This is a genomic window from Trichocoleus sp. DQ-A2 (genome assembly GCF_039961915.1).
In the GTDB taxonomy this organism is placed as follows: Bacteria; Cyanobacteriota; Cyanobacteriia; order Cyanobacteriales; family FACHB-T130; genus FACHB-T130.
Genome location: NZ_JAMPKD010000002.1, coordinates 288,357 through 338,707, shown reverse-complemented (window position 1 = coordinate 338,707; position 50,351 = coordinate 288,357). Strand labels below are relative to the sequence as shown.

The following is a 50,351-nucleotide window of genomic DNA, read 5'->3' as shown; positions in this document are numbered from 1 at the left end:
ATCACCTTCTGACGCAGGTCATAACTATAGGGGTTTGCCATGAGCAGCTTGAATAACTTCAGGACAACAGGTGATCTCTACTCTACGTCCTAACTATCTTGGCGGTTGCTATACTGGGCGCTCATTGTGATACAACAGGAAAATAATCATGTTGAATAAATTCAAGCTGGGTACCAAATTCACCTTACTTCTATCGCTAGTTTTTATCTTTGGGATTGTTGTTAGTGGGATTGCTTTGTCTAAGGCACTTCAGCACAGAGCCGAAAATGAAATTATCTCTAAAGGTGTAGTTCTCATGGAGACAATGAACTCACTGAGAGACTATATAAATACTCAGATTAGTCCTCTCTTAGCGCAGAGTGCAGAAGCTCAACCAGAATTTATTCCTGAAACAATTCCTAGCTTTTCTGTAAGAGAAGTTTTTGAAGGTTTACGTCAGAAAGGAGAATATAAAGATTTATTCTACAAAGATGCTACTCTGAATCCTACAAATTTGCTAGATAAAACAGATAACTTTGAAGACAAAATTGTAACCCGCTTTCGCAACGAACCAGAAACGAAAGAAATCTCAGGTTTTCGCTCTTTATTTGGCAAGCAAGTATTTTATAAAGCTTTACCGATTGCGATTGAACAAGAGAGTTGTCTCCGCTGCCATTCGACTCCAGCCGCAGCGCCGAAGAATTTGATAAAAACCTATGGCAGTAAAAACGGTTTTGGTTGGCAATTAAATGAAATTATTGGTGCTCAAGTCATCTATGTCCCCGCCGAGCAAGTTTTTGAGAGAGCCAACCGTTCTTTTTTCCTAATTATCGGAATTTTTCTCGGCATTTTTACTTTTGCCGTGCTTATAATTAATTACTTATTAAAACAAACTGTTGTTCAGCCAGTTAAACTCATGGCTAAGCTGGCTCAAAAAATTACTGCTGGTACAACTTCCGATAAAGTTGAGGAATTCGATTTAGAAAGTTTAAAAGATGTTGCCCGTCGTGCCGATGAATTGGGACAGATGGGGCGGGTTTTCGAGAGCATGGCGCGTGAAATTTACGCCCGCGAACAACGCCTGAAACAACAGTTACAGGAACTCCGGATCGAGATTGATGAAGCCAAAGCAGCGCGTCAGGTAGCTGAAATTACAGAGTCGGACTATTTTCAGGAATTGCAGAAAAAGGCTAAACATCTAAGGAAAAGATCCAAAGAATCCGATACATAAATTTAAATTTCCTATCTTGTGTAGCAGCTTAGCATTTAGTCTTTACTCAGCTAAAATTTACACTTTTTCCGATGACTATTTACTTTTACAGTACCCGCGAAAAATATAGTTGTTTCTCTAATTTTTCGCCTCACGGCTTTGAATTAGATGGGTTTTATTGGCCTACCAGCGAACATTATTTTCAAGCGCAAAAGTTTGTTGGAACGCCTCACGCTGACCAAATTCGCCAGGTAAAGACACCGAAGGATGCGGCGAGAATGGGACGAGAGCGATCGCGGCCCCTGCGTCCCGATTGGGAACAGGTAAAAGATGACATTATGCGAAAAGCCGTGCTACGCAAATTTGAGACTCATGCCGACATTCGCGAAGAATTACTTTCTACAGGCGATGAGTTAATTGTTGAAAATGCACCTGGTGATTATTATTGGGGTTGCGGTGCTGATGGTAGTGGCAAGAATATGTTGGGGCAAATTTTAGTAGAAGTGCGAGAGATACTACGCCTTAGCAACCAGCAATAACAGAAAGAATCGGCTCAAGCTAGAGCAGAGCAATTAGCAGAGAGATTGCGCTCAATGGGGATTAATCCAACGTGAGTTCGGGATAAGGAAGGGTGGAACAGATACAGTTGAAAGTACCTAATTCTCAACCCATCTGACCACCCTATGCTTAGTCTAGAAGCCTTGTTTTGCCATGTCGATGATTTTTGCCGATGGTTTGAACCGCAGTGGCAACAACGCCTGTTGGGTGAAGGGTTACAGCGTCGTTCCCGCTCCCGCAGTTTGAGTTTAAGCGAGATCATGACGATCTTGGTTGCCTTCCATCAATCGGCGTATCGCAATTTCAAGTGGTTCTATACCCAGTTTGTCTGTCGTTACTGGCGCAATGCCTTTCCTCAATTAGTCAGCTACCAACGCTTCGTGGAATGGATGCCCTCCACCCTGATTCCACTGTGCGCCTACCTGCGCCACTGAAGAAGGCAACTGTACGAGCATCAGCTTTATCGATTCGACCAGCATCAAGGTCTGCCACAACCGTCGCATCGCCTCCCACAAAGTGTTCAAGTCCCTAGCCGCGAGGGGCAAAACATCGGTGGACTGGTTCTTTGGGTTTAAGCTGCACCTAGTGGTCAACGAGCATGGGGAGTTGCTTAACGCGCTCCTCACTCCGGGCAATGTGGATGACCGTCAGCCTGTCCCCCAATTGCTGCAACAGCTCTTTGGTAAGGTGTTTGGTGACCGGGGTGATGTCTCCCAAAAACTCGCCCTTCAGCTATGGCAAGACTGGAGCATTCACCTGGTGACCAAGCTCAAACGGAACATGAAAAACCGCTTGATGAGCTTGGCAGATAAGCTGCTCCTGCGGCGACGAGCCATCATTGAATCGGTAATTGACCAGTTGAAGAACATTTCTCAGATTGAGCATTCTCGTCACCGTTCGCCGGTCAACTGAAGAGTCAACTTGGTCTGCGGGTTGATTGCCTACTGCCACCAGCCCAAGAAACCGTCCCTCCTACCCGATGCCTTTTTGCCTGAGTCTATTTAACCCGAACTCACGTTAATCCAGATGAGGTGTGAGTAGGCGATCGCCTATGCCGTATGCACCCAAAAAGTTTGTGGCTCTGATGACCGCTCACTCTAACGACTAGATGTCTTTATAGGACATTATCTAGCTGTATTGAGAGCAGGAATCAGAGCCACAGTTTAGTTTTATCAGAAGTGCAAGCAGTCTAGGAAACTAGCACTTTATCCCTTAGCGGTTGCCACGCACGGGCACTCGGCTGAGGTAGTCAATGTCAAACGCAGAGACCCGTTGTGGGTAGTTGCGCTTGGTACTGAGCGACGCCGCAACCTCGCGGAACCGGCGGGGATCGCCTTCGGGAAGTTGCCGTTCTTGGTTCTTGCGGCTGTAGAACTTCTCCACAGTGAAGCGCCAATCGGTCTTGACTGTGCCAGCACTTTCGCGGAAGTCTTCGCCATAGCGAGGCGTCACCAGGTTAAAAGGACGCTGTTCCATCCGCTTGCGCTGGTAGGGTACGGTGAAGTCCCCAAAGTTGTCGGTATATTCTTCGCTGTTCACCAAGGCATCAACAAAACCGCTGAAGCCCAAAGTGGCAATTTTAATCGACCAAGCGATTTCTTCGGCTTTGTTGTAAGGCTCCCGACCTAAAAAACGCTTGAGACAAATGTTTACAAGGCGATAGTTGTTATTGACCGAGACAACCACACGGTAAAATGCCTCTGACTTCGCCAGACCAGCAATAAATTCCCTTACTGTAATCGTCGCATTTTTCAGCTGAGATTCTAGGGTAATCTGACGGTTGAATCTGAGGATTTCATGCTCGCTGAAGACTTGGCGATAAGCCGCCCAAATCAGCTGCTCCATTTCTATCGGTGAATTGGCATCTTCCACGCGATAGATGTATGGGGTATCTTCGTTAAGATCCGCTTTTCCAAAGCTCTTAACTCGTTGGTTTTGGGTGGTTGGTTTGTATTCAAGTAATGGCAGTGCCATTTAAAAATCTCCCTTATAAAGTGGTTGAGACTTCCTATTTTCCAGCATCGGGGTATCCTCTGGTCGATGGAATCCCCGTGCTACCGGAGAGGAAAACTTACTTGCGAGTTAATCGAGACTCGTGTCTCTTGCGCTGTATTATCCCGTGTCATGTCGGGAATTTTGATGTTAGCCGTGTTAACGGTAACAGTATTGGTGACAGCTTTCGGGTTGATTGCCCGTGCCATATCCAAGAAGTTTTGCACATTGCCCCATTTGTAGCGTGCACTTTCTTCCTTATCGCGCCAGTAATCGGCGTAGCTAGGCGTCACCAAGTTAAAGGGTCGATCTTTGTAGCGACGACGCTGATAAGGCACCGTACTGTCGCCAAAGTTAGACTGATACTCCTCACTATCGACTAGGGCATCAATGAAGCCGCTCAGTCCCTTAGTGGCAATCTTAATTGACCAGGCGATTTCTTCGTCTTTGTTGTAGGGTGCCCTGCCCAAGATCCGTTTGAGGCAAACTTCGACGACTCGATAGTTGGAGTTTTTCTCAACAACCAAGCGGTAAAATCCCTCAGTCTTCGCCAAACCTCGGATGAAGTCGCGCACAGTAATGGCGCGGTTCTTCACTTGAGATTCTAGGTCAACTTGACGAAAAGAATTGAGGATTTCGTGTTCGCTGAAAACCTGACGGTAGGCTGCCCAGATTAATTCTTCAAGGTCGCTATTGTCAATGCAGTTTTCAAGGCGATAACTCCGGGGAGTATCTTCGTTCGGCACTTCGTAACCCGATACTCGCTGGTTCTGCGAACTGGGTTTGTATGAAAGCAAAGGGATTGACATAGGTAAATTGTTAGTTCCTATCTTGTTGGATTGCTAATTGCCATGAACCATGAACAATTAGCTATTAGCCTTTAGGCTTTGGGCGTTGGATAAAGGTAGCGGTAAGGAAGGGCTACGTCGGTGCGACCTACAGCAGGTTGCAAGTTGGCAGCTTTGCTCCTCGTGTCGGGAATCTCCATGTTTTTAATTTGAGAGAGTACCCGATCTCTGGTGCGCTGGTAGTTGACTTCGCTAGGGGCAATACTCCGAGCCATTTCCAAGAAGTTGTTTGGAATTGCTTGACGAACCGAGGTTTTACCCGTTGCGTTTTGACCCCCCACTTGGAAGTAACTCCGAGTATCTAGACCCATCATGCGACCGCGCCAGTAATCACTGTACCGGGGGTTGACCAAGTTAAAGGGTCGCTCGTTAAACCGGCGGCGCTGATAAGGTACAATCTCATCGCCGAAGTTCTGGCGGTATTCTTCGCTATCAACAACGGCATCGATAAAGCCATGCAATCCCTTGGAAGCAATTACAATTGACCAAGCAATTTGCTCGTCTTTGCCATAGGTAGCGCGTCCCAGAAACCGCTTGAAAGTGATGTCAACTAAGCGGTAGTTGGAGTTCGTGTCTGCCACCAACTGCCGATAAACATCGGACTTGCCCAATCCTCGAATAAACTCGCGCACGGATATGGCTCGATTCCGCAGTTGAGATTCTAGAAAAGGTTGGCGGTAGCTTTCTAAAATTAAATGTTCGCTGATGATTTGCCGGTAGGCAGCCCAGATCAAGTCATTAATTGCCGTGTCTGAGGTTGCATCTGTCAATCGATAAATCTGTGCGTCGTCCTCATCAGGTACTTCGTACCCTTCTACACGCTGATTCTGCGTGGTTGGTGTAATTTCAAGAAGTGGAATTGGCATATTTTTTGTTGTTAGTTGTTAGTTGTTAGCTGTTAGTGATGAGTCCATGAATAAAAGACGAATGGGCCTTTGCTAAGGACTCATCACTAATGACTGGTGAGCCAGCTGAACTCTGGCACGAACTGCTGGGTCATTATCTAAAGCCATTTCCGCTAATCGCTTTTGGATGGACGGGCGGACTTCCAACTGAGTGGAGAGTGCTTGCAAGCCGACGACAGCGGCGTAGCGAATCGCCCAGTCCTGGTCTTGAGAAATGAGCAGCAGGGTTTCTAATGCCCTAGCGATCGCGCTTTGAATCTGTTGGGCATTCAACGTGTTCCACCGGAGGTTTCCCAGCCCTTTCGCAGCAGCGCGGCGAACGCTGGGCGCGAAGTCGGTGACTGCTGCCTCTACTAAGATGTCTAAAGCGCGGGGGTCGGCGATTCCGGCTAGGGCACGAATCGCATAAGCCCTGGCACCGTAGTCATAGGCGTCCAGTTTTTCCAGCAAGGGTTGTACGGCGATTTCCCCTAACTGAATCAGCCCGTCTACTGCTGCTACTGCCGCTCCTGGGTTGTTATAACCTAAGACGGCGATCAGGGTAGGAATCCCAACTTCTAGACGGGCGGCAGCTAAGGCTCGGACTGACGCCACCAAACGTCCGGGGGAATCTGCCTGTTCAATGGCACGAATCAGTTCTTGGGGCGAATCAGTCATTAGTCCATCATCGGCGCTCGGTGGTCAATGGCGAATTGCGAATTGTCAATTGCCATTTGTTAAGTAGCTGAGCATAAATAAACGAAGCAGTAGGGTGGGCACTGCCACCCGTGCCGTGCAATGGGTGGGCAGTGCCCACCCTACCTATAGGCTACGTGCTGTTTAAGTTATGTCTAGCTACTTACTGATTGCTAGTTGTTAATTGCCATTTGCTACTTGCGATTAGCCATTAGAAAACGACAATTGACTATAACAAAGCATCCATCAGGGTCATCACCCTGATGGCGTCAGCAGATAGCGAATTCGGTTCATCTGGGTGTAAAGACGCGATCGCTCGTGCCTGTACGTGTTCCAGCAGCCCTTTGAGGGCAATGAGTTTGAAGCTATTTTCGGTGGCAGCACTGGCGATCGCTTCCGCTGCTGGCAGATAACCAATCGCACCCAAGTCTGATAATACGATGCGGCGCAGTTGCAGATCGCTGCCTTCCAATGCTTGAACCAAGCGTTCCCCATAAACGGAATCTTCCGTTAACTGGTACATTGCCCGCGCTGCTGCATATTGCACCCGCGCGACAGGATGCTCCAGAAACGGTTGAATCTGAGCAGTTGCTTCCGCCGCTTGAAGTGCTCCTAAGGCTTCCAGCACTGCTTCATAGGGTTGTGTCAGATGGGGTCGCCCTGGTACTGGCAGAGCGGCTGCCACACCCCCTTCTAGCAGTTGCATCAGTTCCGGAATGCAGGTGCGATCGCCCAGCATTCCCAAAGACTGAGCTGCGGCTTCTCGAACATAGAAGTCGGAGCAGCGCAAACAACGAATCAGCCCTGGAACGGCTCGGCGATCGCTTAGTTTCCCTAGCGCTCGTGCGGCATTGCGACGGAGGGGGTATCCACCTAGCTCTGTCCGATCCGATTCATCCTCCAAAGCTGTAATCAGAGCTTCTACAGCAGCAGACTCGCGCACGCGGAATTTACCCAGCCACCAGGCAGCATAGTAGCGGAGACTTAAATCTTCATGGCGGAGATTGGCAATTGCCCGCTCCACCGTTAGCGGTTCGCTACCCGGTGAATTTCCGGACGGTGAGTCTGATTCAGAATATCGATCGGGATTAGGCGATCGCATCGTAGGAGTGCAATGACTTGGCTTTTACGAACATGGCTGAATGGGCTTTCTGGGTAAGCTGAATCGGCTTAGCGCTTGCCTTCAGCGTCATGATTTTGATGGGCTGTTGTCGCTTGGCTTTTAGCTTCGCTGTCTCCATCCAGAGTTAAGGGCTGAATGTTGACGATTCTGCCACCCATGCGGTTAATCCGCTGCATTTCTTCATTCATGCGGCTGTAGGGCACTGTGATATAGAAACTGCCACTACGGCGAATGGGATAGCTGAGTTTGTCAGATTCGTAAGTCTGACGTAAACCTTCGACTTCGTAGCGAAATACCCGATTGGCAGCGTCACCCAAAGTACCGCTCCCAAGTGCAGTTTGTCCAAACATCGTTGAAATAGCTCCTGTAATTGGGTTGAAAACAGTTGAGGGGGTGATGACATGAAACTTGATAGTTGGTGTCATCACCATTGTCAAAAAAGACTCATTCAAAAAAGACTAAGTGCGATGACACTTAGAATCTGCTCACCTTAAGCGGGTGTAACGCTGACAATTTTGCCGCCCTGTTTCGTAATTTGCTGTAGTTTTTGGGACAGCTGCTCGTAGGGCACTAGGAAGGCGTTGCTACTGCGACGGACTTTCGGGTAGCCTGGGCTGAGAATTCCAGACACTTCAATGCGATAAACCCGTCCGCTTTGTTCCTTAGTACCGCCGAGGGCTTTTCTGGGGGCTGCGTCTTGAGGAATCGCTGCCGATCTCCAGGATGAAGAACTTCCAGAGGGTTGGAAAATTGTAGAAGCCTCATTTCGGCTCAATTCGCCCATCAGTCGGGGAGTTTTTCCTCCAACTTGGGAGCGATCGCTATTCGCATAACCCCGATACAGGCGGAACATACGAGTAAAGCCGGTCGTTCTCACTCCCGGCTCTACCATAAATCCACGATAATAAGGGACAACGTTGTTTCCGAAGTTGGCTTCATACTCAACGCTGTCGATGTAGGAATCGATTTCTGCGTCGTACCCCTGTTCCTCATAGATATTGAGGTGGGAGTTTATCTCATCCTCTGCGTAAGGTGCCCGCCCTAGCAAATGCTTGTAGTTGAGTTCGATCAAGCGGGTATTGGAATTGCGAAAGAAAAACTTGTTTTTGTATAGATCTGACTTAGCGATCGCGCGGACAAAATCTCTTACCGTTATATTTCCTTGCCGAAGCTGCGATTCAGCATAGGTTAGGCGTTCCGACTTCATGATGTAATCGTTGCCTAGTACCTGACGGTAAACCGCGCGGATTACCGCTTGCAGATCGTCCTCTGTCCAGTCAGGCCGCAGTTCCACCCGTGTTTCATCAAATGCAGAAAGACCTAGGCGGCCTGCTGCTGCTAAATTCGACGCCACTAAACCGGCCATTCTTGCTCTCCCAACGCAACAACTTTTTAAGATTTTTATACTCAAATTGAGAAAAACAATGCCCGGAAAAATTAGCAACTGCTAGCAAGCACGCCAACACTCGCTGATTCTTCCGGGCACCGCACCTGAATACTAGCTCAGGGCGTTAATGGCGTAGTCGATGTAGGTGTTGGCTTCGTTAGCAGCTTGACCAGTCAGACCATGATTGGCCTTGATGTTCTTGAGGGCTTCTACGTACCAGCTGTTGGACAGCTCGAATGTGCGGTTGATTTCATCCAAACCGGCAATCAGGTACTCGTCCATTGGACCTGTACCACCAGCAACTAGACAGTAGGTAACCATCCGCAGATAGTGACCGATGTCACGGGCACACTTGGATTTACCACGAGAGTCAGAAGCATACTGAGGCCCCTGCATCTGGGTGGTGTATGGGAACTTTTGGTACACGGCTTGAGCAGCACCATCAATCAGTTGCTGAGCCTTTTGGGTCAATGCACGGGCAGCTTCCATGCTGGCAGCGGCACGCTCAAAGCGACCGTTAACAGCAGTCAGTTCGGTGTTGCCTAAGAAACGACCTTGGGTATCGGCTGCGCCGATGGCTTCAGTAATCGGGGTCTTCATTGTTGAGGTATCTCCCTAAAAGTGTTTGCAAAGTTTTCGACTAAACAACGCGAATGTTCGCGTCTATCCAACAGCAAGCTTGCTAGTTGTTCTTAAGCAACAGCAGATGAGGCACGATCGAAGTAGCTAGCTACTTCAGACATCAGTTGGCTACAGTCGCCCTTGGTGATGCCATTGGGGTCATTAGCGATTTTGACCGCAGCTTCTTTCATCTTTTGGACGCCAGCAGCAACAGAACCACCAGGAACGCCTAGCGCTTGGTAGGTTTCGCGTAGACCGTTCAAGCAGCGATCGTCCAACACGCTAGAATCACCAGCAATTGTGGCATAGGTAACGTAGCGCAGGATGATTTCCATGTCGCGGAGGCAAGCTGCCATACGACGGTTGGTGTATGCGTTTCCACCTGGTTGAATCAGTTGAGGCTGCTCTTCAAACAAAGCACGAGCGGCGTTGGCAACAATGCTGGAAGCATTGCTGGTGATGCGGTTAACGGTATCCAAACGCTTGCTGCCATCCTTGACAACATTGGTCAGGGCATCGAGCTGCTCGGTGCTCAAGAATTCACCGCGGGCATCAGCCTGAGAAACAACCTTGGCGAATGCATCTAACATGAACTCAATCTCCTACTACTGATTTGGATGAGTGTGGTTTTTTAAAACGTCGATATTTGTCAAGCAGAGCTACTTCAATCTATTGAATCAGCTCTTGGATTGGTCAAGCCCAGACATAAGTCCAACACGCTTTTTAAGTCGCTCTCCCATCCCTTCTGTTACTTTACCTGCAACAAATTGGTTTTCACAGAAATATGAGAAAAGTCCGTGCTTTTATGAGAGATTTGCAACCTTGATAAATCCGTGTCTTGTTTAACTTTTGTCTGTTATTGATCCCTCCGGTTATTTTTATACAACGCCTTCGCAGCTTTGTTTTTTAAGATTTATTAAGCAATCTCAAGAGCCATGAATAAAAGCTCAAATCCTTACCCTTCCAAGGGTCTTGGATTTTATTTCCCACATACTTCGTTACAATTCTCCAAGTATTTATACTCAAAAAAGCCAAGGTTTTTGTTTTTATGGTTTTTTAATATTTGTTTAAAAAGTTTCTCGGCAAGGGTTAGGGGTTTTTTGGAACTAAATGTAATTATGTAGTTTTATGTAAATATATAAAGCCTTATCGGTCTATCGATTGTGGATTAGTGGCAGCAATTCGTCTTCGCAGCACATCGAGAAGCTTTACAAGTGCTGAGGGTAGGGGTGCGATCGCTTCTATCAACTCCCCGGTTACTGGATGCTGCAACCGGAGCCGCCAAGCATGGAGCGCTTGACCGGGAAGATTGACGCCGACAGAGTGACCAGAACTGTAAACGGGATCTCCCACAATTGGATAACCGATGTAGGCACTGTGAACGCGAATTTGGTGGGTGCGACCTGTTTCGAGTTGGAAAAGCATCAACGTGTGGTTTCCCAGGCGTTCCTGCACCCGCCAGTGGGTCATCGCCGCTCGTCCCCCCTTCTCTACAGGTACGACAGCCATTTTTTTGCGATCGCCCGAATGACGACCGATAGGCTGGTCAATTGTGCCGCCCTCAGCGCGGGGAGAACCGTAGACGACGCCCAAATATTCCCGACGTGCGGTTTTAGCTTTTAGTTGAGCTTGCAGGTGTTGGTGGGCTTGGTCGGTTTTGGCAACAACCATTGCCCCCGTCGTATCCTTGTCAAGACGATGGACAATTCCCGGACGTTGCACCCCGCCAATTTCCGCAAGAGGACAGTGGGCTAAAAGAGCGTTGACGAGAGTGCCTGCTTCGTGTCCTGCGGCTGGATGAACAACTAAACCCGCCGGTTTGTTGATGATAATCAGGGAATCATCTTCATAAAGAACATCTAAAGGGATTTCTTCTGGTTGCAGGTCTAGCGATCGCACTTCTGGAATCGTTAAAGATAGGCGATCGCCCATTTGCATGGTTGCTTTCTTCGACGTGCAGACGGTGCCGTTCAGCAGCACGTTGCCGTCTTCAATTAGTTTCTGGATGCGCGAACGGGATAAATCTGGTAGTTGTTGGGAAAGATAGCGGTCAATGCGACTGCCTGTTTCTTGAACTTCGAGAGAGATTGAATGGGGGGAATTCACGAATTCACTGTTTAAGTTGGAAACGAACCGCAGAGGACGCAGAGGACGCGGAGGAAGAGAAACAGGAACAAAGGTTAGTGAGGGCGGCGCGATCGCATTTTGGTACGAGTGGGAAGACTTGTTTCTTAAGAGTAGCAGTGTAATTACTGCATCCTAGCCGAAACAAATTTACTTTATTTTCCTAATTTCCACTCTTCCGCGCCTGGTAATTTACTCAATTCCTCACTCATAATGTCGCGCAATGCCTTGGCTGAATTGGAATAGATCAAGCTTAGAAGTTTATTTGCTGCGACAATTATCTCCGTTCTGCTTACCATATCTTGTAGTTGAAATGGGGTATAAATCCCATTTAAAACTCCCACATTTGCCGCGAATATAGCATCTTCAAAAGAATTTTCTAGATAAGATTCCCATTCATTCTGGTTGATATAGAAGGAAGTTCTATTTTCTTTAATATTTAAAGCTTGAATCTTTAGAAGCGAATCTCGAATAGAAACTGCCCAAGAATTAGTTAAACGCTGCTCAATTTTATTCTTTATCAAGTGAACCAGCATTCTACTGAGAAAGCTCTCAATATTCTGCAAAATAGCTTTTTTACTCATCCCTTCCAAATCATCCACCAGGGACAAAGCATCTTCGTATCTTCCTTCCAGAATGGAAGCTTTTAAGTCGGTGAGTTCTTGAGTCATTGTCAACTGACCTCACTTTTACATCGCAAAATTATGTGGTACGCGGGTATAGACTAGGCTATTGACTATCAGAAGGATGCGATCGCTCTCAGAAAAGTGCCGAGAGCGATCGCATCCTTACTTATACACAAAATCCTCCTAAGTTCGGGGAACTTCCACTTTGGTTTCAGGCAGATTACTGCTTTGTTGAGGAATCTGTTGTTGCAAAAATGGTTTAACCCTCTCAGGTGAACTTGACCCTCGATAAGCGCCACAATAATACATACTTAGAACCGCTTTGAATGCCCAGTGATTCGACGGCACATCTGAGAAAGGATTGGGTAAAGTATCGGCTTGGTCTTGGGCGCAGGCTTCCAAAACTGGATCTGAAGTTGGTTGCGCTGGAGATGAGGGCGTTGTTGGGGCGATCGGTTCGGGATCTTGCGCTTTAGCCGGAGCCACAAAGCCAATAGTGGCAAGGAGTATAGCTGTTGCGATTTTGAGTTTCATGGTTTGCGAGGAACAACTGTACGGGCAACTTTCTCTTAAAGTTGCCCCTCCTCAAAACTAACAATTACTGGCGTTACATTGGCTGTTCCAATTTGTGGATAAACCCTAATTTCTCATCCAAAGGCTTTGTGACTGAAAGCCTTTTGGCTACAGCGTTCGGCGCACCAGATCGGCTAAACGTTCGGCACTGTCAGGAACTGCTAGCGTAGCAGCTTTTTGAGCCATTTGTTGTAGTTGTTCGGGCGACTGCAATAAATTCAATACCTTACTTTCTAGTAACTGAGGCGTCAGTTCTGACTGCCGGAATACCAAACCAGCGCCTGCTGAGTTAAAAATTGCCCCATTGTAGACTTGATGATCTTCGGCGGCGAAAGGGTAGGGAATGAGAATCGCTGGGGTTTGCGTAACCGCAAGTTCAGTTAATGTCCCAGCGCCAGCGCGGCTAATTGCCAGGTTCGTCCGTTGCAAAAGTGCCGCCATATTGTCATAAAACGGCATGGAAAAATACTGAGGATGCTGGAAACTTTGGGCATCAGGGTCATTATCGCCCGTCAGATGGACAATCCAGGCACCGGCCTTCAACCAGGCTGGGGCGCACTCGCGGACGATTTGATTGACGGCAACAGCGCCCTGAGAGCCACCAACGACCGCAATCAAGGGGACATCTTCAGGAATCGGCAACTCCAGCTTTTGGGGGGTGCGAAACTGAGCGCGAACCGGAGTGCCTGTGTAGGCGGTTCCGGCGCGGGGTAGGTAATGCGCTCCATATTCAAACCCCAGCGCCACGCTATTACACCACGGACTCAACCAGCGAGTCACTTTGCCGGGGAGGGCATTGGATTCGTGCATAATCACGGGAATTCCAATTGACCGTGCGGCAATAATCGCCGGTGCGGCAATGTAACCCCCTGTGCTGAATACACCCTGAAAATTCTTGTCTTTAAGTAGCTGGCGTACCTGCCGGATGGAACCCGTCAGTCGCAGGAGAATGCCCAATGTCCCCAGTCCAAACCCTTGTTGAAACCCTTCCACCTCAATGGTGTTGAGGGGATATTGAGCCGGAACTAACTGGGTTTCCAGGCGGTTCGGGACACCTAGCCACTCAATCTCATAGTCTGGCAGTTTTTCGGCTAGCGCGATCGCGGGAAATAAATGTCCCCCAGTACCACTCGCCGCAATTAACAATCGTTTCGGTTCATTTGCCAAAGTTTCTATCTCCTACTGGCTGTCCTGGCTCGGATAAGATTAAAAATCAGTTATAAATTAGCCAATAGAGCATCCAGGATTTCTACTCTTTAGCACGTCTGTTGCTCGACACGGTTTTCTTTATCCAATTATTCAAACACGTCTGTGATGCGTAACCAGATAACTCCGTCTGTCAGCTTGTTCCAGTCTCTCATCAAGCAAAAGTCAAAAATTTTTGCCTTTATAATTCTTACGTCCCTGCTTCATCCAAACACTGTTCGGGCAGCGAGTCCAGAAACAGCACCCGTCGAGCTAAAAAATTCTCTCACGCAAATTGATGCGGCGGCCAATCGTCAGGATGTCAATACGGTGATGCAGTTCTATAGCCAGAATTTTACCCATTCTGATGGCTTAAATCGTCAGAGTCTGCAACAGGCTTTAACTCAACTCTGGAAGCGCTACCCAAATCTGAGTTATCGTACAGAACTCAAATCTTGGGAAAAGGAAGGGGATGCCCTGGTTGCGGAGACGGTGACTCAGATTACTGGCACCCAGCGAATCGATGGCAAAGATATGAAGTTTGAGTCCGCTTTGCGATCGCGTCAGCGCTTTCAAGGTCAAAAAATTGTTGAGCAGGAGATTCTGGGAGAACGCACTCAGACGACCGCAGGCGTAAAGCCTCCCACAGTGGACATGAAGTTACCGGAAGAGGTTCGTATTGGTCAATCCTATAGCCTTGATGCGGTCGTCCAAGAACCCCTAGGCGACGATTTAATGTTGGGTGCAGCAGTGGAAGAACCTGTGCGGGGCGATCGCTTTGCCAAACCCGCGCCGGTGGATCTGGAGTTACTGTCATCAGGTGGAATTTTTAAGGTAGGTCGCGCCCCCCTGAAAAAAGGGAATTATTGGGTATCAACGGTTGTAATCCGCGAACAAGGCATGACAACCGTTACTCAGCGCCTGCGGGTTGTAGAAGGTGGTCGCCCTTCCAAATAGTTTTGAGTTTTGAGTTTTGAGTTTTTTACTAAATTGAAAATTCAAAACTCAATCTTCGGAATTTTTAGAAATTTTGTTTGATTTGCAAGGAATATTTTTACAGGGCATAAAGAACCGAATAAAAAAAGAATAGAGCTTTACGAATTACTTATAATTGCTATAAAATTAGTTAAAACGAATGATTTCTATCAAAGACAAAATTGTTGTAATTACTGGTGCGAGTAGTGGAATTGGCGCTGCTTGTGCCAAAGTATTTGCCCAAGCGGGTGCCAAACTGATCTTAGTGGCTCGACGCCAAGAGCGGTTGCAGGAACTCGCAGAGGAACTCAGAAAGGAATTTTCTTGCCAGTTGCATCTGTTAGCACTAGATGTACGCGATCGCGCTTCTGTTGAATCCGCCTTTTCTTCTCTCCCAGAAGCTTGGTCTGATGTCGATATCTTAATTAACAATGCTGGTCTTAGCCGGGGGTTAAATAAACTCCATGAAGGCAGCATTCAAGACTGGGAAGAAATGATCGATACCAATATCAAAGGCTTACTTTATTGCACCCGCTATCTAGTGCCAGGAATGGTAAAGAGGGATAAAGGTCATGTAGTAAATCTTGGCTCCATTGCCGGTCATCAAACCTATCCCGGTGGCAACGTCTACTGTGCTTCTAAAGCCGCTGTGAAATCTATTTCCGAAGGTTTAAAGCAAGACCTCCTAGGAACACCTGTGCGAGTGACTTCAGTCGATCCAGGGTTAGTTGAAACGGAATTTAGTCAAGTACGATTTCATGGGGATAGCGATCGCGCTCAAAAAGTTTACCAAGGTTTAACACCTCTAACCCCAGAAGATATTGCCGATGTAATATTTTTCTGTGTCACCAGACCTGCTCACGTTAATATCAGCGAACTACTTTTAGTCCCCACCGATCAAGCCACTGCTACCCAAGTTCATCGACGAAATTAATTTCGTCTTTTTAAACACAAAGGTTCCCAAAGAGCTATCTTTCCTCGGCGAACCTTTGCGTAAACCTTCGCGTACCTTTGCGTTTAAACTTCCACCGTTTCTTTACTCTTCAAGGGCACGTAATAATCGCCGTTAGCGTCTACTCCTACCTTTCCAATTACCTCGTCGCCGGTAATCAATCTTGCCCCACGTTTGCGAGTCCAATAATTCCAACCCCACTGGAGCATGACGATGAGTTTATTATCAAACTCAATTAAGAAGTAAATGTGAACAAATACCCAGGTGAGCCAAGCGAGCAAACCGGAAAACTTCACATAACCCAAATCGACTACCGCAGCATTCCGCCCGATAACAGCCATACTGCCTCGGTCAACATATTGGAAAGGTGCCATACTGTAACCGGCAATCCGCTGTTTGATCAGGTTAGCAACATATTCCCCTTCTTGCATCGCCACGGGTGCAACACCTGGTAGTGGTTTCTCATTTTGATGAGAAAAACTTGCCAAGTCTCCAACCACAAAGATATTAGGATGTCCTGCTATACTCAGGTCGGATTCAACGATAACCCGCCCCACCCGGTCAATTGCAGCGCCTGTGCGTTCTGCCAAAACTTTCCCCATTGGTGAAGCTTTGATTCCCGCTGCCCATAAGGTTGTTCTCGCTGGAATTTGTTCGATTTTATCGCCTTGTTTTGTGGTGATAATATTCTCTGCAATATTTGTCACCAGCGTCTTTGTCTGCACAGTGACACCTAAGCGCTGAAGAGAGGCTTCTGCTTTTGCAGATAACTCTGGTGTGTAGGGAGGTAGGATGCGATCCATCCCTTCCAGTAACAAAATTTTGGCTTCAGCGGTGTCAATGTTGCGGAAATCTCGCTTGAGGGTGCTGTAAGCGAGTTCTGCGATCGCTCCCGCTAATTCTACCCCCGTCGGCCCTCCGCCGATGATCGCAAACGTCAACCAGGCACGCCGTTTTTCGGGATCGGTTTCCTTTTCTGCCGCTTCAAACGCCATAAAAATGCGACGCCGCATTTCCAGCGCATCTTCAACGGTTTTCAATCCTGGCGCTACAGTTGCCCATTGGTCATTGCCAAAGTAAAAATGGCTCACACCTGTAGCAACGATTAACGTGTCGTAGATCAGTTCTTCGCCAGCGAGGATGACTTTTCGCTGTTGTGGATCGATATCCTTTACCTCTCCCATCAGCACTTTAGTATTTTTGCTCTCGCTGAGTACCGCACGCAGAGGAGATGAAATATCTGCTGGGGATAGCGTTCCGGTAGCGACTTGATAAAGGAGTGGCTGAAACAAATGAAAGTTACGTTTATCGACCAGTGTCACATGGACAGGTGCGCCGCTCAATGCCTTGGCAGCATAAAGTCCGCCAAAGCCGCCACCGACAATCACAACATGGTGAGGAGACTGATTTTCCACTGCTACTACCATAAAATTGACATCCTTTGTTTTATGTTGCCCGTGGCTACGGTTGAACTAACATTTCTTTACCAACTGGCAAGGCTTCCGTTACAGATGTTCATATTAGCCTAGTGTGCCAGGGTTAAAACAGGCGTAGCGACGGCTACAGGTAGATTGTTGTGCCTGGAAAGTCTGCCTTAGGAAGTATTCAGCAAATGTTTAAGCGGATGCTTGGGAATGGCGCGACCGCGAAGCGCTGACTTGTCAGTTCGCAATGAGAATGAAAAAAGACGCGATCGCCCTTTTGACTTGCGTTGTTACTCTAAACTCGAATATTCACATTGCCTAAATTACCGATTCATTGCTTCCAAAGGGTTTTCCAAAAATTTCTCCTCATCAATTTTTATGAGTCTAGGAAAGGATTAATCAGCCTTCTGATCGGGCACTCTATGCTTTTTTAGGGCAGAACTTTTTTGTTGCGCTGCGACACGATGGTTAGGTGCGATACAAGGATTACAGTGGAGATGGAGGTATAAGTCCAATGTTTGCAGTTATCACACCAGAGAAAATCCAGTTACCCGCAGGCGCCGTGGTGCGGCTACCCGGTAGTTGGCAGGACTATCAAGCACTAACTGAACAACTAGGCGATCGCTTGATTCCTCGTATCAAGTATCGACCCGGAGAAATTTTGTTAATGTCACCGCTACCCCGGCACGGACGAGAAGCCCACATTATTGCAATGGTGGTAACAGCTCTCCTAGACCATTTAGGGCAGGACTACGAGGCATTTACCCCGATTACGATGGAACTCCCAGAGATTAGCGGCATTGAACCGGACTACTGCTTTTATATCGATAACTGGGCAGCAGTTGCAGGAAAAGACCGCATCAATTGGGAAATAGAGCCATCCCCCGATTTGGTAATTGAGATAGATGTAACCAGCTATACGGATGTAAACGACTACCTGCCTTATCAAGTGCCGGAAGTTTGGCTATATAAAAAGAATCAGCTTAAGATTTACAGCTTGCAGAGCGATCGCTACACGGTTGTAACCAGCAGCCGCTATTTCCCCAATATGAATGTTTTAGAAGTCATCGCGGAATGTTTCCGAATTGCCTCCGAGCGCAATACTAGCGTTGCGATTCGGGAGTTACGACAGAAATTAGCAAGCGAGAATTAAATCCGAAAAATACAGAAGATTATAATGCGATCGCAATCGGGAATCGCTGGTGAACAGAGTTGTTAAAGTTAGTGGCTCTTGTGATAAATCTATGGTTGGCGTCGTAAAGATACCAAGCAAGTCGAGCAACTTCTAGAAAAGCTTAACCGATGCAGAACACCTGCCTCAATGCGATTTTAGGCAGTATTACCTTTGAGACAAAGCTCCAAAGCACGACGGATATATGCTTGAAATGTCTCATCAGTTGGCTGAAAGACCATCGCATATAACATTGCTCCGCTCATCAGGTCGAAGACTAAATCGGGTTCTATATCTGTGTGAATTTCATTTCTAGCCTTAGCACGTTCCAGCACGACTCCAAAGGCTTGCCGTCGCGGTTGTAGGTATTTTTTCCAGTAGACCTGGGCAAAAGTCGGACTGCTAGACGCTGTACTAATAATTAGGGCAACAGTTTGACGACCTAAGGGGCTGAGTACCATTTTCCCTGCATTCTCAATGAGGATATCAATATCTCCCCAGAGGCTACCCGTGTCTAGTATCAATATTTCCTCTCTGAGGCTTTCAATCGCGTCTGCAACCAGTTCTTCTTTGGAACTGTACCGCCGATAAATGGTAGTTTTGCCCACTTTAGCGCGTGCAGCGATCGCTTCGATGCTCATAGCTTGATATCCCATTTCTGCTAGCAGCTCAAGAGTTGCTTGTAGAATCGCTTGATGAGATTTTTCGCTACGTGGGCGTCCAGGCGGGCTTTTGATAGGTTTATTCATAAACTCATCTTCGCCCAAGCAATGTTCTCAAGTGTTCTCAAGGGCAGTTTGCTGCAAGCGTTCTCAAAGAATTGTTATATGGGGAGTTGCCTTAGATGCAATCAGTCTTGTTTCTTAATGTGCTCCCACTCCTCGCGCAATATTCCCATGCACAGCGTATCAATATAGCTGCCGTTATACCACTCGTGACCCCGGAGGCGACCTTCTTCCACAAATCCACAGGATTGATAACAGCGAATCGCGCGTTCATTTCTTGAGTTTGTCCTTAACCAAACTCGATGTAGATTCCAGTATCGAAACGCATAATCCAGCAGCAATGCGATCGCTTCACGACCGTAGCCACGTCCCCAATATTCCTTATCCCCAATTGCAATGCCTAATTCGCAGACACGCGCCACCCCCTGAAATATATCAAAACCAACCAAGCCGCACTGCCCAATGAACTTGCCATCTGCCTCGATCGCAAACCAGGTGCCATCTCGTCCACCTTTGGCGGCATTTTGATCAAACTCTGCTTGCAGTCGTTCCAGGGATTGGGGTATCGGTGGATCGCCTCCACCTGCCAATTCAACGGCTAAATCATTGTTAAACTCGCACAGTTTCGGTAGATCGTCTCGCCGTATACCCCGTAGCGTTACTCGTTCTCCCTTCAACATCGCTGATTGTCCTTGATTTTATGTCTGTACTCATCCATATCAAGTTTGTCAGGAGGCGGTAATGATTCATACAAAAGAAGAAAACAAGTTGGGAGTTGGAATAGCCTGGTGAATTTTAAAAGCTGTGGCTCTGTCTAAAATGTCCTGCTACCCTAAGGCAGCTCCTCTTGACACTCCCTATTGCAATTACGATACTTAATCGTATCGATATTAATCCGAGCCTTTTGCTGTGGAGCCAAGAGGAAACAATGACAACGACCAAACAAGCGCGATCGCTACCTTTACCTCCTGGGAGCTTTGGTCTACCAATTATTGGCGAAACCATCAGCTTTTTACGCGATCCAAACTTTGTACAGAGGCGATACCAGCAATATGGACAAATCTTCAAAACTCATGTGTTGGGTCGTCCTACCATCTTCTTGATTGGAGCCGAGGCAACCCGCTTTCTCTTTGCCAACGAGAAACACTACTTTTCTGACGGAATTGCCAATGGTGTCCCCCCGCAGACCAAAGCGTTGATGGGAAATGGATCGGTCGTGATGCAGATGGGAGATGAACATCTAAAACAGCGCAAACTGCTATCGCAAGCCTTCCAACCTCGCGCATTAGCAGGGTATGCCTCCACAATGGAGGAGATTAGCCGCAGTTATCTCCACAAGTGGGAGCTTTTGGGTCACTTTTCCTGGTACTCGGAACTAAGAAAATACACGCTGGATGTGGCTTGCAAGTTGCTGATAGGAACCGAAGCTGCCAGCGATCGCGATTTTGGCAAGTGGTATGAAATTTGGGGAAAAGGGCTACTTTCCATCCCCGTACCCTTACCTTGGACAAAGTTTGGTCGGGCGTTACGATGTCGCAAGCTGATACTGGCGAGAATTGAGGAGATAGTCAAAGAGCGTCAACAACAAGCTACATCGACTCAAGATGTCTTAGGTTTATTGTTGCAAGCGCGAGATGAAGCAGGAAACACTCTGAGTTTACAGGAACTCAAAGAGCAACTTCTAACCCTATTATTTGCAGGTCACGATACGTTGTCATCTGCCCTTTCTTCGTTATGTCTTCTATTAGCGCAGCATCCAGAAGTTAAGGAGGCTATCCGTGCAGAGCAAAAGCAATTGGGGTTTCCCCAACCGCTGACCCTGGAGCATCTGAAGCAGATGACCTATCTAGAGCAAGTCTTGAAGGAAGTTCTGCGAGTCTTTCCTCCATCAACTGGCCCTAGAGAAGTCATTGAATCTTGCGAGTTTAATGGCCACTTAATCCCCAAAGGTTGGAAGGTACTTTATCACAGCGGCACGACTCATCAAGATAGCCGCATCTATACTCAGCCAGAATGCTTTGACCCAGAGCGTTTTGCCCCCGAACGGGCGGAGGATAAACAAAAACCGATGAGCTATATCCCCTTTGGTGGGGGACTGAGAGAATGTCTGGGCAGGGAGTTTGCCAAGCTGGAGATCAAGTTGTTTGCTGCGTTGTTAGTCTGCGAGTATGAGTGGGAACTGCTTCCCGGACAAAACTTGGATATGGTGATGCTACCGACAGTCTATCCCCGCGAGGGTTTAAAGGTGAAGTTTTGGCGGAGAGTGCAGCATGGCTAGGAAAGCGCCTCGCAATGCTTATCAAATCGCACTAGAGCTGTCAGGTGGGCGATGCCCACTCAACTAACACAGCTATCTTTGAATTTGTGCATCTGGAATTTTTAGCGATCGCATTATCCTTGAAAATCCTTAAGCCCTTCGCTCTATCTCCACACTACCTGCGATAGATGTTTGAGGATAATCAATCAACACAATCTAAAGTCAGCCTGTTTTGTCCCGGCAAGTCTGATAATTTAATTAGGTTAAAAGAAGATAAAATGCCTTGCCGTGTCAGCCTGTCGCACCTTTAGTGCGCTTACGAGCTTAGGCGGGCTTGGTTTGTGTAGCCACAGGCTAAAGCCTGTGGGTATATCCCTAGGCAGGATTGGTGAGAGAATTATGGCGTTAATTGTCCAGAAATACGGTGGCACTTCAGTTGGTTCGGTGGAACGCATTCAGGCAGTCGCTCAGCGGGTTTTAAAAACAGCCCAGATGGGCAACTCGCTGGTTGTCGTAGTTTCGGCAATGGGGAAGACGACTGATGGATTGGTGAAATTAGCCAACCAAATTTCTACAAATCCCTCTCGTCGGGAAATGGATATGCTGCTCTCTACTGGCGAGCAAGTCTCAATCGCCTTGCTGAGTATGGCATTGCAGGAATTGGGACAGCCAGCGGTTTCTCTCACTGGCGCACAGGTTGGAATTGTTACCGAAGCCGAACATACCCGCGCCCGGATTCTGCATATCCAGACACATCGGATGGAACGTCACTTAGACGCGGGTAAGGTGGTTGTGGTGGCGGGTTTCCAAGGCATTTCCAGTACCGAAGAGTTGGAAATTACTACCTTGGGACGCGGCGGTTCCGATACTTCGGCGGTGGCACTGGCGGCAGCTTTACGAGCCAGCTGTTGCGAAATCTATACGGATGTGCCAGGAATTTTTACCACCGATCCCCGGTTAGTGCCGGAAGCCCAGCTGATGGCGGAGATTACCTCCGATGAGATGCTTGAGTTAGCTAGTTTAGGGGCAAAGGTACTGCATCCTCGCGCGGTGGAAATTGCCCGAAATTATGGCGTAGAGTTGGTAGTGCGCTCCAGCTGGACGGACGATCCTGGGACAAGGGTAATTTCTCCAATGCCCAAGCCGCGATCGCTCCAAGATTTAGAAATTGCCCGTCCTGTCGATGGGGTAGAATTTGATACCGACCAAGCGAAAATAGCGCTGTTGCGGGTGCCAGATCGTCCTGGCGTGGCGGCGCGGTTATTTGGTGAAATTGCCCATCAAGCCTTGGACATCGACTTGATTATCCAGTCGATTCACGAAGGCAACACCAACGATATTGCATTTACAGTTAGCAAAAACGTCATTAATCGGGCAGAAGCTGTAGCCGCAGCGATCGCGCCCGCCCTCCGCAGCTCAAACAACCCAGAAGACGGAGAAGCCGAGGTGATGGTAGACAGGCAAATTGCCAAAGTCTCGATCGCGGGTGCGGGAATGATTGGGCGTCCGGGTGTAGCAGCGCAGATGTTCGCTACGCTTTCTAGTGCTGGGATCAATATTCAGATGATTTCCACCTCGGAAGTGAAAGTTAGTTGCGTCATTGATGCGGATGATTGCGATCGCGCGATCGCTCTTTTGTGCCAAACCTTCGAGGTCAACAATTCCCCACTCCACCAAAACAGAATTGTAGAAAGTAGTGTGGAACAACAGGGCAAAATTTCTCAGTCCTCAGCCCTGAGTCCTCAGCACTCCGCTCCCCCCGTGCGCGGTGTTGCCCTTGATTTCAATCAAGCGCGTCTCGCCATTCGTCATATCCCCGATCGTCCAGGGATGGCAGCTCAAGTTTTTGGACTCTTGGCTGAGAAAAATATCAGCGTGGATATGATTATCCAATCCCAACGCTGTCGCGTGGTGAATGGGATCGGGACCCGCGATATTGCCTTCACCGTCGCCCAAGCAGATGCAGCAGAAGCGAAAGCAGCACTCGAAAAACTCGCACCATCCTTAGGCTGCGGTGAAGTTTTAGTGGATACAGCGATCGCTAAAGTAAGTATCGTCGGTTCCGGTATGGTCGGGCAACCCGGTGTCGCCGCCCAAATGTTTGAAGCGCTTTCCCAACACCAAATCAATATTCAGATGATTACAACTTCTGAAATAAAAATCAGCTGCGTCGTAGCAGAAAATCAGGGCGTCACCGCCTTACAGGCCATCCACGCCGCTTTTGGACTTGCCGGTAGCCAAAAAATTCAAGTTCCTGCTTAAAGTTCTTGCAACTTTTTCATCGCCCCCTGGAACCAGGGAGCGATGAGGGATCTCCAGCCGAAAAACTGACCAGCAAAAAGCCCGGTTTCTATCAGAAACCGGGCTTTTAAAGTTATTGGTTAGTTTACGCTAATTGATGCCTACCCTTCGATCGACTCTTTACGCAATTGCTGTTGGCTGACCAATCACGACACTGGTAATAAAGCTGCTGACAGCGGCGAGAGCGATCGCACCGATGACCGCACTCCAAATCCCTTTTTCCAAACGAAAGCCTGTAATCAATCTCGCGGCTATTGTCAGTGCAATGACATTAAGGACAAAAGAGAATAAACCCAAAGTCAGAAGCTTTGCAAAAAATCCGTAGATGCCAAATGTTAGCGTATTCGGCAAGGTAAAAAATACAAAGCTAATCGCTGCATTTAAAATTCCAAAAACGGCTGCCGAAATATAACCAATTCCTGGGTTATCAATTTCAACTCCGAGTGGCAGCTTGCTAATAATTAACAAACTGGCGGCTGTTACCAACCAGGTAATCAGCACATCAATTAAATCCATATTTATAAACCTCCTATCCAGAAGTTGAGGCGTGAAAAAATCTTTTGATTATCCCTACCTTAAACAAACAATCGCGCCTCGACCTCTGTAAATTGACAGAATTGTCCCTACCTCTTGGGAGCAGAATCAGTCCCTTGGGGAGCCGGAACCGTCGGTGTCACGGGTACAGTACCGGGAATCGTAGTACCGGGAATCGTGGGATTAATCTCTGGTTGTCCCGGAGCCACAGGCAATTGCGGCTGACCCAGATTGTATGGATTGGCTGATGGACTGGGTGGCGCATAAGGATTATAAGGTTGGATAGGAGCGTTGCCGGAATAGGGCGCTAAACCGGGACTAGGAGCCGTAGGAACCTGCGTATTAGAGCCAGCCGCCGCATCACCGGACCCGGGTAGAGTCGCTAAAGACACGCGATCGCCTCCCACATCTCTCAGCAAATCCAGTACCTGAATGACATCGTTGTAACTTGCAGTCCGAGAAGCGTACAGCACCATCAACCCATTTGGATTTGTCGAGCGGTAATTCTGCAACGACTGAGTTAGCTGATCTTTTGAATTGATCTGCTGTTGCTCCACGTAAATTTGACCAAAATCATCCAAGCTCACCATCAACATCTCTCGCATTTGCGGAGTGCCGCTACTAGCCTTGGGCAAATCCACGCTAATTGCTTGCTGACGAGTCAGTTGCAACGCTGCCAACAAAAAGAACGTCAGGATACAAAAGATGACATCGATCAGGGGAATAATCTCAATTCGGGCGTCATCACCCGGAGTATCCAAGTTAATCTTCATAAGTTCAAACAACAGGGGAAGTTAAAAAGTCATGAGTCTTTAGTCTCTAATTCTTTGCTACTCACTAATAACCCATGACTAATGACCAATGACAATGGATTTCTAGGGTTCAGCCGTATCTGAAGTTTCTACTTTCGCCTTCATCGGATGACGATCGATACCAAGTTTAGGCCATTCCTGGCGGTACATTAACTCCAGCTCATTTCCCGCTCTCCGGAAAATTTTGGCTTGGTTAAACAAAAAACCTTGAAACAGCCGATAGAAAACAAGGCTGGTAATGGCGACTATCAGCCCAGCCGCCGTACTAATCAGAGATTCGCTAATCCCTAGAGTCACTCCAGCGGTTGAAGATGTTCCGAGATCGCCGAGGCGAATACCACTCAAGGATCTGATCAATCCCAACACGGTTCCCAACAATCCTAGTAGGGGACCAAGGGCAATCACTGCTTCTAGAATTTTGTCGCCTTGGCGCATCGAAGCCAATTCCTCGTCTGCGGCTGCTTCCAGTGCCAGCCTAAACAATTCTGGATCGGGGTGAGAAAGTCGTAAGGGAGCATACAGAAAGCGCCCAATCGGCTGTTTTCTGGCTTGGTGAGCAATCTCAGTGGCAACTCCCCAGTTGCGAGTTGCTGCTTCTAGCACCCGATCCACAGTTTCTCTTTCTTTAGTCAAGATTCTTGCCCAAAACCACAGGCGCTCAAAAATAGTGCCTAGAGACAGCAGCGATAAAGCCAGCAGAGGCCACATCACTGGCCCACCTTTCTCGATTAGTTCTTGAAAAGTCACGGTCGATTCTTTCCTCCTACACTCCCCAAGCTTTTAATTTTCTTTAACAACTTGAAGCCATTCCAATTTTAGACAAGCATTGTCATTCAGACTGAACTAAAGGACGAGGTTCTCCCGTGAGTGTCGAATCTTCTAGTCAAACTTCGGGTGGATATCCACACCTACATAATGCTGGTAGATTTGTCAATATTAAAAATAACTAGAGGATTCAATAATGAATAATTTTTCAATCCAATCAATTTACAACTGGTATCGCAACGCGATCCGCAATCCCAAATATCGCTGGTGGGTGATTCTAGGGTCATTACTTTATCTTTTCAGCCCGATTGATATTGCCCCGGATTTCATACCCATCATCGGATGGATTGACGATGGTGTGATTCTGACGCTCCTGGTTGCTGAAGTTTCCCAAATGCTATCTCAGCGCCTCAAGTCTCGTGACGAGCAAGCGGTCTCTGAAGCGGATGTTGCAGGTGTGGGATCAACTTCCAATTCAGACACGGTTGATGTAAAGGCTGTTCCCCTCAAGTAGTGTGCGTCACAACAATAATATTAATAACCCCTCCCAGTGTTGCAGCCATATTCCGCAGGCTTCTGGAGAGGGGTCTTTGTTTGTAGTAGTCGCACCCAAAAGTAATGACTTTTGAGAGACGGATGATCTACGTCTATACAAGAGCCAGGGCGAACGAGGGGACTTGAACCCCCGAGTGGTGGAACCACAATCCACTGCCTTAACCACTTGGCTACGCTCGCCATTTCAGATTTTTAATATAGCATTGTGCTTGCCAGTTGATCCAGTCTTTCGTCAGTTAACCTGGAACTCAAACGGCGATCGCCGTAGTCAAAGGCTACAAAAGAATGGTTTTAATATCCCATGAAGGGTTTACAGGTTATTACAACGATTGCGGGAGTCGCTTTGGCTGGACTGGGTGTAGCGATGGCGCTGACGAATCCCACTCAGGAGGAGTACGAAGAATTTGCCTTACAGCAACTAACGGTGTACATAAAAGACAATGTTTGTGAAAAGGCTCCAGAAAACTTTGAGAATTTTTTGAAGCGTCAATGTATGTTATTAGTTGAGACGGGCAGCCCGCAGGTGAAGCGGCTGATTGCTGAAACGACAGAGCGGCAAAATTTTATCTTTTTTAGCATTTATCGCACCGATTTGTCGGTTAGTTCGTTCCTGCCTTCTTATCATTTTGAGTCGGTAGGAGCTTTCGACAATGTCTATATTTATCAAGCAGAGAAGCAATAATCTTGTTAGCAAAGAATTATTGTTTCAAGCTGCGCGATCGCTTCTAAAGTGCTGAGAAACGGGTAAAGCCGCCAGTTAACCACACTCAGCTTTATAACAGATACACCCTATGGTCATCTCTCCAATTGAGGATATCTTGGAGATGAATATCAACAGAGAGTGCGATCGCGGCTGCCATGATCTATTGTGTTAGCGCTGGATGTCAAAGACCCCAAAATCCTTCTGACCAAAGATTTTGCCTGTGTTGTGGGCAAGCATTATTGCTGAAAGACCGCTATCGCCCAGTTAAACCAATCGGTAAAGGTGGCATGGGAAGAACTTTTTTGGCGGTGGATGAGCATATTCCCTCTAAACCCAAGTGTGTCATTAAGCAACTGTGCTTCCCACAGCAAGATTCAACCAGTTTTAGAAAGGTCGTTTCCTTATTTCGTCAGGAAGCGATACACCTGAATGAACTAGGGAAACATCCGCAAATTCCCTCTCTCTTTGCCCACTTTGAACAGCAGCAGCAGCTGTATTTAGTGCAGGAGTTGATTTCCGGGCAAACTCTAGCGGAGGAATTGCAGCAACGGGACATTTATAACGAAACGCAGATTTGGGAATTTTTGGAGGATTTGTTGCCAGTTTTGCAATATATCCACGAACATCGGGTGATTCACCGAGATATTAAGCCAGCGAATATTATCCGACGCACCCCCTCAACCTCCCCTTCCCCAGGAGAAAAAGAAGGTCAATTGATCTTGATTGATTTTGGAATTGCCAAGCTATTCACAGACACTGCTGTGTTTAACACCGGCACGATCGTTGGTAGCCCGGATTATATGGCACCCGAACAAACGCGAGGCAAAGCCCTGCCCTCCAGCGACCTCTACAGTTTGGGCGTCACTTGTATCTACTTGCTCACAAGCGTTTCGCCCCTGAATATGTATGACATTATGAATAACGGGTGGGCGTGGCGCGATTTTTTGCCCAAGGAGAGAAAAGTTAGCGATCGCCTGGGTCAAATTTTGGATCGGCTGCTACAAAATAACATTAAAGATCGTTACCCAGACGCTGCCTCTGCCTTGAAAGCGGTACAGCAAAATTTAAACCCCAGACCTACATCTCCGGTTCCAACTCAATCTCAACGACCGGGTGGTAGTGCCTTGAATTCCGAGGTTGGAGTTGACTATACAAAATTGCGGGATTTACTCGCTAAAAAGAAATGGAAAGAAGCCGATCGGGAAACCTGGGCAGTGATGTGTCTGGTAGTCGGCAAGTCAAGCAATAACTATCTATTCAACAGCGATATTCAAAAGTTTCCTTGCGAGGATTTATGGACGATTGACCAGTTATGGGTAAAGTACAGCCAGGGGCGCTTTGGTTTCAGCGTGCAAAAGCAAATTTTTCTGGAGGTTGGGGGAGAATATAGCAATTTTTGCGATCGCGTTGGCTGGCCTACCCACAACCCGTATATTCCTGACTCTGGTTTGAAATTTAGCGACAAGGCACCTATTGGACATCTACCATCGCGGCGGTGGGCGGGTGGTTATGAATGGTGGCGTCACGCCAGTGCAATGGCTGGAAAACTAGAACAGTGCAGTATTGCTTAGCTTTTGCTGCCTTATCAGCGATTTTCATCCTCAGTTGAGCGATTGGAACGGTTTTAGCTAAAAAATTGCCTCAACTGAGATTTCAATCTTGTTTTTTGTGTCCTCCTCTGGTTATAGAAAAATCCATGAGCTAAGTCTACCCGATGAGGCAGGAATACCTTTGACAGCCGATCTAAAGTATGGGTATATACCTTGATTTGTGAAGGAAAAAGAATCGTTTTTTTTGAATTCCTTTACAAAAAATATTGGCAAGCGCTCAACGATCCGGCAAATAGAGGAAAGGAATCCATTCATGTTTTTCCATAAAAAAGAACCCATTCATACTGTTAATATCACAGAGCCGAATCCACGTTATGCCCAGCTACTGCTAGAGCAGTTTGGGGGAGCAACGGGTGAATTAACAGCCGCTTTACAGTATTGGGTGCAGTCATTTCATTGCGAAAATCCTGGTATTCGGGATATGCTCCAAGATATTGCAATCGAAGAGTTTAGCCACTTAGAAATGGTTGGCAAACTGATTGAATCACATACCAAGAATGTCGATCAAACAGAAGCGTACCGGAGTACGCTCTTTGCTGTACGCGGCATGGGACCACACTTTTTAGATAGTCAGGGAAGCGCTTGGACAGCGAACTATATCAATGAAGGTGGGGATGTTGTGCGCGATCTGCGGGCAGACATCGCCGCTGAGGCTGGGGCACGTCAAACCTATGAGGAGCTGATCAAAATGGCTCCGGATCAAGGTACAAAAGACACCTTGGTACATTTGCTGACTCGCGAAATTTCTCATACGAAGATGTTCATGAATGCACTTTCTTCGTTGGGCAAATTAACAGATCCTTTCTTTGGCAATATCCAGCCGGATGAAACGGTCAATCTTTACTTCAACTTGTCTACGAATGGTAAAGATGAGCGCGGGCCTTGGAACTCGGAACCGGATTTTCAGTATGTCGCCGATCCATCTGCTGAAGTTAAACAGTAAATCGTCAGCAGTAGAACTCAATTAAAAAAGATAGAGTCACGGGGAGGTGTAGCCCAGTGGCTCTATTTTTATGAATAAGTTATTAATAATATTAGAAATCCTCTAAGCCTTAGCGGTGCCCAAATGGGTAAACCACCGGGAGAAATTGTCAATTGGAAACGATTGATACAGAAATTGTTGCTGGAAACGATATCAAATTGAATAAAGAAACTGCTCAAAAGCCTGTAGTTACACACTTGCCCAAGTCATCTGCCTATCTACTGGTCTCTCACGGAAGCCGCGACCCTCGCCCTCAAGCCGCTGTAGAACAGCTGGCAGCCCTGATCTACGAGAAGGCACAAAGGTCAGAGATAGCCTGGGTGCAGGCATCTCAACCCGTTCGCCGCTTAGGTGCATCGCCCATGCTAGAGACGCGAAATTTTACGTCTTTACAAGAACCACTGGTGGGTACAGCAGTGCTAGAATTGGCAACCCAGCCGTTGCACGAGCAAATTCGGCAATTTGGCGTTCGCGTAGCGTCTGCGAAGCAGAATCGCGCTGTTGCATCTGAGTACCAATCTGAGAGCCCCTGCATTCAGGTGATGCCGCTTTTTCTCCTGCCGGGAGTTCACGTCATGGAGGATATCCCAGAGGAAGTTGCGATCGCTCAAGTAGCGTTTGGCTCTAAATTCAAACTTGACATTCGTCCTCACTTAGGCACTCACCTTGGCTTGAGTCGTCTGTTAGCCAGTCAATTCGCTTCGATAACAGCAGACGCTCGGATTCTCCTAGCTCACGGAAGCCGCCGTGCTGGGGGAAATCAGTCAGTAGAGACAATTGCACGGACTTTGGACGCGGTGCCTGCTTACTGGTCGGTGCCACCCAGCCTAGAGGACAGGGTGAAAGCGTTGGTTGAGGCGGGGAAGGAAAAAATCGCCATCCTGCCTTATTTTCTATTTGCTGGGGGAATTACGGATGCGATCGCTCGAACAGTTGAGCGATTATCCCAGCAGTTTCCATCGGCAAAACTCCAGATGGCTGAACCAATCGGCGCTAGCGCAGAATTAGCGGATTTAATTTGGGATTTGAGAAGTCAATGAACCTCACACTGCCAGAGAACACACAGGTAAACAGGAGAACGTGTTTGGGTAAAGTATATCTAGTGGGTGCAGGGCCAGGAGATCCTGGTTTATTAACCCTCAAAGGAAAAGGGCTGTTGGAGTGTGCCGATGTCGTAGTTTACGACGCTCTGGTGAGTCCCCAAATTTTGGCAATGATTAATCCCCAAGCCGAAAAAATTGACGCTGGAAAGCGGATGGGGCGTCATTCCCTGTTGCAGGAAGAGACGACTCAACTGTTAATTGAAAAAGCCCAAACTGCGGCAATCGTGGTGCGCCTCAAAGGTGGCGATCCCTTTGTGTTTGGTCGGGGCGGCGAAGAGATGGAAGACTTGGTAAATGCGGGAGTGCCGGTGGAAGTAGTACCGGGAGTGACATCTGGGATTGCCGCACCCGCTTATGCGGGAATTCCTTTAACTCACCGCGCTTATAGCTCCTCGGTGACATTTGTTACTGGACACGAATCTGTCGGGAAGTATCGACCCACGGTGAACTGGCAAGCGATCGCCCACGGTTCTGAAACCATTGTCATCTACATGGGCGTTCACAACTTACCTTACATTACGGAACAACTTCAGACAGCAGGCTTAAGCCCAGAGACGCCAGTAGCGTTGGTGCGCTGGGGAACTCGACCGGAACAAGAAGAACTGATCGGCACCTTGGATACGATTGTGGCGCAAGTCGAGGCGACTGGATTTACAGCACCCGCGATCGCCATTATTGGTGCTGTCGTGAATATGCACCAAATTCTGTCAGGATGTCGTCCACTCAGCTTGAAGATTGAGGGCTGAGGATTGAGGACTGAAGATTGAGAACTGAGGACTGAGGACTGAGAACTGAGGGCTAAAATCTCAGTAAAAAGCTATAAAAAGCGATCGGTAGTTAATTGGTACGTCTGATTTAAGACCTTTCATACCTTACTCAGCCCGTGCTTCGCACTGCTTTGCTAACAGTCCTCAAACCTCAGTCCTCAGTCCTCAGCACTCAGTCCTCTCTCCTCCCTCAGTCCTCAGTCCTCAGCACTCAGTCCTAATTTATGAGCGTCGAATATTAAAGCAGCACCACTCTTGACGCCGCCAGAGGGTGGCAACAATCCAATCGTGTTGCTCTAAAGTATCGGCAATGGGTTTCGCTTGTTCTAGCAAAACGCCGCTAATAATCCCCCAAGTGCTGGGTTTAGCCATCTCTGTCATCTGCGGGATCAAGTCGATAATCACCTCCGCCAGAATATTGCAAAGAATGCCATCGACCGGCTCATGTAACAATTGCATTAAGCGGTCGATACTGCCTTGCTCCACAATCAACCGCTCGGGGCTAATTTTGTTGAGTTCTCGGTTGCTGTGAGTGGCTCGCACCGCCATCGGATCAAGATCTGCGGCATAAACTCTTTCCGCACCTAACAGCATCGCGGCAATTGAGAGAATGCCAGAACCACAACCAATATCTGCCACAACGATATCGGGAGTGCCCAAACCCAATCGCATCTCCAACGCTTCCAGACACAGCTGAGTCGTTTGATGGGTGCCGGTGCCAAAAGCGGCTCCGGGATCGAGGCGCAGGGTAATCCGTTCCGTCTGCTCTGGAGGGGGCAACCAGGCAGGGTAGATTAATAAGCGATCGCCAACTTCTTGCGGTTGCCAGTATTGCTTCCAGCTACTCGCCCAATCCTCCTCATCAATTAAATGCCAATCCATCACCGGCATCGGCATTCCCACATTCAGCGCATCTTGACGCAGCCACAGAGACAGCGCCGCCAAATCTAATAACTGCGCTTGGAGTGCGGATAAATAACCACACACTAGGCGTGAGTGTCCTTTAACCTCAATGGATGTACCGCGACAGCCAAATTTTTCCAGCCGCCAGAAAATTAAATCTTCTAAGGCTGGGTCGCAGAGAACTTGAATTTCCCACCAGGTGTTTGCCATACATCAGGGCTGAGGGCTGAGGACTAAGGACTGAGGTATGAGGGCTGAGGACTGAGGGCTGAGGACTGTTAGCCCAGTGGTGCGAAGCACTGGCTGAGGACTAAGGAAGGTTAGAACCTAGAACTTAGCAATATAGAGTAAAGAGAAACTAAAAAGAATTTACTCTTTGTGTACCTCTTTTCTTCATCCTCAGTCCTCAGTCCTACATCCTCAGTCCTACATCCACAGCCATCAGCACTTATAAAGTTACCGTATAGGCATCTCGAATGCCGGGAATCTTGAGAATTTCCGCCAAAATTCCCTCTGGTAGGGGATCGTCCAGGCTTAACACCATTACTGCATCGCCGCGCACGATTTTACGACCTACCTGCATACTGGCAATATTGACATTAAAGCTGCCCAATAGGGAACCAATATTCCCGATAATTCCTGGCATATCGCGGTGCAGCGTAAACAGCATATTAGAAGTGGGGGGGACGTTGATGGGAAAATCATCAATGCTAGTGATCCGAATTTCGTTATCGCCCAATAAAGCACCAGTGACCGAGTGTTCTCCTAGGGAACCCTTTGCCGACAGTTGCAGCGAACCCGAATAATCTCGAATCGAGGCATCCCGCGTTTCAATCACGCGAATTCCCCGCTCCTTTGCCTCAATACTGGCATTCACGTAGTTCACTCGCTCTCTCAACGCTTGAGAGAGCAGCCCTTTCAGCGCTGCCACGATGAGAGGCTGACTTTGATTAGTTGCCAATTCTCCTTGCAAGCTGATATTCAACAACTCAATCCGTCCTCCAGCCAGTTGCCCAACTAGATGACCCAAAGTTTCCGCCAATAGGAGATAAGGTCTGAGTTTTTCCAATACGTCAGGCCGCAACCCAGGAATATTCACGGCTGAACGCGCTGGTAGGCCCAGCAGAACGTCCCGAATCTGCTCGGCAACATCGATGGCAACATTTACCTGCGCTTCTGCTGTAGAGGCTCCCAGGTGGGGAGTGAGGATAAGATTTTTCCCCAGCGATCGCAACTCCGACTCGCCAAGCGGTTCTGTCTCAAAAACATCCAAGGCGGCCCCGGCAATTTTGCCAGTTTTTAACGCCTCTGCCAAGGCCGCCTCATCAATAATGCCACCACGGGCGCAATTGATAATCCGAGTCGTGGGTTTCATTTTAGCGATCGCCTCGGCGTTAATCAGATGAGTCGTTTCTGGAGTTTTAGGGATGTGCAGGGTAATGTAATCGGATTCCTGAAACAGCATATCCAGATCGACTAGACGACAACCCAGTTCATCTGCCCGTTCTACCGAGATGAAGGGATCGTAAGCTAGCAGTTTCATCCCCATCGCTTTCGCAACGCTGGCGACATGGGAACCAATTTTCCCTAAACCGACAACTCCCAGGGTTTTCTTGTAAACTTCTGCCCCGATAAAACTCTTGCGATCCCACTGACTGCCTTTCACCGACTGATTGGCTTCGGGGATATAACGGGAGAGCGATAGCATCATTGCCAAAGCGTGTTCTGCCGCTGCAATGGTGTTACCTTCGGGGGAATTGACGACGACAATTCCTTGTCGGGTGGCGGCTGGAACATCGACATTATCGACCCCAACTCCAGCACGACCAATAATTTTTAGCTGGGTGCCCGCTTCGATAATTTCTTTGGTGACATGGGTTCCAGAACGAATCATCAGAGCGTCATACTCTGGCATAATTCGCACCAGTTCTTCTGGAGAAAGACCTGTTTTAATGTCAACTTGGGCAACTTGGGAGAGGATATCTATTCCAACTTGGTCTATGGGATCGGAAACAAGAACCTTGGACATGATGGGCAGGTGAGTCTAAATAAAAATTCCATTACGACACGCACGCACGACCCCTAAAAGGTCAAAACCGCAAGTCGCGCGTTGCGTTGCATCCACTTCGCCAGGATAGCTCCCTTGCGTTACGCGATCGCGTGCCGGTAAAACCTTGGGAGCAAGCTTGCCTGATGGGAGCTGGCTTAGACATCGCGTCTAATCACTCTCCACCACGAACAATACAGGCAGAAGGTCATTTTAACTGTATCAGGTGTCTTTGTACGGCTGGTTGGCTGAAAGTTTTTAACTTTCATTCGCGTGGGCGAAGTGCTTCTTGCCGATGGCGGAAGGAAACAAAACACAGCCAAAGATATCAGCTACCCATCGCACAAATGCGATCGCTTTCGCATATACCCCTCCTAGCGACTTCTCGCGCAAGTGCATCCTAATTACGGTAGAAGATTTGCTGTCCCTTGCACTGCTAGGCTTTAACTAAGGCTATCTCAGCATTTTACGAATCACCATGAATTATCTCGTTGCCGTACTGGCAGACCGCATCCAGGCAGAAGCCGCCTATTCCGCTTTAGAGAAAGAAGGCTTACCGATGAATAAAGTCAGTATCCTAGGCAGAGGATACAAAAGCGCGGATGAATTTGGCTTAATTGACCCCAACGAGCAAGCTAAAAAGCAATCAAAGCTGATGGCTTATTGGCTCATCCCCTTTGGATTTTTCGCTGGAATAGCTTTCAATATCACCACGGGTTTAGACACCTTTGCCTGGGCGGGTCCAATCGGCAATTACCTGATTGCTGGACTTTTAGGTGCCGCCTCCGGTGCGATGGGTAGCGTGTTTGTGGGGGGAGGAGTAGGCTTGGCGCTGGGAAGTGGTGATGCCTTGCCTTACCGCAACCGCCTCAATGCCGGTAAGTATCTGATTGTCGTCAAAGCTTCCGAAACGATCATCCGCCAAGCGACTCGGATTCTCCGTCAGTTTGAACCCGAAAATATCCAAGGCTACGTTGACTCAGAGGGAGTCTAGAAAATAAGCACCTTCCAACCTTTCGAGCTGGCTGGGTCTTCCATCCACGGGCAGAGGAAGTAACAAACACAACATTGTTACTTTAACTACCAGCCTGAGCGCAAGTCACTGGAAGGGGGTTTAGATGCAAATATTGCCAACTTGTTTGGGAGTTGCGCTCGTCGGCTCGATCGTAGTTGATGTGCTTTGGACAACGATCGCCGTCGGCGGCGGTGGGGGGCCGATTACATCTAGATTGTCCAATTGCTTGTGGAGATTGCTTCTCCATCGACATCGCTCCTCTCCCTCTCATCAGATGCTTTCCGTTGCAGGCTACAGCACCATTGGCATTTCTACGCTGCTGTGGATTTTGGCTACTTGGGCAGGATGGGTCTTAATTTTTAGCGCCAGCGATCGCTCTTTGGTTTCTGCGGATACAAAGCAGCCTGCTGACATCTGGGAGAAAATTTACTTTACAGGTTATACGTTAGTTACCCTCGGTCTCGGAGACTACCAACCCCAAGGAAAAATTTGGCAACTGGCGACAGCCGCAGCAGCAGCGAATGGGTTTTTCCTGATTACTCTATCGATTACCTATCTGCTTTCTGTGGTGTCAGCCGGGACTCAGAAGCGACAGTTGGCAACCTACATTTCCTGTCTTGGCTATACTCCTACTGAAATCGTAACTAAAGCTTGGAATGGCAAAGATTTTGGGATGCTGTCTCAGCACTTAGTAGCGATCGCGCCCATGCTAGCCTTATACGGGCAAAGTCATTTCGCTTATCCGGTACTTCATTACTTTCATAGCACCAAGCGGGAGACAGCGGCGGAAGTTAACATAGCTGTCTTGGACGAGGCGCTGACCTTGCTCGAATCTGGAATTAAGCCGGAACATCGACCCGATGCGGTGGCGCTATACCCAGTGCGGCAAACCCTGTCAGTCTTTCTAGAAACCCTGACTTCTGCTTACATTAAGCCAGCCTCAGACGTGCCACCCCTGGCAGTTCTCGATGAGTTACGTGCTAACGGGATTCCCACGGTTAGCGATGAAGCCTTTGCATTAGAAGTCAGCAACTTGACGAGACGACGGCGTTTGCTCCTCGCCTTAGTGAGAAACGATGGGTGGTCGTGGAAGGAGGTCGGGAATCGGTTTGGGTAAAGGGGAATGATTCAGTTTAACCAAGCGCGAGGAGCCGCTAAAAGCAGCATCCGCGAAAGCGATCGCACTCATCGCATTGTCCGTCAGGTTCCGCTCCCAACGATAGAATCAAGAAAGTTTCACCTCCAAAAGCGTCTGCTGTATGTTGCCAAGGGAAGAACTCCTCAAAGGAGTCGAAAATCGAGAGACTGTAGCTCGTGTTATCGATCTAGCGGATCAAGCGATTAAAACGTGGGAAGTAGTCTTTACGGATTTTCTGTCTCCTCCAGAACTAGCTGAAATCCAGCAAGCGTTTAATCGGTTAACAGAAGTCCAACTGCTTGCTTGGGGAGGTTATCCGCAAGCTGAACGACAGCGAATTGCGATCGCGCGTGCAGAATTGCCCCTCGATTCGTCCCAAGTCTCTATTGCTGCTATCGATATTTCCGGGAATTTTTTGTTTGACCAAGCCACCCACCGAGACTTCCTCGGCGCGATGTTGGGGTGTGGGATCGTGCGAGAAAAGACTGGCGATGTAATTGTGCTGGGAGAGCAAGGAGCGCAGGCGATTGTTGTTCCAGAAATGGTGGAGTTTTTGGGAATGCATCTCAATCAGGTGCGTTCTGTCCCGGTAAAAACTCGGCAAATTGAGTTAAGCGAGTTAAAAATTCGGGAACCGAAAAAGAAAGAATTGACGACGGTTGAGGCTTCTTTGAGGTTGGATGCGATCGCTTCCGCTGGTTTTGGGATGTCTCGCAGCAAAATGGTTGATTTTATTGACGGCGGTGATGTGCGATTGAACTGGAAAGAAGTCACCCAGCCAAGTCATCTTCTGAAGTCTGGAGACTTAATTGCGATTCGCGGCAAAGGACGGTTAGAGGTTGGGGAAATTGCTGTCACTAAAAAGGAACGCTACCGCGTGCAACTCACAAGATTTATGTAAAAATTTCAATCTTGAATCTTCAACCCTAAGAATTAGATTTGCGATAGGCAAGAGATTAGTTGAACGAAGAGTGTTTTACTGTCTATAGCAATCCTATTTGAGTGGTGAGATGCTAGCGGTTCAGATCCCCGACTTCTTGGAGAAGTCGGGGATCTCGTCTTCACGAATCATTTAAGGTCGCTGATATGATTGCCATCTGAGTGATTTTCCAGTCAGTTGCGGGAACACTAACATGAGTTGCTGGGTGTAGCTTATGTCCCGTCTCAACAATCGCGCCTTTCAAATCCTCCGTGCAGAAGTGAAAAACTGTGCTGGTAATGACGCTTTGAGCCAAATGGAGCAGCGGATTGTACTGGAGGAATTAGAAAAACTGCGATCGCAACCAGGCTCACCTGCCTCCTTAGAAGAACTGCGGAAAATCGTCATTGCCACCTATGCAAACTTCAGCCAGAAAGCATTACTAGCGGCAGCAAAAGCCAACCGTCCCCTGGGAATATTCGGCAAAATCAAATTAGCTGGCTGTGCGGTAGCTGGGGGGACTTTGTTGCTAGTTGGGGGAACGGGGACGCTTGTTTTGGCAATTTTGCTATCTCCCACCGCTCATCAGTCAGCGGGACAAAATGCTTCTATGAGTACAGAAGATCGCTATCAGGAAGCGATCGCCTCTTTAGACCAAGCAGAAGAATTAATTAACCAAGCCAAGACCGCAGCAGATTTGGCATTGGGTGAAAATAAATTAAGTGAAGCCAAAACACACATCGATTATCTGCCCGTTTCAGATACAGTTTCTTCGCGGCGATACTCTTACAACCGTAAGGGTCGGCGCTATGTTAGCGGGTACGATACGCAGACAATCCCTAATGAGCAAACCGCCAGTATTCGCTATAGATTTGAGCAAATCAAGTCCCAACTTTCTCAACAACAGCAGATTTTGGGGCGCACTAATACTTTAATTCAAGCCGCCAAACAATATGCTTTTGCTGCTGCCAAAACTGGGCAAAATCCACCTCATACTGCACAGCGATGGCAACAAATTGAAAATTTGTGGTCCAAGGCAATTGCCCAACTGCAAAACGTTCGGCTGGAAGACGTTGACTATGTGGAAGCGCAAAAGCTATTGGTAACGTACCAAATGAATTTAGACACTGTGCAAATTCGATTAAAAACAGAACGTGAGTCTCACGAAGCCTTCAATGATGCTCAACAACAAATCAACGCTTTGCTTGCGTCGATACCTAAAGATAGTTCCCAAGTAGATCGCAACCAGATACTCAGCCAGATGCAAGAAATAATCTATCGGTTGAAAATAGTCAAACCAGGAACAAGCGACTATCGAGAAGCCCAACAACTGCTGCAATCGGCACAGAAGAAACTAAAAGCTGCTCAGGCAAAGAATTGATTCTCCTAAGGTTGGTGTGTCATGGCGCGAGGAGCCGCTAGGAAAGGCATACGCGAAAGCGATCGCAACTTGATAAAATGCGATTAAGTTTACCAGCTAAAAGCCGAACGGCTGATAGCTAAGGGCTGGTGTGCCATGCGCGATTCTGATTTTACAGATGTTTTACAGTGGACGCCGGAAGCAAAGGCAAAGCTGAAAAATATTCCTTTTTTTGTTCGTTCCCAAGCGCGTCAGCGAATTGAGCAAATCGCTCGTGCAGGGGGTTTGGAAGTTGTTACGGGTGAGTTAGTTGAACAGGCGCGGCTAGAATTTGGGCAGTGAGCGATCTCCCTACAATACTTCTCGGAGCATACAAACCTCATCCTCATGTGCCATTTCCGGACTAGAGAATGGGAAATTTATAGCTCATCCTGGGGTAAGGGAGAAGTTAACTAAGAAGTATGCGATCGTAGTCTTCAACTCTCTTCTAAATTCATCGCCGCTAGAAAAGCTTGCTGACTGACTGTTTGATAAACAGTGTCTAAATATTGCATCACCGGCTGACTAGAACCGGATGCGAGGGTAATCGATCCGAGTACATTTAATACAGTGTCACCAGTCGGTGCAATTACGACCAGTGAAGAATCTAGCGGTTCGTCGTATTGCCAGAATTCCTCAACTTTAAGAGGAGTTGCTGGTAAGGATGAAGTATCCTCGCCCGATGGCTGGGATGTCTCAGCCGTGGTAATTTCATTCTCAGAATTTTGCTCGCTACCGCGTCTTAGCTTGCGTAAGGTATCGAGGATTTGTTCTTTGGGGCGTCCCCGCAACTGGAAGATGACGAAAGGATCTTCACTGAAGCGATCGCCTAACTGATAATAAACTGCACCAATGTGTTTGCAGGGAATTTCTTTATCCGGGCAACTGCACCGTGCATGGATATCAGACAAAGTAAAGGGAAATATACTCAAACCATTGGCGGTAAACACTTCTTGAATGTTGGGCGGCATTTCTCCCGCCAATAGTTGGGCAGAAAAAATCGCCCGTTGAGACATGGTTTCAATCACATAATCCCACTGTTCATCTGTAAAAGGGTCTAGGGATAGGGAAACTTGATAGGGTTCCGGTGCCGTACCTTGCACTTTTGCTAACACCTTTGGACCTTTAAATTCAATGCCGAGAACATTTCCCTGCATTGCATAATTTCGTGCCCTTTCCAATCGCTTTTTGAAGCGGGACTTCTCTAATAGATCAATCCATTCTTGTACCCACCATTCACGGCTTTGAATTTCGTAATTGTTCATATTATTGCTTATTTGTTATTCGTCATTACTTTAGAAATCCAACTAACGAGTGATGACTCTGAACTGGCTCATTCATCATCAATTACAGCCGTCCGATCCAGCAGTAATAAATTGCGGAGTTGGTCAGTATTCAGTTCCGTAATCCACTGTTCACCGGCACCCACCACTTGCTCTGCCAATGCTTTTTTACTTTCAATCATTTCATTAATTCTTTCTTCGAGGGTGCCGGTACAGGTGAATTTATGTACCTGTACATTCCGGGTTTGACCAATCCGAAATACCCGATCCGTTGCCTGATTTTCAACTGCTGGGTTCCACCAACGGTCGAAATGAAAGACATGATTCGCACGTGTTAAATTGAGACCCGTTCCACCAGCTTTTAAAGAAAGAATAAAAATTCGGGGGCCTTCTGGATCATTTTGGAATCGGTCAATCATTTCCTCCCGTTGTTGTTTGCGGGTGCCTCCATATAAAAATAGGGTTTCCCCACCTAGATGTTTCTCTAAATAAGGTTGGAGAAGTTTTCCCCACTCGGCAAATTGAGTAAAAATTAAAGCGCGATCGCCTTCTAATAAAGCTTCCTCCAACATCTCTTGTAAACGCTGAAGTTTGCCAGATCGACGCTGTGCTACCAGTTCTTTTTCCTTTAAAAACTGGGCGGGATGGTTGCAGATTTGCTTTAATTTTATCAACAAAGCTAAAATGATTCCCTTTCGTTGCACCCCTTCGCTGGCTTCAATTTCAACTAGCGATTCTTCCACCAATTTTTGATAGAGTGCAGCTTGTTCGGCGGAGAGTCCGCAGAATACGGTCATTTCTTGCTTTGCTGGCAAATCTTGGATGATATTGCGATCGCTTTTCAGGCGTCGCAGGATAAAAGGACTCACCAGCGATCGCAATGTCTGCAACGAAGCCACATCTCCATATTTCTCAATCGGCAAGGCAAATCGCCGTTGAAAGAAATCCCGCGTTCCCAAATACCCCGGATTCAGGAAATCTAAAATTGACCAAAGTTCTGCCAAGCGATTTTCCACCGGCGTTCCTGTCAGAGCAATCCGAAAACCTGCTTTTAACTGACGCACTGCTTGCGATTGCTTCGCCTGGGGATTCTTAATATTTTGAGCTTCATCTAGCACCACACCCCGCCAAGAAACACTCTGAAGGTCTTTGGCATCTCGAAACGCCAGTGAATAACTGGTAATTACCAAATCTTTGCCCTTAACGGCTTTTGCCAACGCTTTGCCTTTCGGTCGTTTATCCCCATGATGGACAACAACTTTCAGCGTGGGGCCAAATTTCTTAACTTCTCGTTCCCAGTTCCCCAAAACTGAAGTCGGACAAACTAATAGCGTCGGTGCCTCTAATTTTTCTTCGTGTTGCAAATTTAGCAGAAAGGCAATTGTCTGAATGGTATTATGACAAAGGATATTATTCGCAACAAAATTGTGATGTTCGCTCACCTCAAAGTCATAAACCCAGCCATCGTAATCGACTTCCTCAATTGCCTGGATTTGACAGAAAAAGACTTCTCGATCGAGCAGGCATTGTAACTGTTGCCTGGTTACGTTCAGATGTTGTGTGTTCAACTGAGCATAAGCTTCGAGAGTTTGAGTTGTCCATTTAGATGGCTTTTGTTGACGATATTCCTGTTCTGCAACGCCTGTGAGGATCTGTTCTATTCCAGCCACTACCCGTTCCAGACTGCTCCTTGAAAATTGTTGCGAACCATTGATGTAAACAGTGTTATGCATTCCCAGATGCCGCACTGGCAGCCTTGTTGCCTTGACTGTCTGAGCAACGATATCGGAAGCTGGAATTCCCTCAATGTTTGTGTTACAGACTGGTTCGCAAATTTTTTCTAGCTTCTGTTGCTTGTCTGGATTCGTAAATCCTATTTCCTGCAAAAATCTACGGGCGCTGTTTCCCCCGATTGTGCCGATGTAGTAGGTACGGAAGATACCACTGCCATTGGTAGCACGTTTTTGTTTGGGTGCTACTCGCAACCAAATGCCGAAACGTCGCAGCAGTGAGGAGAGTTGCTGGATTAGTAGAGGTGAAGCCGTAGCAATCTCGATACTCCGCATACTAAAAACAACAGCAGACTCAGCATCGAAATAGTTCCGCAGAAAAATACCCACGCTTTCCAAGTCTGACTGCATGATAAAGGGGGGAATCGACTTGTCGCGCGATCGCTTCCCCCAGAGGTATCCCTTCGCTTCCAAAAATTGGCGATACGCTTGGCTACTCCCTCGGAGAAAAGGAACTTTGCCAGGATTGGGGCAGATGCCAGGATGGTTGATTTTGAGGTTATATCGTTGACCGATGCGCTTGAAGGTTTCCAGCAGTTCCTCCAAACGTTCTGTGTCTTTCTGCGATATTGTAAATACTCCCCAATCTCCTTGCTCATAACCCTCAGCAATCTGCCAAGCCAGAAACTTGACTAAATCGGCGTCTTCTGGTTGCCCATCCCAAAGCATCTTTGCAGGGACACAGACGTAATTGCCAACCTGTAGATCGTTCGTCCAGCCTTGATTCGTTAGCAGTTGGTGACGATAGGTAATCGTGATGCTGCTACCGTCTTGCAGCCTGAGGGTTCGTAACGTCTCCCGAACGCGCTGCCGGTACAGACGCCGGATGGGAGCTAGCCCAATCCGACCCGTCTCCTCATTTATGGCATTTACAAGCAGCGACTCTGTAGGAACAGCCCAAAATCCCTCGCCATCAAACTCGGTCTCGACCGCATTCGTTTTCCAAATTTCCTCTGCTGTGCGTAGCATTCCATTTACGCAAACAAGTGTATCTTTTGATACGCACTTGCCCAATCCCATATCGTCTGCGAGGCAAGCTCCCAAACCCCAGCGTTCGAGGAAGGAGAGCCAGCCAACGCCCCGCGCTTGATAAGGTCGCAACTGCCCCTGGAAATTGGCAGGAGGCGCGATCGCTTCCACCGCCTGATTATTGGTTAAAGTTGTTAGCAACTGCTGAAGCGGCCCTGCTGCCTCAAAGCTAACCACCGGAAGTTTTTCGATTACTTTGGTATCGCCGGTACTCAGCCGCAGAGCATCTTCTAAGGAAAGCGCCATCTGGTCTTTGGGCGTTGCTAGCAGCAACTGAGCGGCTTTCACATCGGAGGGTTGCAGGGCAATCCACTCCCCATTCACTTGCACCAGCGGACTTTGCAGAGCGATTAGACGGTCAAATTCTTGTTTAGAAATCGTGCGATCGCCAATTGCTAATTCCCACTCAAAAGACAGCCAGCTTTGCAATCCCGACTGACCTTTGCCCGGTGTGGTGCTAGAGCGAATTTTCAGCCCCAAATGCCTATTTTCTCCCTCCGCAGGCATCAGACTGGACGGCATCACGACTCCCAATCCACTGTCTTTCAGTCGCCATGCACCCGCCTTGATAAATTCGTACACCTGTACGGGTGTCAAGCGACAAAACTGCGGGCGACGGTCATGCAAGCTGGCTTCAATGGGCGGATAAAGTCGGGCAGCCAGACCTAAGCCGCTTAGAAAAGTCTCCTGATGATGCTCAATCGTGCGACCTTTGAAGACCAAACGCTCTAAGGGATGGTTCCAGATAGTTTCTGCATTCACCAAAAATTCTGGGTCGCCGGTTGCCTGGAGAAAGTATTCTAAACTCCAATTCTCATCACCTGTATCAGGTGGTTGGAGAAGGAAACAGGTGCGAAATCGGTTTTGTTGGTATTGGCGGGTTCTCAATTCCCCGCTAGCGAACACCGGGGCGAGTAAATGATCTCGTACTGGCGATGTCCAAGTCTGAAAGGCTGCTTCCAAGCGTCCAATTGCCGCCGGTTCTGTTTTGAGGGTATTGGATGCGGTAGAAAGGGCTTGCAACCACTCCTGCACTATCGGTTCTACTGCGGGTAAGGCAGAATTCCCAGCACTCGAACGCACTTGTGCGTCGATCGCACTGCCTAAGAATCCTAAGAGTAATTCCTTGGGTTCTTCTGGTTCTAGTTGTTCTTTAGGTTTTTCTTTACCACTAACCTCCGAGTGTTGATAAGTGCGGCAGGCAGAGGGCATGAGCTGGGTAAACTTTTCCAAACGCGCTTGATCTAACCCACTATCAAGTAGAGGTTGCCAAGCGGCGACGACAGTACCATCCAACTGCCGATGTAGGGTTGGTAAAAACTTAGATCGCACCAGAAGATCCAAGATCCATCGGCTAACCTGTGCCCAAAAGCGTAAATCTCCCCCTACATAAGCATCAGATGTTTTAAAAGAACCAAGGGGCAGCGCTTGCAAAAATTGTATTGCTTCGAGAGGATCGAGACACAGCCCTTCAACTTGCCAGAGGTGTAAGGATAAGGTTGAAGCATCCGCACCGTCTGAAAGCATTTTGGTGGATAGCAGTGGGCAAACTGGATCTCCTGCCTCTATTTGGGTGGGCAGCGCGATCGCTTTCTTGTGCCATTTCTCGTTAGCCTGACTTCTCGAATGGCTGCGCGATTCTCCAAGGAGACTACGCGATCGCAAAAAAGCGATTAATTCTACCTGCGTCATCGCCATCGGATGGGATGCCACTGTATCGGGTTGAGAAGACATCGCAGGCGTCATGGGTCGCCAAATTTCTCCCCAAACAAATAGATAACCACCCTGAGGTTGAACGAGCCAACTACCGTGTAAAATTGCCATATTTAAAAGCTTTTTTTGTGAGAATTAACTCAATTTATTAACGTTTATTAGAGCAGAAATTAGCAATTAGATAATTCGATGCTTTTTCCTTAGCTAAATTAAAGGCATCACTTTTTACAAGTTTTACTTAAAAATTAAAATTTATTTACTTTTTTAACGACCTTCTTGCCAAATGGGATTAAAGCCGAACTCGACCAGACGTTTCCTTCTGAGCAAGATGCAGTCAGAGAATTACTGAATCTGATTATTATTGAGGGTCAAACTTATCGCAAAAGTAAACCTCTATCCAAAGTAGAATTTGCTGCCTACTGGATGACCCACGATGCTTTTGTTGCCACCGACAACCACACTAAATCCACCAACGCCGATGAAAATCTTGGGAGCTTTACTATCTCAAGCCCAACTTTCCCGGACGGTGCAGCTACATCTGCAATGCTGGATTTATTGTACAACCTGCTTGAGCGGGGTCAAGGCATGAGTAGGTTGATGGAGATCAATGCTAGAAATAGCTGCCGTTAAGGGTTACACGGCGATGATGTTCAATTTTGTCTTGGCAATTAACACGCCTTCTATCCGATTGTGACAATCTTTAATATTTGAGAGAATCGGGCGGATTCTGAGCGCTGCACATTTATTTGATGGACTATCTCAGGGACGAGTAGGAGACGTCCTAAAGATGTACCGCTCTTTGCGCTAATTTATCAGCCGTCAGTTGTTATCGTCGATCCTCTGCGCCCTTACTCCTCTGTCCGTCCTCGTCTCCGGAATGCCGTCATCTACACTAAAGGCACCACCAGTACCTAAGTGCTACGATTGCGAAAGATAAAGAAAAATGATAGAAGGACAAAGTACCGCATGGTAGAGCTAGACAAGTCAATATCCTTTGATGGACGGGATATTCGACTGAAGGTGGGTTTGCTTGCCCCTCAAGCTGGGGGTTCAGTTTTAATTCAGTCAGGAGACACCGCAGTTTTAGTCACGGCGACTCGCTCCGGAGGCCGAGAAGGCATTGATTTCCTGCCGTTAATGGTAGATTACGAAGAAAGGCTTTATGCAGCCGGTCGGATTCCCGGTGGTTTCTTGCGACGAGAAGGGCGTCCCCCCGAAAAAGTAACGCTCACGGGTCGTTTGATTGACCGTCCCCTGCGTCCATTATTTCCTTCCTGGCTGAGAGATGACATTCAGGTAGTAGCAACCACGCTGTCGATGGATGAACAGGTACCGCCGGATGTTCTGGCGGTAACAGGTGCTTCAATTGCGGTGCTTTTAGCACAGATTCCCTTCCAAGGACCGATGGCAGCGGTGCGGGTTGGTTTGGTGGGGGATGATTTTATTATCAATCCTACCTACGCCGAGATTGAGGCGGGGGATTTGGATCTGGTGGTGGCAGGCTCTCCAGATGGCGTGATTATGGTCGAAGCTGGAGCGAATCAGCTGCCAGAACAGGATGTCATTGAGGCGATTGATTTCGGCTATGAGGCGGTGCGCGACTTGATTGAGGCGCAGCGAGAACTCATGGCAGCACTGGGGATTGAATTGGTTCAAGAAATCCAGCCGGAAGTCGATTCGACCCTAGAGAATTTTATTCGCGATCGCGCGACTGCCCAAATCAAAGAAGTCCTCTCCAAATTTGAACTCGACAAAAATAGCCGCGATGCTCTTTTAGATCAGATCAAAGAGACACAAATCCTGGCAGCGATCGCAGAATTAGCTGAAGACGACCCCATCCGAGTTGCTTCTGCGGCTAACTCTAAAGCAGTGAGTAACGTCTTTAAAGACATCACCAAGAAGCTGATGCGCCGTCAGATTGTCGAAGACAGCGTCCGGGTGGATGGTCGCAAGCTTGATGAAGTGCGCCCTGTCTCTTGTCGCGTGGGTCTGTTGCCCAATCGGGTTCATGGTAGCGGTTTGTTTAACCGAGGACTGACCCAGGTGTTATCTGTTTGTACTCTCGGCACCCCAGGCGATGCCCAGGATCTCGCAGATGACCTGCATCCAGAAGATGAAAAGCGCTATTTACATCACTATAATTTTCCGCCCTTTTCTGTTGGGGAAACCAAGCCGATGCGGGCACCCGGTCGTCGGGAAATTGGTCACGGGGCACTAGCCGCACGGGCAATAGTGCCAGTGTTACCGCCGAAGGAAGACTTCCCCTACGTGATTCGGGTGGTGTCTGAAGTTCTTTCTTCTAATGGTTCCACATCGATGGGTTCGGTGTGTGGTTCCACCCTGGCTTTGATGGATGCTGGCGTGCCCATTGCGAAGCCGGTGAGTGGCGCAGCAATGGGACTGATTAAAGAAGGCGAGGAAGTTCGCATTCTGACGGATATTCAGGGCATTGAAGATTTCTTAGGTGACATGGACTTTAAGGTGGCAGGTACCGATACTGGTATCACTGCCTTGCAAATGGACATGAAGATCAGCGGACTGCCTCTGGATATCATTGCCAAAGCCGTCGAGCAAGCAAAGGGCGCTAGGCTGCACATTTTAGAGAAAATGCTGGCAACCATTGACCAGCCCCGCACCGAGATGTCACCTTATGCACCTCGCTTGCTAACGCTCAAGATTGAGCCAGAACTCATTGGCATGGTCATCGGGCCTGGAGGCAAGATGATTAAGAGCATCACTGAAGAAACGGGTGCCAAAATCGACATTGAGGATGATGGCACGATCACGATTTCAGCAGTGGATGGCGAGAAGGCGAAGAAAGCCCGCAACATCATCCAAGGGATGACGCGGAGGCTGAATGAGGGTGATGTCTACGCCGGTCGCGTAACCCGAATTATTCCGATTGGGGCGTTTGTGGAAGTGCTTCCCGGAAAAGAAGGGATGATCCACATTTCTCAACTTGCTGATTACCGAGTCGGTCGCGTCGAAGATGAAGTGGCTGTCGGGGATGAAGTTATTGTCAAGGTACGGGAAATTGATAGCAAAGGTCGGATTAATCTGACGCGCTTGGGGATTCACCCAGATGAAGCGGCAGCTGCTCGTGAAGCGGCAGCAAGTCGTTAAAAAAACCACTTAGCGATTAGCGGTTAGCGATTGGGAACTGAAATTGCTAACAGCTAATCGCTGAACCGAGCTTTTTTCCTCAACAACTACTATTCCATTCGGTTATTAAATCTAATCTAATTATCCCGTAGCTATAGCAATCCTATTTGAGTTGCAAGCTAGGAGTTCAGATTCCTGACTTCTTCGATAAGTCGAATATCTCGCGTTTGAAAATGATTTAGCACCGAGCTATAAAAACTATAATTAGATGAATCATAGCAACATTAAAGAGTTGTTTCTAGTAGTCTTTAACTCTTAGTTATGAGTTGGTTGATATTGAACGAATGACTGAAGGTTAAAGATGTAGAAAGCTTTTATTAATAACGAGTTGCATTTCTTGTCGTGTAGGTTAATGCCGTGCGCGAACGTTCGCTAACAAAAGTTAGCTGATGGTTTTTTTACTTAGCCCAATGTACTCTATCGACCCCATCCGCCCACATCAAATGCTTGACTCGTAAGTCTGACGATTGGAGGGTAAGTATAGATATCATTATCGTATATTAAAAAACATCTATCTTAAGGTAGGTTGACGATTTTTAAATTGTAGTGTTAAGGTTGCAGTCAGTCTACATAAGTCAGCCTAATCCAGTATCTCACTTTAAAAAACGTACCTTATCTAATTAAGGTGAAGCTGGAGCGGAGGAACCAAATTTTGGGGCTTATCGATGAGAGATTAAAAATTAAAAATAGTAATCCTAATTTTTAATTTTGCATTCTTAATTTCTCAGAGAGGGACATCTCTCAGTCCTCGCCCGTCAGCTAACTCCGTCGGCATTGAGAGGAGACTGAAGAGTCAGCAATTTTGTAGAATTTGCGCGATCTCATCAGTGTCCTTGGCTGGTATCTGTTCGCTTCGTTGTACCTGCCCTCGACTATGAGTAGAGGCACATGCCGTGCTTCAACTGCTGGCGTAGGAAAGCAGGTGCGCTAGCTATGAGGAGAAAATCAACCGATGTTACTGACTGACAAAAATCGTATCGCCTTAATTTCGGTAGATGGCGATCCAGCGGTAGAAATTGGGCAAGAAGAAGCTGGAGGTCAAAATGTCTATGTGCGTCAAGTAGGATTAGCACTCGCTGAGCAAGGTTGGCAGGTGGATATGTTCACTCGCCGCAGCACTCCGGATCAACTGGATGTCGTTCAGCATACGCCTAACTGCCAGACAATCCGATTAGCCGCTGGGCCAGCCCAATTCATGAGTCGGGATCGGCTTTTCGGCTATTTACCAGAGTTTGTTGAACAATTCCAGGCATTCCAGCAGCGTGAAGGTTTGCAATATACCCTGGTGCATACCAATTATTGGTTGTCATCTTGGGTGGGAATGGAACTGAAAAAGCACCAACCTTTGAAGCAGGTACATACATATCACTCTCTGGGTGCAGTGAAGTATCGTACAGTTTCCGAGATTCCAGCGATCGCTTCCACACGGCTAGCAGTTGAAAAAGCGTGTTTGGAAACAGTGGATCGAGTGATTGCTACCAGTCCGCAAGAAGAAGATCAAATGCGATCGCTTGTTTCCACGATCGGACAGATTGAAATGATTCCCTGCGGTACAGATATCGTTAAATTTGGTTCCACTCAGCGCCAAGAAGCACGCCAACAGCTAGGAATTGCCAGCGACGCCAAAGTAGTGCTGTATGTGGGTCGTTTCGATCGGCGCAAGGGAATTGAAACGCTAGTCAGAGCCGTAGCAAAATCAAGCTTACGCAAGTCTTGCGACCTAAAGCTCCTCATCGCAGGCGGAAGCCGTCCGGGACAGAGTGACGGCATTGAACGCGATCGCATTGAGAAAATCGTAGCTGAAGAAGGCATTGGCGATCTCACTTGCTTCCCCGGTCGTGTGGAAGATAACGATTTGCCTCTCTACTACTCAGCTGCCGATGTGTGTGTTGTCCCCAGTCATTACGAACCCTTCGGTTTAGTTGCCATTGAAGCAATGGCTACCCGGACGCCGGTAATTGCAAGTAATGTAGGCGGCTTGCAGTTTACCGTAGTGCCAGAGGTAACGGGTTTACTGGTACCTCCCAAAGATGAAGTCGCCTTTGGACAGGCGATTGACCGCATCCTAGCCGATCCCGATTGGCGAGACCAATTAGGCCAAATGGGTCGCCAACGGGTAGAAATTGCCTTTAGCTGGAATAGCGTGGCATTACGACTCAGCCATCTGTACACCAAATTACTGTGCCAAGCTGCTGTTGAATCTACGAGCAAACCGCAGCTAGTCGCTTGAGATTTTTTCCCCTGAAAAGTGCTGAGTCCTTTGGGATGGGATTTTAATCCCGATAGCGAGCAAGAAAAGGCACTAGAAAAGAGTTTCCATCCAACGTTGTGAGCTTTCAGTGTATAAGCGTTTCTTGCAATAAAAACAATCAATCTTCTTTGTTCCTTGCAAGGAGGAAATGAGACTCCCTCTTCGTTTCCGAAAGTTAGGACAGGTTCTCAATATTTTTGCAAGAACTCTATTCCCCAACCCTAAACAAATTTATTCCAAATCGATGGATTGTCGGTAAA

The 50,351-nt window shown here is 47.8% G+C and carries 46 protein-coding genes, 1 tRNA gene, 1 pseudogene and 1 riboswitch (1 of these 49 only partly in view); of the genes and pseudogenes, 23 read left to right on the top strand and 25 right to left on the bottom strand.

Features of this window, described 5'->3' with window-relative positions; all coding sequences use genetic code 11:
- The first annotated feature begins 148 nt into the window (after positions 1 to 148).
- The 3 genes and pseudogenes from NC997_RS03050 to NC997_RS03040 all read left to right on the top strand — a co-directional run bounded on the left by NC997_RS03050 (position 149) and on the right by NC997_RS03040 (position 2,752).
- Positions 149 to 1,210 carry a DUF3365 domain-containing protein gene (locus NC997_RS03050; protein WP_190529581.1) on the top strand — a complete coding sequence of 354 codons (1,062 nt, stop codon included), beginning with the start codon at positions 149 to 151 and terminating at the stop codon, positions 1,208 to 1,210.
- Between the two features lie 71 nt (positions 1,211 to 1,281).
- Positions 1,282 to 1,728 carry an NADAR family protein gene (locus NC997_RS03045; protein WP_190529579.1) on the top strand — a complete coding sequence of 149 codons (447 nt, stop codon included), beginning with the start codon at positions 1,282 to 1,284 and terminating at the stop codon, positions 1,726 to 1,728.
- A gap of 144 nt (positions 1,729 to 1,872) precedes the next feature.
- Positions 1,873 to 2,752, top strand: a pseudogene (locus tag NC997_RS03040) (IS982 family transposase).
- Positions 2,753 to 2,959: 207 nt separating this feature from the next.
- On the opposite strand, the gene NC997_RS03035 reads toward NC997_RS03040, so the two are convergent.
- The 13 genes from NC997_RS03035 to murG all read right to left on the bottom strand — a co-directional run bounded on the left by NC997_RS03035 (position 2,960) and on the right by murG (position 13,788).
- Positions 2,960 to 3,721, bottom strand: coding sequence for a phycobilisome rod-core linker polypeptide (locus tag NC997_RS03035; RefSeq protein ID WP_190411791.1), 762 nt, complete (start codon positions 3,719 to 3,721; stop codon positions 2,960 to 2,962).
- 80 nt (positions 3,722 to 3,801) lie between these two features.
- Positions 3,802 to 4,548 (bottom strand): phycobilisome rod-core linker polypeptide, encoded by a 747-nt coding sequence (locus tag NC997_RS03030; RefSeq protein ID WP_190411792.1) that lies wholly within the window; start codon positions 4,546 to 4,548, stop codon positions 3,802 to 3,804.
- A 71-nt stretch (positions 4,549 to 4,619) separates the two neighbouring features.
- Positions 4,620 to 5,453: a phycobilisome rod-core linker polypeptide gene (locus NC997_RS03025; protein ID WP_190529577.1), complete on the bottom strand. Its 834-nt coding sequence runs from the start codon at positions 5,451 to 5,453 to the stop codon at positions 4,620 to 4,622.
- A gap of 72 nt (positions 5,454 to 5,525) precedes the next feature.
- On the bottom strand, positions 5,526 to 6,149 hold the full coding sequence (locus NC997_RS03020; protein ID WP_190529575.1) for a HEAT repeat domain-containing protein: 624 nt from the start codon (positions 6,147 to 6,149) through the stop codon (positions 5,526 to 5,528).
- Between the two features lie 247 nt (positions 6,150 to 6,396).
- Entirely contained in the window at positions 6,397 to 7,269 is an 873-nt protein-coding gene (locus NC997_RS03015) for a HEAT repeat domain-containing protein (RefSeq protein ID WP_190529573.1), read from the bottom strand.
- Between the two features lie 68 nt (positions 7,270 to 7,337).
- Positions 7,338 to 7,715, bottom strand: a complete 378-nt coding sequence (locus NC997_RS03010) for a phycobilisome linker polypeptide (RefSeq protein ID WP_242030379.1) — start codon at positions 7,713 to 7,715, stop codon at positions 7,338 to 7,340.
- 65 nt (positions 7,716 to 7,780) lie between these two features.
- A complete protein-coding gene (locus tag NC997_RS03005; RefSeq protein ID WP_190411796.1) occupies positions 7,781 to 8,656 on the bottom strand; it encodes a phycobilisome linker polypeptide in 876 nt (291 codons plus the stop codon).
- A gap of 132 nt (positions 8,657 to 8,788) precedes the next feature.
- Entirely contained in the window at positions 8,789 to 9,277 is a 489-nt protein-coding gene (gene cpcA / locus NC997_RS03000; protein WP_190411797.1) for a phycocyanin subunit alpha, read from the bottom strand.
- A 92-nt stretch (positions 9,278 to 9,369) separates the two neighbouring features.
- Positions 9,370 to 9,888, bottom strand: a complete 519-nt coding sequence (locus NC997_RS02995; RefSeq protein WP_190411798.1) for a phycocyanin subunit beta — start codon at positions 9,886 to 9,888, stop codon at positions 9,370 to 9,372.
- 556 nt (positions 9,889 to 10,444) lie between these two features.
- Positions 10,445 to 11,404 carry an RluA family pseudouridine synthase gene (locus NC997_RS02990; RefSeq protein WP_190529571.1) on the bottom strand — a complete coding sequence of 320 codons (960 nt, stop codon included), beginning with the start codon at positions 11,402 to 11,404 and terminating at the stop codon, positions 10,445 to 10,447.
- Between the two features lie 173 nt (positions 11,405 to 11,577).
- Positions 11,578 to 12,093 (bottom strand): DUF29 family protein, encoded by a 516-nt coding sequence (locus NC997_RS02985; protein WP_190529569.1) that lies wholly within the window; start codon positions 12,091 to 12,093, stop codon positions 11,578 to 11,580.
- Between the two features lie 138 nt (positions 12,094 to 12,231).
- Positions 12,232 to 12,582 (bottom strand): S-layer protein, encoded by a 351-nt coding sequence (locus NC997_RS02980; RefSeq protein ID WP_190429929.1) that lies wholly within the window; start codon positions 12,580 to 12,582, stop codon positions 12,232 to 12,234.
- A 147-nt stretch (positions 12,583 to 12,729) separates the two neighbouring features.
- On the bottom strand, positions 12,730 to 13,788 hold the full coding sequence (murG, locus tag NC997_RS02975) for an undecaprenyldiphospho-muramoylpentapeptide beta-N-acetylglucosaminyltransferase (RefSeq protein WP_190529567.1): 1,059 nt from the start codon (positions 13,786 to 13,788) through the stop codon (positions 12,730 to 12,732).
- 147 nt (positions 13,789 to 13,935) lie between these two features.
- On the opposite strand from murG, the gene NC997_RS02970 reads away from it, so the two are divergent.
- Entirely contained in the window at positions 13,936 to 14,763 is an 828-nt protein-coding gene (locus tag NC997_RS02970) for a nuclear transport factor 2 family protein (RefSeq protein ID WP_190529566.1), read from the top strand.
- A 178-nt stretch (positions 14,764 to 14,941) separates the two neighbouring features.
- The gene (locus NC997_RS02965) at positions 14,942 to 15,715 is read left to right on the top strand and encodes an SDR family oxidoreductase (RefSeq protein ID WP_190529564.1); all 774 of its coding nucleotides are present in this window, start codon (positions 14,942 to 14,944) and stop codon (positions 15,713 to 15,715) included.
- An 83-nt stretch (positions 15,716 to 15,798) separates the two neighbouring features.
- Here the strand turns inward: NC997_RS02965 and NC997_RS02960 are convergent, their stop codons facing one another.
- Positions 15,799 to 17,160, bottom strand: coding sequence for an NAD(P)/FAD-dependent oxidoreductase (locus NC997_RS02960; protein ID WP_190529562.1), 1,362 nt, complete (start codon positions 17,158 to 17,160; stop codon positions 15,799 to 15,801).
- Positions 17,161 to 17,671: 511 nt separating this feature from the next.
- Between NC997_RS02960 and NC997_RS02955 the strand changes: the two genes are divergently transcribed.
- Positions 17,672 to 18,310: a Uma2 family endonuclease gene (locus NC997_RS02955; RefSeq protein ID WP_190529560.1), complete on the top strand. Its 639-nt coding sequence runs from the start codon at positions 17,672 to 17,674 to the stop codon at positions 18,308 to 18,310.
- 176 nt (positions 18,311 to 18,486) lie between these two features.
- Here the strand turns inward: NC997_RS02955 and NC997_RS02950 are convergent, their stop codons facing one another.
- Together NC997_RS02950 and NC997_RS02945 are read right to left on the bottom strand one after the other, a co-directional pair.
- Positions 18,487 to 19,077 (bottom strand): TetR/AcrR family transcriptional regulator, encoded by a 591-nt coding sequence (locus NC997_RS02950; protein ID WP_190529558.1) that lies wholly within the window; start codon positions 19,075 to 19,077, stop codon positions 18,487 to 18,489.
- A gap of 101 nt (positions 19,078 to 19,178) precedes the next feature.
- Positions 19,179 to 19,733, bottom strand: a complete 555-nt coding sequence (locus tag NC997_RS02945; protein ID WP_190529556.1) for a GNAT family protein — start codon at positions 19,731 to 19,733, stop codon at positions 19,179 to 19,181.
- A 248-nt stretch (positions 19,734 to 19,981) separates the two neighbouring features.
- Here NC997_RS02945 and NC997_RS02940 point away from each other — a divergent pair, with 248 nt between their 5' ends.
- The gene (locus NC997_RS02940) at positions 19,982 to 21,331 is read left to right on the top strand and encodes a cytochrome P450 (protein WP_190529554.1); all 1,350 of its coding nucleotides are present in this window, start codon (positions 19,982 to 19,984) and stop codon (positions 21,329 to 21,331) included.
- 378 nt (positions 21,332 to 21,709) lie between these two features.
- A complete protein-coding gene (locus tag NC997_RS02935) occupies positions 21,710 to 23,572 on the top strand; it encodes an aspartate kinase (protein ID WP_190529546.1) in 1,863 nt (620 codons plus the stop codon).
- Positions 23,573 to 23,731: 159 nt separating this feature from the next.
- On the opposite strand, the gene NC997_RS02930 is transcribed toward NC997_RS02935, so the two are convergent.
- The 3 genes from NC997_RS02930 to NC997_RS02920 form a co-directional block, all read right to left on the bottom strand.
- Positions 23,732 to 24,127, bottom strand: coding sequence for a phage holin family protein (locus NC997_RS02930; RefSeq protein ID WP_190411809.1), 396 nt, complete (start codon positions 24,125 to 24,127; stop codon positions 23,732 to 23,734).
- A gap of 107 nt (positions 24,128 to 24,234) precedes the next feature.
- On the bottom strand, positions 24,235 to 24,918 hold the full coding sequence (locus NC997_RS02925; protein ID WP_190411810.1) for a biopolymer transporter ExbD: 684 nt from the start codon (positions 24,916 to 24,918) through the stop codon (positions 24,235 to 24,237).
- A gap of 102 nt (positions 24,919 to 25,020) precedes the next feature.
- On the bottom strand, positions 25,021 to 25,704 hold the full coding sequence (locus tag NC997_RS02920) for a MotA/TolQ/ExbB proton channel family protein (RefSeq protein ID WP_190411811.1): 684 nt from the start codon (positions 25,702 to 25,704) through the stop codon (positions 25,021 to 25,023).
- A 214-nt stretch (positions 25,705 to 25,918) separates the two neighbouring features.
- On the opposite strand from NC997_RS02920, the gene NC997_RS02915 reads away from it, so the two are divergent.
- Complete coding sequence (locus NC997_RS02915; RefSeq protein ID WP_190411812.1) at positions 25,919 to 26,236, top strand: YkvA family protein; 318 nt, start codon at positions 25,919 to 25,921, stop codon at positions 26,234 to 26,236.
- A gap of 148 nt (positions 26,237 to 26,384) precedes the next feature.
- On the opposite strand, the gene NC997_RS02910 is transcribed toward NC997_RS02915, so the two are convergent.
- A tRNA-His gene (locus NC997_RS02910) sits at positions 26,385 to 26,457 on the bottom strand.
- A gap of 121 nt (positions 26,458 to 26,578) precedes the next feature.
- Here NC997_RS02910 and NC997_RS02905 point away from each other — a divergent pair.
- From NC997_RS02905 to cobA, 5 genes are all read left to right on the top strand, one after another.
- A complete protein-coding gene (locus tag NC997_RS02905; RefSeq protein ID WP_190411813.1) occupies positions 26,579 to 26,959 on the top strand; it encodes a DUF4359 domain-containing protein in 381 nt (126 codons plus the stop codon).
- A gap of 176 nt (positions 26,960 to 27,135) precedes the next feature.
- A complete protein-coding gene (locus NC997_RS02900) occupies positions 27,136 to 28,551 on the top strand; it encodes a serine/threonine-protein kinase (RefSeq protein WP_190529544.1) in 1,416 nt (471 codons plus the stop codon).
- Positions 28,552 to 28,843: 292 nt separating this feature from the next.
- On the top strand, positions 28,844 to 29,533 hold the full coding sequence (locus tag NC997_RS02895) for a manganese catalase family protein (protein ID WP_190411815.1): 690 nt from the start codon (positions 28,844 to 28,846) through the stop codon (positions 29,531 to 29,533).
- Between the two features lie 236 nt (positions 29,534 to 29,769).
- Positions 29,770 to 30,612: a sirohydrochlorin chelatase gene (locus NC997_RS02890; protein ID WP_190529614.1), complete on the top strand. Its 843-nt coding sequence runs from the start codon at positions 29,770 to 29,772 to the stop codon at positions 30,610 to 30,612.
- Positions 30,609 to 31,421: a uroporphyrinogen-III C-methyltransferase gene (gene cobA / locus NC997_RS02885; RefSeq protein ID WP_190529542.1), complete on the top strand. Its 813-nt coding sequence runs from the start codon at positions 30,609 to 30,611 to the stop codon at positions 31,419 to 31,421. The genes NC997_RS02890 and cobA overlap by 4 nt, the downstream gene beginning before the upstream one ends.
- 243 nt (positions 31,422 to 31,664) lie before the next feature.
- Here cobA and prmA read toward each other — a convergent pair whose 3' ends face one another.
- From prmA to NC997_RS02870, 3 genes are all read right to left on the bottom strand, one after another.
- On the bottom strand, positions 31,665 to 32,555 hold the full coding sequence (prmA, locus tag NC997_RS02880; RefSeq protein WP_190529540.1) for a 50S ribosomal protein L11 methyltransferase: 891 nt from the start codon (positions 32,553 to 32,555) through the stop codon (positions 31,665 to 31,667).
- A gap of 238 nt (positions 32,556 to 32,793) precedes the next feature.
- Positions 32,794 to 34,374 (bottom strand): phosphoglycerate dehydrogenase, encoded by a 1,581-nt coding sequence (gene serA / locus NC997_RS02875; RefSeq protein ID WP_190529530.1) that lies wholly within the window; start codon positions 34,372 to 34,374, stop codon positions 32,794 to 32,796.
- Positions 34,375 to 34,650: 276 nt separating this feature from the next.
- Positions 34,651 to 34,791 carry a hypothetical protein gene (locus tag NC997_RS02870; protein ID WP_348257759.1) on the bottom strand — a complete coding sequence of 47 codons (141 nt, stop codon included), beginning with the start codon at positions 34,789 to 34,791 and terminating at the stop codon, positions 34,651 to 34,653.
- Between the two features lie 79 nt (positions 34,792 to 34,870).
- On the opposite strand from NC997_RS02870, the gene NC997_RS02865 reads away from it, so the two are divergent.
- The 5 genes from NC997_RS02865 to NC997_RS02845 all read left to right on the top strand — a co-directional run bounded on the left by NC997_RS02865 (position 34,871) and on the right by NC997_RS02845 (position 39,166).
- Positions 34,871 to 35,386 (top strand): hypothetical protein, encoded by a 516-nt coding sequence (locus NC997_RS02865; RefSeq protein WP_190411820.1) that lies wholly within the window; start codon positions 34,871 to 34,873, stop codon positions 35,384 to 35,386.
- Between the two features lie 124 nt (positions 35,387 to 35,510).
- Positions 35,511 to 36,524: an ion channel gene (locus tag NC997_RS02860; protein ID WP_190529528.1), complete on the top strand. Its 1,014-nt coding sequence runs from the start codon at positions 35,511 to 35,513 to the stop codon at positions 36,522 to 36,524.
- Positions 36,525 to 36,666: 142 nt separating this feature from the next.
- Positions 36,667 to 37,446: a photosystem II S4 domain protein gene (locus tag NC997_RS02855; protein ID WP_190529526.1), complete on the top strand. Its 780-nt coding sequence runs from the start codon at positions 36,667 to 36,669 to the stop codon at positions 37,444 to 37,446.
- A 253-nt stretch (positions 37,447 to 37,699) separates the two neighbouring features.
- Positions 37,700 to 38,845, top strand: a complete 1,146-nt coding sequence (locus NC997_RS02850) for a hypothetical protein (protein WP_190529523.1) — start codon at positions 37,700 to 37,702, stop codon at positions 38,843 to 38,845.
- Between the two features lie 135 nt (positions 38,846 to 38,980).
- Positions 38,981 to 39,166: a PCP reductase family protein gene (locus NC997_RS02845; protein WP_190411824.1), complete on the top strand. Its 186-nt coding sequence runs from the start codon at positions 38,981 to 38,983 to the stop codon at positions 39,164 to 39,166.
- A 134-nt stretch (positions 39,167 to 39,300) separates the two neighbouring features.
- Here the strand turns inward: NC997_RS02845 and NC997_RS02840 are convergent, their stop codons facing one another.
- A complete protein-coding gene (locus tag NC997_RS02840) occupies positions 39,301 to 40,128 on the bottom strand; it encodes an SWIM zinc finger family protein (protein WP_190529521.1) in 828 nt (275 codons plus the stop codon).
- Positions 40,129 to 40,196: 68 nt separating this feature from the next.
- A complete protein-coding gene (locus tag NC997_RS02835; protein ID WP_190529519.1) occupies positions 40,197 to 44,789 on the bottom strand; it encodes an SNF2-related protein in 4,593 nt (1,530 codons plus the stop codon).
- Positions 44,790 to 44,954: 165 nt separating this feature from the next.
- On the opposite strand from NC997_RS02835, the gene NC997_RS02830 reads away from it, so the two are divergent.
- The 4 genes from NC997_RS02830 to NC997_RS02815 all read left to right on the top strand — a co-directional run.
- Positions 44,955 to 45,308, top strand: coding sequence for a hypothetical protein (locus NC997_RS02830; RefSeq protein ID WP_199306273.1), 354 nt, complete (start codon positions 44,955 to 44,957; stop codon positions 45,306 to 45,308).
- A 336-nt stretch (positions 45,309 to 45,644) separates the two neighbouring features.
- Positions 45,645 to 47,801 carry a polyribonucleotide nucleotidyltransferase gene (locus NC997_RS02825; RefSeq protein ID WP_190431719.1) on the top strand — a complete coding sequence of 719 codons (2,157 nt, stop codon included), beginning with the start codon at positions 45,645 to 45,647 and terminating at the stop codon, positions 47,799 to 47,801.
- A 637-nt stretch (positions 47,802 to 48,438) separates the two neighbouring features.
- Positions 48,439 to 48,629: riboswitch (cyclic di-AMP (ydaO/yuaA leader) on the top strand.
- Positions 48,630 to 48,792: 163 nt separating this feature from the next.
- The gene (locus tag NC997_RS02820; protein WP_190529517.1) at positions 48,793 to 50,070 is read left to right on the top strand and encodes a glycosyltransferase family 1 protein; all 1,278 of its coding nucleotides are present in this window, start codon (positions 48,793 to 48,795) and stop codon (positions 50,068 to 50,070) included.
- Positions 50,071 to 50,288: 218 nt separating this feature from the next.
- Positions 50,289 to 50,351: the start of a hypothetical protein gene (locus NC997_RS02815; protein ID WP_242031478.1), read on the top strand. 303 nt of this gene lie beyond the right edge of the window; the window shows 63 of its 366 coding nt (coding positions 1–63); the start codon lies at positions 50,289 to 50,291; its stop codon lies beyond the right edge, outside the window.

Coding starts and splice junctions, on each gene's coding strand:
- NC997_RS03050 (WP_190529581.1), top strand. CDS start 149: ATGTTGAATAAATTCAAGCTGGGTACCAAATTCACCTTACTTCTATCG.
- NC997_RS03045 (WP_190529579.1), top strand. CDS start 1,282: ATGACTATTTACTTTTACAGTACCCGCGAAAAATATAGTTGTTTCTCT.
- NC997_RS03035 (WP_190411791.1), bottom strand. CDS start 3,721: ATGGCACTGCCATTACTTGAATACAAACCAACCACCCAAAACCAACGA.
- NC997_RS03030 (WP_190411792.1), bottom strand. CDS start 4,548: ATGTCAATCCCTTTGCTTTCATACAAACCCAGTTCGCAGAACCAGCGA.
- NC997_RS03025 (WP_190529577.1), bottom strand. CDS start 5,453: ATGCCAATTCCACTTCTTGAAATTACACCAACCACGCAGAATCAGCGT.
- NC997_RS03020 (WP_190529575.1), bottom strand. CDS start 6,149: ATGACTGATTCGCCCCAAGAACTGATTCGTGCCATTGAACAGGCAGAT.
- NC997_RS03015 (WP_190529573.1), bottom strand. CDS start 7,269: ATGCGATCGCCTAATCCCGATCGATATTCTGAATCAGACTCACCGTCC.
- NC997_RS03010 (WP_242030379.1), bottom strand. CDS start 7,715: ATGACACCAACTATCAAGTTTCATGTCATCACCCCCTCAACTGTTTTC.
- NC997_RS03005 (WP_190411796.1), bottom strand. CDS start 8,656: ATGGCCGGTTTAGTGGCGTCGAATTTAGCAGCAGCAGGCCGCCTAGGT.
- cpcA (WP_190411797.1), bottom strand. CDS start 9,277: ATGAAGACCCCGATTACTGAAGCCATCGGCGCAGCCGATACCCAAGGT.
- NC997_RS02995 (WP_190411798.1), bottom strand. CDS start 9,888: ATGTTAGATGCATTCGCCAAGGTTGTTTCTCAGGCTGATGCCCGCGGT.
- NC997_RS02985 (WP_190529569.1), bottom strand. CDS start 12,093: ATGACTCAAGAACTCACCGACTTAAAAGCTTCCATTCTGGAAGGAAGA.
- NC997_RS02980 (WP_190429929.1), bottom strand. CDS start 12,582: ATGAAACTCAAAATCGCAACAGCTATACTCCTTGCCACTATTGGCTTT.
- NC997_RS02970 (WP_190529566.1), top strand. CDS start 13,936: ATGCGTAACCAGATAACTCCGTCTGTCAGCTTGTTCCAGTCTCTCATC.
- NC997_RS02965 (WP_190529564.1), top strand. CDS start 14,942: ATGATTTCTATCAAAGACAAAATTGTTGTAATTACTGGTGCGAGTAGT.
- NC997_RS02960 (WP_190529562.1), bottom strand. CDS start 17,160: ATGGTAGTAGCAGTGGAAAATCAGTCTCCTCACCATGTTGTGATTGTC.
- NC997_RS02955 (WP_190529560.1), top strand. CDS start 17,672: ATGTTTGCAGTTATCACACCAGAGAAAATCCAGTTACCCGCAGGCGCC.
- NC997_RS02950 (WP_190529558.1), bottom strand. CDS start 19,077: ATGAATAAACCTATCAAAAGCCCGCCTGGACGCCCACGTAGCGAAAAA.
- NC997_RS02945 (WP_190529556.1), bottom strand. CDS start 19,733: ATGTTGAAGGGAGAACGAGTAACGCTACGGGGTATACGGCGAGACGAT.
- NC997_RS02940 (WP_190529554.1), top strand. CDS start 19,982: ATGACAACGACCAAACAAGCGCGATCGCTACCTTTACCTCCTGGGAGC.
- NC997_RS02935 (WP_190529546.1), top strand. CDS start 21,710: ATGGCGTTAATTGTCCAGAAATACGGTGGCACTTCAGTTGGTTCGGTG.
- NC997_RS02930 (WP_190411809.1), bottom strand. CDS start 24,127: ATGGATTTAATTGATGTGCTGATTACCTGGTTGGTAACAGCCGCCAGT.
- NC997_RS02925 (WP_190411810.1), bottom strand. CDS start 24,918: ATGAAGATTAACTTGGATACTCCGGGTGATGACGCCCGAATTGAGATT.
- NC997_RS02915 (WP_190411812.1), top strand. CDS start 25,919: ATGAATAATTTTTCAATCCAATCAATTTACAACTGGTATCGCAACGCG.
- NC997_RS02905 (WP_190411813.1), top strand. CDS start 26,579: ATGAAGGGTTTACAGGTTATTACAACGATTGCGGGAGTCGCTTTGGCT.
- NC997_RS02900 (WP_190529544.1), top strand. CDS start 27,136: ATGATCTATTGTGTTAGCGCTGGATGTCAAAGACCCCAAAATCCTTCT.
- NC997_RS02895 (WP_190411815.1), top strand. CDS start 28,844: ATGTTTTTCCATAAAAAAGAACCCATTCATACTGTTAATATCACAGAG.
- cobA (WP_190529542.1), top strand. CDS start 30,609: ATGAACCTCACACTGCCAGAGAACACACAGGTAAACAGGAGAACGTGT.
- prmA (WP_190529540.1), bottom strand. CDS start 32,555: ATGGCAAACACCTGGTGGGAAATTCAAGTTCTCTGCGACCCAGCCTTA.
- serA (WP_190529530.1), bottom strand. CDS start 34,374: ATGTCCAAGGTTCTTGTTTCCGATCCCATAGACCAAGTTGGAATAGAT.
- NC997_RS02870 (WP_348257759.1), bottom strand. CDS start 34,791: ATGCACTTGCGCGAGAAGTCGCTAGGAGGGGTATATGCGAAAGCGATC.
- NC997_RS02865 (WP_190411820.1), top strand. CDS start 34,871: ATGAATTATCTCGTTGCCGTACTGGCAGACCGCATCCAGGCAGAAGCC.
- NC997_RS02860 (WP_190529528.1), top strand. CDS start 35,511: ATGCAAATATTGCCAACTTGTTTGGGAGTTGCGCTCGTCGGCTCGATC.
- NC997_RS02855 (WP_190529526.1), top strand. CDS start 36,667: ATGTTGCCAAGGGAAGAACTCCTCAAAGGAGTCGAAAATCGAGAGACT.
- NC997_RS02850 (WP_190529523.1), top strand. CDS start 37,700: ATGTCCCGTCTCAACAATCGCGCCTTTCAAATCCTCCGTGCAGAAGTG.
- NC997_RS02845 (WP_190411824.1), top strand. CDS start 38,981: ATGCGCGATTCTGATTTTACAGATGTTTTACAGTGGACGCCGGAAGCA.
- NC997_RS02840 (WP_190529521.1), bottom strand. CDS start 40,128: ATGAACAATTACGAAATTCAAAGCCGTGAATGGTGGGTACAAGAATGG.
- NC997_RS02835 (WP_190529519.1), bottom strand. CDS start 44,789: ATGGCAATTTTACACGGTAGTTGGCTCGTTCAACCTCAGGGTGGTTAT.
- NC997_RS02825 (WP_190431719.1), top strand. CDS start 45,645: ATGGTAGAGCTAGACAAGTCAATATCCTTTGATGGACGGGATATTCGA.
- NC997_RS02820 (WP_190529517.1), top strand. CDS start 48,793: ATGTTACTGACTGACAAAAATCGTATCGCCTTAATTTCGGTAGATGGC.